This is a genomic window from Streptomyces sp. NPDC007095 (assembly GCF_040634475.1).
In the GTDB taxonomy this organism is placed as follows: Bacteria; Actinomycetota; Actinomycetes; order Streptomycetales; family Streptomycetaceae; genus Streptomyces.
On the sequence record NZ_JBEYFS010000074.1, the window covers coordinates 1 to 50,526 of the forward strand.

Sequence of the window (50,526 nt, forward strand, 5' to 3'; positions counted from 1 at the left end):
GCCCTCGTACTGGACGTACTTGGGTCTGTGCCTGGTGCGGTGAGAGTGCGTGCATGGCGTCGCGGGGCAGACGGGAATTTGACGACAGGGCCTAGGAGGCGCCGGGTACCACCTCGCGGCGGCTCAGCCAGGCCTCGGGCACGTGCCTCACTCCCGTACGGGCGCCCACGATGCCGCCCGTGATGGCGCAGGTCGTGTCGACGTCACCGAAGCCCTCCGCCGTGGTCCACAGGGCCGAGGTCAGGTCATCGGGGTGACGGGCGGCACACCAGACGGCGAAGGGGACCGTGTCGTCGGCGCGGACGCGTCGGCCGTTGCCGAGGATGTCCGCGGCCTTCCAGGGCTCGGTGGTGAAGGGAAGGCTCGCGGCACGCCGCAGCCCCTCGCGGACAGCGCTGTCGGGCGTGGCCTCGACGACCGTGCCGATATTCAGGTCCCAACGAGTCGACAACGCCGCCGCGACGGCCACCGCCACCGCGCCCGCGATGCCCTCCGGGTGGGCGTGGGTCACCTCCGCCGACAGCGTCGCCTGTGCGATCACCAGGCGCAGATCGCGCCGGAACCAGGCGCCCAGCGGAGCCACCCGCATGGCCGCGCCGTTGCCGAGGCTGCCCTCGCCGTCGAAGAGTCCGCGTGCCAGTTCCGCCCAGCGGTCCGGCTCCTGGAGCAGGCGCGGGAGCAGTTGGTGCATGCCGTAGCCATAGCCCCGGGCCGGGTCGGCGTCGTAGCCGAGGGCGAAGGCCTGGGCCAGTTCCGGTTGCCGGATCTCGCCGTGTTCGTCGAGGACACGGACGATTCCGAGCGCCATCGCCGTGTCATCCGTCCAGTGCCACTCCGGTTCCTCGGGGGTGCGCCGGGCGCGGATCTCCTCGTACGCCTGGGGGCGGTCCCGGAAGAGAGGGAACCAGCGTTCGCCGAAGGCGTCACCCAGGGCCAGACCCTCCAGGCTGCGGCGGGCCAGGGCGCGTGGCGCGAAAGGGGGGTTCGGGGCGGATGTCATGATGTGAGCATGCCGGTCCGGGCAGGCCGGCGCACGCGTGTTCGGGCAGGCCGTTCCTGGCGGTTCGTCCTACGAGCCCTCGCCCTTCCCGATCATCTCCTCCACCTCCGCCACCCGTTCCCTCTCCTCCGTCGCGAACCGCTCCGCGTCCAACCGCTCGGCCACCTCCTCGTCCTGGGCCATCAGCAGATCGAGGTTGGAGTCGCCCATCTCGAAGACGCCCATGTCCACGTACGCCTGCTGGAGGCGTTCGCCCCACAGGCCGATGTCCTTGACACACGGGACGATGCGGCTGAAGAGCAACTGGCGGAAGAGGCGCAGGAATTCGGACTGTTCGCTGTATTCCTCGGCCTCGGCCTTCGGGATGCCGAAGTTCTCCAGGACCTCGACGCCGCGCAGCCGGTCCCGCATCAAGTAGCAGCCCTCGATGACGAATTCCTCGCGCTCGCGGAGTTCGGCGTCGGAGAGTTGCGTGTAGTAGTCGCGCAGCGCCATCCGGCCGAAGGCGACATGGCGGGCCTCGTCCTGCATCACGTACGCGAGGATCTGCTTGGGGAGGGGCTTGTCGGTGGTGTCCCTGATCATGCCGAAGGCCGCCAGGGCCAGGCCCTCTATGAGGACCTGCATCCCGAGGTACGGCATGTCCCAGCGGGAGTCCCGGAGGGTGTCGCCGAGGAGGGACCGCAGGTTGTCGTTGACCGGGTAGAGCATCCCGATCTTCTCCTGCAGGAAGCGGGCGTAGATCTCGGCGTGACGGGCCTCGTCCATCGTCTGCGTGGCCGAGTAGAACTTGGCGTCGAGGTCGGGGACCGACTCGACGATGCGCGCGGCGCAGACCATGGCCCCCTGCTCACCGTGCAGGAACTGGCTGAACTGCCAGGACGCGTAGTGCTTGCGCAGCTCGCCCTTGTCCCGGTCGGTCATCTTCGCCCAGTGCGGGGTCCCGTAGAGGGTCATCGACTCGTCGGGGGTGCCGAGGGGGTCGTGGGGGTCGACCTCCAGGCTCCAGTCGATTCTCTTCTGGCCGTCCCACTGTTTGTCCTTGCCCTTCTGGTACAGGGCGAGGAGTCGGTCGCGGCCGTCGTCGTACTCCCAGCTGAAGCGTGCCGCCCCTGAGGCCGGTATCTGCCAGAGGGGGTCTCCCGGATCCTTGGCGTACAGCTCGTGCGTCGGCATACATCGCAGGCTCACACGAGGTAGACGCGCCGTCAACAAGTCGCGCACAAGGGATTGACGAGCTTGCTGACAAGCAGTCTCATAAGTCGTGACCGTCGGTAACCCGGATGGATCCCGTACTAGATCCCGTACGACGAGGTGGGAACAGCCATGACGACCGTGACAGAAGTGGATGTGCTGCGCGACGCGCTCGGTCTGCTCAAGGACCGGGAGCAGGTCGCCGAGCGGCTGCTCGACTCCTCCGCCAAGCACTCCTTCGACCCGGACAAGGAACTGGACTGGGACGCGCCCTTCGAGGAGGGCAAGTGGTTCTGGCCGCCGGAGCTGGTGTCGCTGTACGACACCCCGCTGTGGAAGCGGATGGGCGAGGAACAGCGGGTTCTGCTCTCGCAGCACGAGGCCGCCGCGCTGGCTTCGCTGGGGATCTGGTTCGAGATCATTCTGATGCAGTTGTTGGTGCGGCACATTTACGACAAGGCGGCGACGAGCGCCCATGTGCGTTATGCGCTGACCGAGATCGAGGACGAATGCCGGCACTCGAAGATGTTCGCCCGGCTGATCTCGCACGGTGGAACGCCGTACTACCCGGTGAGCCGGACGCATCTGAACCTGGGGCGGGTATTCAAGACCATCTCGACCACGCCCGGGTCCTTCACGGCGACTCTGCTCGGCGAGGAGATCCTCGACTGGATGCAGCGGCTGACCTTTCCGGACGAGCGGGTGCAGAGCCTGATACGGGGGGTCACGCGCATCCACGTGGTGGAGGAGGCACGGCACGTGCGGTACGCGCGGGAGGAGCTGCGGCGGCAGATGGTGACGGCGCCGCGGTGGTCGCAGGAGTTCACGCGGGTGACGTCGGGGGAATTCGCCCGGGTCTTCTCCGTCGCCTTCGTCAATCCCGAGGTCTACTCGAACGTCGGCCTCGACCAGCGGGAGGCCGTGGCGCAGGTGCGGGCGAGCGGGCACCGGCGGGAGGTCATGCAGACCGGGGCCAAGCGGCTGACCGACTTCCTGGACGACATCGGGGTGCTGCGGGGGGTCGGGCGCCGGCTGTGGAAGGCGTCGGGGTTGCTGGCCTGAGGGCGGGACGCTGCGGGATCGGCGGTGGGGTGGCGGTACGTCGAGCCCGTCACCGCCGGATCAGACGTGGGCCCGGCAAGCGAGCCGCTGCTCGATCCGGACGTGAGCGACGGGCTCGCGACGCTCCGCCACGGCCTCTCGCGTCGCATGGCGGCCGCGGCTGGGAAGGGGGCTCGTGTCCTGGCCGTTACGCTGCCGATATGACCTCGCAGGCTCCCACCCCCGCATACCGTCGGCTGAGTGTCGAGGAGCGGCGCTCGCAGCTCCTCGAAGCGGCGCTGTCCCTCTTCGCGCACCGGGCGCCCGAGGAGGTCTCGCTCGATGACGTGGCGGAGGCGGCGGGCGTGTCACGGCCTCTTGTGTACCGGTACTTCCCGGGCGGCAAGCAGCAGCTGTACGAGGCTGCCCTGCGGTCCGCCGCGGAGGAGCTGGAGCACTGTTTCGCGGAGCCTCCCGAGGGGCCGCTGAGCGAGCGGCTGGCCCGGGCTCTGGACCGGTACCTGGCGTTCGTGGACCAGCACGACGCCGGGTTCACCGCGTTGCTTCAGGGTGGCAGCGTCGTCGAGACCTCCAGGACGACGGCCATAGTGGACGGCGTGCGGCGGGCGGCGGCAGAGCACATTCTGGATCATCTGGGCGTGAGGGATCCGGGGCGACGGCTGCGGATGACCGTGCGGATGTGGATCACGGCGGTGGAGGGTGCCTCGCTGAGCTGGCTGGACGGGGGCAAGGAGCCGCCGTTGGACGAGCTGCGAGACTGGCTCGTGGAGCAGTTCGTGGCGATGCTCGTGGTCAGTGCCGGACGTGATCCGCAGACCGCCGCGGTGGTGCGGGCCGCGCTCGTCCTGGAGGAGCGGGAAGGGGCCCTGGGCGGGCTGGCCCGTGCGGTTCTTCCGGTGATCGGTGATGCCGCTCGGCTGCTGTGACGGGTGCGTTTGTGACACTGGTGCCGTGAAGAGCGAAGACACCCCCTTCGAGGGCGGCCCGCTGGACGGGCGTGTGCTGCCCGTCCTGCTCGGTCTGACCGGACACCCGCCGAAGGTGTACCGGGTTCCGGTTCCGGATGCCGACGGCGGCCCGCCGACCGTGCTCGTCTACCGGCGGGTCCAGGCGCGGGTGAGCAAGCGACTGGGGCTGCATCAGGCGTGGAAGTACGAGTACGACCCCTCCGGCGACCCGAGAAGCGGGCCCAAGTGGCCCTGGTCCAAGCCCGGCGGCAAGAGTGCGGGAGCCACGCCGGAGTCCCACACCGACGAGTGAGCTTCTTGGGCCGAACCGGTCAGGCGAGCGCGCGCTCGGAATGCGCCGACCCGATCCTTCCGGTGCGAGGTGGAGGTACCACCCCGGCACCGGAGGTGATGACGTGTCAGGAAGACTGCTGTGTCTGGCTTGTACGGCCGCGATGGCGACGGGGGCGTTGTTTGTGGCCGCGCCCGCGGTGGCCGTACCGGATCCCGGCCCCCAAGGGCGGCCCGCGGCTCAGTTGCTGACGGATCTTCAGCGGCTGTACCGGGACGCCGAGCGCGCCGGCGAGACGTACAACGCCACGGCGGAACAGCTGAAGAAACAGAAGACCGAGGTCGCCCGGCTCGACGGGGACCTCGCCAAGGCCCGCCTCTCGCTGCTCGACAGCCGCGATGCGGCGGGGCGGCTCGCCCGGCAGCAGTACCAGAACAGCAGCGAGATCTCGTCGTACGTACGGCTGCTGCTCGCCCGTGATCCTCAGCACGCGTTGGACGAAGGTCATGTGATCGGGCAACTGGCGCGGCAGCGGGTCGAGACCGTGGACCGGCTGATGCGCACGGAGAAGAAGGCCGACGGGCTGGCGCGACAGGCACGGAAGGCACTCGACGGTCAACTCGGCCTCGCCGAGCGGCAGAAGAGGGAGCGTGACGAGGTACGGGGGCGGCTGAGGGGCGCCGAGGAGCTGCTCGCCTCACTCAGCACCGATCAGCTTGCCGAGATGGCCCGGCTGGAGAAGCCGGGCGTGAGCACGGCACCGCGGGAGCTCGTGACCTCGGGGGCTCTCAGCAGTGCGCGGCCGCCCTCGCGGCAGGGCGAGGAGGCGGTGCGGTACGCCGTGGACCAGCTCGGAAAACCGTACGAGTGGGGGGCTGTGGGGCCGATGTCGTACGACTGCTCGGGGCTCACTTCGCAGGCCTGGGATCACGCCGGACGGCCCATCCCCCGCACCAGCCAGGAACAGTGGGCCCAGCTGCCCCGCATTCCGCTGAGCAAGCTGCGCCCCGGGGACCTGGTCCTCTACTTCCCCAAGGCCACGCATGTCGCCCTGTATGTGGGGGACGGGCTGGTCGTGCAGGCCCCGAGGCCGGGGACGAAGATCAAGGTCTCCCCCCTCGCCACCAACCCGCTGTTGGGCGCGGTCCGTCCGGACCCGGACGGCAAACCCCTTCGCCGCTACACACCCCCGAGCATTCGGGAGGAGTCCAAGGTGAGCGCCCCATCAAGGGCGCGGGGAACCACGCGACCGGCCGCAGACTCCCCGCACCCGAAGTGACAGGTTCAGTGCCCGGTCACGGAAGCCAGGTACGCCTCCGTCTTCTCCGGCTCATAGAAGAAGTTCTCGAAGTCCGCCGGGTCGTTGAACCCATTGGCGAAACGATGCGCCACCGCCGGGATCTGCCCCCCGGCCCCGATCAGGTTGAGGACGTGCTCCGGCGGCACGCCCAGCATGGCGTTCGTCCACTTCGTCACGTGCTGGGCCGTGTCCCAGTACCGGTCGAACGCGGACCGCATCCACGCCTCGTCGAACTCCTTGTCCTCGTGTTCGAGGATCGCGCCGAGGTACGCCGCCGCGCACTTGGAGGCGGAGTTGGAGCCCTGGCCGGTGATCGGGTCGTTGGCGACGACCACGTCGGCGACGCCCAGGACCAGGCCGCCGCCGGGGAGGCGGCCGATCGGGTTGCGGACGGTGGGCGCGTAGCGTCCGGACAGCGTTCCGTTCGCGTCGGTGAGTTCGACCTTGGTGGCCCGGGCGTACTCCCACGGCACGAACTTCTCCATGAGTTCCAGGGTCAGGGAGAGGTGTTCGGCGGGGTCCTTGATGCCGTTGAAGGCGTCGACCGGACCACCGGGTACGCCCTCCCAGAAGAGGATGTCCGCGCGACCGGACGTGGTGAGGGTCGGCATGACGAAGAGTTCACCGACACCGGGGACCAGGTTGCAGCGCACCGCGTCGTAGTCGGGGTGCTCGGGGCGCGGGCCCAGACCGTGGACGTAGGCGACGGCGAGGGCGCGCTGCGGCTCCGCGTACGGAGAACGGGCCGCGTCCCGGCCGAACATGGAGACCAGCTCGCCCTTGCCGGCCGACACCAGGACCAGGTCGTACGTACGGGCGAAGTAGTCCAGGTCGGAGACCGCGGCACCGTGGATGACCAACTGGCCGCCGCGCTGGGCGAAGGTCTCCATCCAGCCGGCCATCTTCACCCGCTGGTCGACCGACTGCGCGTAGCCGTCGAGCCGGCCCACCCAGTCGATCGCCCGCTGGGTCGGACCGGGGTCGTGCGAGCCGGGGGCGGCGACCGAGACGCCGAGTCCTTCGATCTTCGGGGCCTGGGACTCCCAGAAGTTCAGCTGGAGATCGCGCTCGTGCTGGAGTGCCGTGTGGAACATGCACTGCGTCGACATGACGCGCCCGGTGCGGATCTCGTCCGCCGTCCGGTTCGACATCAGGGTGACCTCGTACCCGTGCGACTGGAGGCCGAGGGCAAGCTGGAGTCCGGACTGACCGGCTCCGACGACGAGTATCTTCCGCATGCGCGTCCTAACTCCGTGTACGTCTTATTCGGGGCTCACGTCGAGCGCGTGCCCCACCAGCGCGAGCAGGGTCTCGACGACCGAGATCCGGCGCCTGGCATCCATGATCATGACAGGTATGTGTGAAGGCACCGTGAGGGCCTCGCGCACGTCGTCGGCGTCGAACCGCTCGCTGCCGTCGAAGTGGTTGACCGCGACGACGTACGGCAGCCCGCAGCTCTCGAAGTAGTCGAGCGCGGGGAAGCAGTCCTTGAGGCGGCGGGTGTCGGCGAGGACCACGGCGCCGATCGCGCCGCGCACCAGGTCGTCCCACATGAACCAGAACCGCTGCTGGCCCGGTGTGCCGAAGAGGTACAGGACCAGGTCGTCGTCGAGTGTGATGCGGCCGAAGTCCATGGCCACGGTGGTGGTCACTTTGTCCGGGGTGCCGGTGAGGTCGTCCGTCTCCTCGCTGGCCTGGGTCATCAGCGCCTCCGTCTGGAGGGGCGTGATCTCGGAGACCGCGGTCACCAGCGTGGTCTTGCCCACGCCGAAGCCGCCCGCCACCACGATCTTCGTCGCGATCGGGGCGCGGGTTCGATCGGTCTGCCAGGCCTGGAGGTTCTCGTCGGACTCGGACAGCGGCACCGGGGCCAGAGGCATCGGAGCCGAGGCGGGGGAGGCCGTTCTCGGCGCGCCCTCAGAGACGACGGAGTCCATTCAGCACCCTTTCCAGCAGAGCGCGGTCCGGCTGTCCCGGGCCGTGACCTGTTCCGTACACACGGATCTTTCCCTGGTCCGCCAGGTCGCTCAGGAGGACGCGGACCACGCCCAGCGGCATCCTGAGCAGGGCGGCGATCTCGGCCACCGTACGCATCCGGCGGCAGAGTTCGACGATGGCCTGCATCTCGGGCATCACCCGGGTCGCGAGGGAGCCGTTGGTCAGCTCCTTGCGCTCCTCGGGGGCCTCGAGCGCCGCCACGAACGTCTCGACCAGCAGCACGTGCCCGAAGCGGGTACGGCCGCCGGTGAGCGAGTACGGGCGCACGCGGGCCGGTTTGCGGTCCCCGCCACGTATGGGGAGCTTGGGCGCGGAGGAAGAACTCACTGGGCACTCCCCGTCGGCTTGGCTTCGAGTGACTGGCGTAGCTCGCTGCGGAGTTCGGGCGTCAGGACGTGTCCGGCACGGCCGACGAAGAGCGCCATGTGGTACGCCACCACGCTCATGTCACAGTCCGGGGCGCCGTGCACCCCGAGCAGCGAGCCGTCGCTGATCGACATGACGAAGAGGCTGCCCTCGTCCATCGCGACCATCGTCTGTTTCACCCCGCCCGCGTCCATCAGCTTGGCGGCGCCGATGGTGAGGCTGCCGATGCCGGAGACGATGGTGGCGAGGTCGGCGGAGGATCCCTTGGGGCCGGTGGGGCGCGCCTCCGCCCCGGTGCGGGCTTCCGCGTTCCTCCCGGGGTCGGAGGACAGCAGCAGCAGACCGTCGGAGGAGACGACCGCGACCGACTGGAGGCCCGGCACCTCCTCGACGAGGTTCGTCAGCAGCCAGTGCAGATTGCGGGCTTCACTGCTCAGGCCGAAGGTACTGGGCGCGGTCAACTGCTTGCCTCCTCGACTGTGCCCCCCGATGCGTCTACTGCGTCCTGCTGTCGCACCGCGTCCTGCGCTTGGTCCGGCGCGGTGTTTTGTGCGGTGTGGTGCGGGGTGGGCGTCTGGGCCGTCTGTTCGGCGATCTCGGCCTCCACGTCACGGCGGCCCTCGGTCGCGCCCCGGTGGAAGCCGCCGAGCCTGCGCCGCAGCGCCTCGGCGTCCACACCGCCGACGCGTGGCCGGGGAACCGGTGCGGGCGCCGAGATCTTCGGCGTCCGCTTGGGCAGTCCCTTGTCGGTGACCCGCTCCGGCTCCTCGTCCGACACCCGTTCGTGGGAGTCGGGGCCGATGGCGTAGGGGTCGGGAGTGCGGGCGTAGGGGTCGGTGGTGGCCTGCGCGGGGAGGGCGACGTCCGGGGCGGGGGCCGGCCCGGCCGCTGCGGGCTCGTCCGCCAGGGCCACCGGCTCGTCCGGCGGGACCAGTGGTGCCAGCAGCTCCATGGTGGTCTCGGAGAGCGTCGGCTCGGGGGCGTATGCCGCCTCCTGCGCGGCGGCGTCCGCCCGCACGGCCTCCTGCGCGGCGACGATCAGCGGGTCCTCGTCACCGGCGGGAGCGGTGGGAACGGCGGGGCCCGCCTGGTCCCGTGCCGTGAGGGCCGAACGGCCGCGCAGCACGTTCGAGTTGGCCTCCGCGTCGGCGCCCGGGAGGACGACCGAGGGGGCGGCACCGGCGACCGGGGAGGCCGAGGGGACCGTGACTGCGGGGGCGGACGCGAACAGGGTCTTGGGGAGGACGACCACGGCCGCGGTGCCGCCCTGCTTCTGCTCCCGCAGCTGTACGCGGACGCCGTGCCGGTGGGCGAGGCGGGCCACCACGTACAGGCCGAGCCCGAGTCCCTCGCCGCTCTCCTGGTCGTAGGCGTCCTCCGGGTCGAACTCGGAGAGACGGGCGTTGAGCTGGGCCATCCGGTCGGCGGCCATGCCGATGCCCTCGTCCTGCACGGAGAGCATCACCTCGCCGTTCTCCAGCAGCCAGCCGGAGACCTCGACGGGCAGGTCGGGCGGCGAGAACGAGGAGGCGTTCTCCAGGAGTTCGGCCACCAGGTGCGAGAGGTCGTCCGCGGCGAACCCGGCGAGGTGCGCGTGCGGCGGCAACACGGCGATACGGACGCGCTCGTACCGCTCGATCTCGCTGACCGCGGCCCGTACGACGTCGACCAGCGGGACGGGGCCCGCGTGGTGCTGGACGTGCTCGTGGCCGGCGAGGACGAGCAGGTTCTCGCTGTGGCGCCGCATGACGGTCGCGAAGTGGTCCAGCTTGAAGAGCGTGCCGAGGCGGTCCGGGTCCTGCTCGCGCTCCTCCAGGCCCTCGATGACCCCGAGCTGCCGCTCGACCAGGCCGAGGGTGCGCAGCGCGAGGTTGACGAAGGTGCCGTGGATGGTGCCGCGGACCTGCTCCAGGTGGGCCGCCGCGTCGGCGAGTTCCGCGCGCAGCCTGTCGCGCTCGTCGGCCATCAGCTGGCGCTGCCCGATGAGGTGCTTGCGGTCCGCTTCGAGGGTGGTCAGCCGCTCATGGAGCGCGGCGGCGTGCGCGTGCAGCGCGTTGACGGAGCGGACCACCTGGGCGAACTCGTCGTTGCGGCCGGTGAACTTCACCGGCTCCTGCGCTCCCGGGTCCGCGGCGAGGCGGGCCGAGCCCAGGCGCAGCACGGCCAGCGGGCGGGTGAGCGTACGGGCCATGGCCATCGAGACGCCGACCGCGACCAGCAGCAGGGTGCCGATGAGGGCGATCCGGACCTCCAGCGCGGTGACGTCGTCGTCCCGCAGCCGCTCCAGGTCCTTGGTGCGGTGGTCGTAGAGCGAGGCCTCGCTGCCGCGCATCAGCTCGACGCGGGCGGAGAGCGCCGCGTCCACCTTGTTCGTGCTGGAGTCGAGCTCGGAGTCGGAGAGCGTCGGCTGGTCGGTGAGGTCGGTGAGGTACTTGTCCGCGGTCGTGACGTCGGGTCCGGTGACCGTGGAGTCGTACGAGGCCTTGGCGTCCTTGGGGGCCGTCTCGCGGAAGTTCGCGAGGGCCGCGTCCGAGCGGAGCCGGGCCTGCTGAGCGGCGGCGCTGAGCGCGTCGCGCTGCTTGGTGTCGGCCGGGGACGAGCTGCTGGTGGTGGACGCCAGGCCGGTGATGGGGTTGATGACCGTCTGGGTGGTGCGCGGGATGTTGAGGGCCGCGAGGAGCAGTCCGCGGGCGGCGGCGGACTGCTGGACCGCGGAGTCCAGCTCGGCGAGGGCGTGCGCGCCGGAACCCGCGCGGGGCGGCAATTGCTCGGCCAGGTCCTCGGCGAGGGCGTGGAGTTCGGCGATGACGTCGGAGTACGCCTCATGCGCTTCGAGAGCGGTGCTCTTGCCGGTGAGCGCCGCTCTGCGGGCGGTGCCGATGCCGTCCAGGTCCTTCAGGAGGACGGCGGGCGCGTCCTCGTCCGCCCGCACCTCGTCGACCTGCCGGTCGACCCGGGCGCTGCGCTGCTCGGAGGGCGCCTTGGATTTCGGCCGGCCCGCGGCGATGTACGAGGTGACCTCGTCGCGCTCGTCGGCCAGCGAGTGGGCGAGCGTCAGCGCCTGCTGGGTCCGCCCGGCGAGCGTCACCAGGTTCTGGGAGTCGTTCAGCTGCTCGGAGGCCGCGAGGACCGTGGGGGCTCCGGCACCGGCGATGGCGGCCGCGACGACCGCCACGGCGACGATCAGCCGATTGCGCACGTGAGCGGAGCGGCCCTTGCCCGCGGGGGTGTGCCCCGCGGCGCCCGGCGTGCGTTCCGCACTCCCGTCGGAGGCCGACCACCCGGCTCCGGAGGCCGACTGCTTGCCTGTGCGCCGAGACCGCATCTTCTGCACCGGTGCTCGCATTCCTGACTCGTGTACCCAAGGGCCCGGGTGACGTTCCGTCAACTGGGCGTCCGCCCTCCCCGAGCTCTCGACTCCGCTCGAGCAGGGGGTGTCCCATCGGCTCCCGACCCTCCCAGTGCCGGTGGGCGGTGGTCCCGCATCGTCCGGCCCGCCACCCGAAGGAGTGAACCCCGGACGGGAGTTGGCGGGCAAGTTCCTCTGGCGCGTGCGACCCCCCTGCGCGGCGGGCCGGTTGGACGTCTGCGGCGCGCTTTGGCAGTATTCGCCGCCACGCCTTGCCGGAGCCGATCATTCCATGCCAAACCCGGCGGCTGAGCTGCTGGTCCGCACCGGTCCCGCGACCGCTGCCGGCCTTTCGGGGGCCTTGTGAAGGGCTCGTGCAGACTGGCTGGATGCGCATCGAACTCGTCTCCGAGCCGGGCGATCCGGCCCGCCCCAATGAGGACTTCGCATCGGTCGGCCTTCCGGCGTCAGGACAAGGGGGATCACTGGTCGTCCTCGACGGCGTGACTCCCCCGCCGGGCGACGACGGCTGTCTGCATTCCGTCCACTGGTTCTCCGCACGCCTCGGCGGAGCCCTGACCGAACTGTCCGTTTCCCGCCGGGATCTGACCTTGGCGGAGATCCTTTCCCGGTCCATCCGGCGCACTTCCGAGGCCCACTCCGACACCTGTGACCTTTCTCACCCGCGTACGCCCCAGGCAACCGTGGTCCTCGCCCGCTGGTCGGCCGGCCTCGTCGAGTACCTGGTGCTCTCCGACTCGGCCCTTTTGCTGGAGTCCCCCGCGGGCGCGGTGACACCGCTCCTGGACGACCGTCTCACCCGTGTCCCCCGCGCCTCCCTCGCCTCGGACGCGATCGCCGACGCGACCGTCCGCAACAAGGAGGGCGGCTTCTTCACGGCCGCCGCCGATCCGTCGGTCGCGGCCCGGGCGGTGACGGGGACCGTGCCCCGGTCCGAGGTCCGTGCCCTGGCCGCCCTGACGGACGGCGCGACCCGCTGGCTGGAGAAGTTCGGGGAGGGCGACTGGGGCGGCCTGTTCACCGTCGTCCGCAAGGAGGGCGCCCAGGCCCTCGTGGACCGCGTACGGACGCTGGAGCGGGCCGACGCCGAGGCGCGGACGCGGCTGGGGCGGAGCAAGACGCACGACGACGCGACGGTGGTGTTCGTGGACTGGTGAGTCGGGCGGATCGGAGTGTTACTTCTCCATGCCCCGGTTCAGCTGGTTGAGCAGCCGGGCCAGTTCGGCGACCTCACGCGGGTCCCAGCCCGCGAGTTCGCGGACGTACCGTGCCCGGCGCGCCTCCCGCACCGCGCGGAACCGGTGCCGGCCCTCGTCCGTGAGACGGACGAGCCAGGCACGTCCGTCGGCGGGGTCCGGCTCACGGGCGACCAGACCGAGCTCCTCCAGGGCGTGGAGCTGACGGGACATCGTGGCCTTGCCCACGCCGATGTACGCGGCGAGCTCGGTGGCGCGCTGACGGCCGCACTCGTCGAGGCGGAAGAGGAGCCCGTACGCGGAGGACTCCAGGTCGGGGTGGACCTCACGGGCCATCTCACCGGAACTGGCCCGGGCGCGCCGCAGCAGCACGGTCAGCTCCCGCTCCAGCGCGGGGAATTCCTGGTCCACGCCCGCCTCCTCCTACTTCTCCATGCCGAGGTTCAGCTGGTGCAACAGCCGCGCCAGCTCCGCGACCTCGCGAGGATCCCAGTGGGCGAGCTCGCTCACGTACCGGGCGCGCCGTGCCTCGCGCACCTGGCCGACCCGGCTGCGGCCCTCCTCGGTGAGATGGACGAGCCAGGCACGGCCGTCGGCGGGGTCGGGCTCACGGGCGATGAGGCCGAGCTCCTCCAGGGCGCGCAGCTGGCGGGACATCGTGGCCTTGCCCACGCCGATGTACGCGGCGAGCTCGGTGGCGCGCTGACGGCCGCACTCGTCGAGGCGTACGAGGAGTCCGTACGCGGCGGACTCCAGGTCCGGATGGACCTCGCGGGCCATCTCGCCCTGGTTGGCGCGGGCACGGCGCAGGAACACGGTCAACTCGCGCTCCAGGGAGAGGAACTCGGGGTCCGCGCCGCCGTGCGCGGCGGGCTGGTCCACACCCCTGCCCGACCCGTCGAGGCCGGCCGGATACCGGCCTCCGTTCCTGTCCTCGCGCACGTCTGCCCCTCACCCGGTTTCCCGACTCTGAAAGTTTCCGCCAAAGGTGGCCATAGCCACAGCTCCGTAAGTATTTCTCAGGCGTAGACCAACGGCAGCCCACGGCCCCTCTTCCCAGCACGTTCTCCCCGTGCGTAGCTTCGTGAACAGGCACCCAATGGCATGCCCACGCCGCCAGGTCGACGAGGACCTGACCCTCACTCACGGCGCGCATGCCCGCACCACTCACGGCACGCAAGTCCGCACCGTTCCCCCCACCTGGCTCCATCGAGCCCTTCGGAGGCACGTCATGCCCGTGCACAGATCCGGAACGCCCCACCGCCTGCGCCTGCTCGCGCTGGGAACCCTGCTCGCCGCCTTCTCCCTGCTCTGCGCCCCGCCTTCCTCCTCCGCCGCCGACACACCCGCCCGGGGTTCCGCCCGAATGGGCATGGGCGTCCTCGGGCACGACGGCCAGGCCGGCACGCCCAACACCGGTGACGCCACCCAGACGGAAGGCGTGGACGTCAGCGGCTACCAGGGCAACGTCGCCTGGTCGACCCTGTGGAGCAGCGGGGTCAAATGGGCCTACACCAAGGCCACCGAGGGGACGTACTACACGAACCCCTACTTCGCCCAGCAGTACAACGGCTCGTACAACGTCGGCATGATCCGCGGCGCGTACCACTTCGCGACCCCCGACACGACGAGCGGCGCCACCCAGGCCAACTACTTCGTGGACCACGGCGGCGGCTGGTCCGGCGACGGCAGGACGCTGCCGGGCACGCTCGACATCGAGTGGAACCCGTACGGGGCCGCCTGCTACGGCAAGACGCAGAGCGCGATGGTCAGCTGGATCAGCAGTTTCCTCACCCAGTACAAGGCGCGCACCGGCCGGGACGCCGTGATCTACACGGCGACCAGCTGGTGGAGCGACTGCACCGGCAACTACGGCGGCTTCGCCTCCGCCAACCCCTTGTGGATCGCCCGTTACGCCGCCGACCCCGGCACGCTGCCGGCCGGCTGGGCGTACTACACGCTGTGGCAGTACACCTCGTCCGGACCGACGGTCGGTGACCACGACAAGTTCAACGGCGGCCTGGACCGGGTGCAGGCGCTCGCCGACGGCTGACCGATGGCAGAGGGCGGCTGACGACTGACAGCTGACAGATTTCAGATTTCAGATTTCAGACGACCGATGTCGGCTGACAGCCGACAGAAACGGCTGACGGCATGGCGAAGGCCCGGGCCTCCCTCACGGGACCCGGGCCTTCCCTTCCGGCAGCGTCCGTCACGCCGCTACCAGAACCTCCGGCGTCGCGCCGTTCGTGGCCGGCGACAGCGCCAGTTCCAGGACCTGGCGGACGTCCGTGACGGCGTGGACGTCCAGCTTCTCCAGCACCTCGGCCGGGACGTCGTCCAGGTCGGCCTCGTTGCGCTTCGGGATGATGACCGTGGTCACACCCGCCCGGTGCGCGGCGAGCAGCTTCTGCTTCACCCCGCCGATGGGCAGGACACGGCCGGTCAGTGAGACCTCACCCGTCATCGCCACGTCCGTGCGGACCAGTCGGCCGGACAGGAGCGAGGCCAGCGCCGTCGTCATGGTGACGCCCGCGCTCGGACCGTCCTTGGGGACCGCGCCCGCCGGGAAGTGGATGTGCACGCCCCGGTCCTTCAGGTCGCCGACCGGCAGTTCCAGCTCGGCGCCGTGCGAGCGGAGGAAGGAGAGCGCGATCTGCGCCGACTCCTTCATCACGTCACCCAGCTGACCGGTCAGGGTCAGACCGGCCGCGCCCGTCTCCGGGTCGGCCAGCGACGCCTCCACGAAGAGGACGTCACCGCCGGCGCCCGTCACGGCCAGACCGGTGGCGACACCGGGCACCGCGGTACGGCGCTCGGCCGGGTCCTGGGCGGACTCGGGCACGTGGTGCGGCCGTCCGATGAGCCCGCGCAGATCGGCGTCGGTCACCGTGAAGGGCAGCTCCCGCTCTCCGAGTTCGTGCTGCGCCGCGACCTTGCGGAGCAGGCGTGCGACGGCCCGCTCCAGGTTTCGTACGCCCGCTTCCCGGGTGTACTCCCCGGCGAGCTTGCGCAGCGCGCTCTCGTCGAGCGCGACCTCCTCCTTCTCCAGACCGGCCCGCTCCAGCTGACGCGGCAGCAGGTGGTCACGGGCGATGACGACCTTCTCGTCCTCGGTGTACCCGTCGAGCCGGACCAGTTCCATACGGTCGAGCAGCGCCTCCGGGATGGCTTCGAGCACGTTGGCCGTCGCCAGGAACACCACGTCGCTGAGGTCGAGCTCGACCTCCAGGTAGTGGTCCCGGAAGGTGTGGTTCTGGGCGGGGTCGAGGACTTCGAGCAGCGCCGCGGCGGGGTCGCCGCGGAAGTCGGAGCCGACCTTGTCGATCTCGTCCAGCAGGACCACCGGGTTCATGGACCCGGCCTCCTTGATGGCGCGGACGATACGGCCGGGCAGCGCGCCGACGTACGTACGCCGGTGGCCGCGGATCTCGGCCTCGTCCCGTACGCCGCCGAGCGCGACCCGGACGAACTTGCGGCCCATCGCGTGCGCGACGGACTCGCCGAGCGAGGTCTTGCCGACACCGGGCGGACCGACGAGCGCGAGCACTGCGCCACCGCGCCGCCCGCCGACGACACCGAGACCACGCTCGGAACGCCGCTTGCGCACGGCCAGGTACTCGGTGATGCGCTCCTTCACGTCCTCCAGACCGGCGTGCTCGGCGTCCAGGATGCCCTTGGCGCCCTGGATGTCGTACTCGTCCTCGGTGCGCTCGTTCCACGGCAGTTCCAGGACGGTGTCGAGCCAGGTCCGGATCCAGCCGCCCTCGGGCGACTGGTCGCTGGACCGCTCCAGCTTGTCGACTTCCTTGAGCGCGGCCTCACGGACGTTCTCGGGGAGGTCGGCGGCCTCGACGCGGGTCCGGTAGTCGTCGGACTCCTCGCCCTCCTTGGCGTCGCCGTTCAGCTCGCGCAGTTCCTTGCGGACGGCTTCGAGCTGGCGCCGCAGCAGGAACTCGCGCTGCTGCTTGTCGACGCCTTCCTGGACGTCCTTCGCGATGGACTCGGCGACATCCTGCTCGGCGAGGTGCTCACGCAGCTGCTCGGTGGCGAGCTTCAACCGGGCGACCGGGTCGGCGGTCTCCAGCAGCGTGACCTTCTGCTCGGTGCTCAGGAACGGGGAGTAACCGGAATTGTCTGCAAGGGCGGACACGTCGTCGATGGCCTGTACGCGGTCCACGACCTGCCAGGCGCCGCGCTTGCGCAGCCAGCTGGTGGCGAGGGCCTTGTACTCCTTGACCAGTTCGGCGACGTGGCCGGGCAGCGGGTCGGGCACGGTCTCGTCGACCCGGGTGCCCTCGACCCACAGGGCGGCACCAGGACCGGTCGTCCCGGCGCCGATCTTCACGCGCCCACGGCCGCGGATCAGCGCGCCCGGGTCGCCGTCGGCCAGTCGGCCGACCTGCTCGACGGTGCCGAGCACGCCCGTGCTCGGGTATGCCCCGTCGATGCGTGGCACCAGCAGCACCTTCGGCTTGCCGGGCTCCGACCGCGCGGCGGCCTGGGCGGCCTCCACCGCGGCGCGTACATCGGCGTCGTTAAGGTCCAGCGGAACCACCATCCCGGGCAGCACGACCTCGTCGTCGAGCGGCAACACGGGCAGGGTGAGCGGTGTGGACGTCGAAGCCATTATCTCTCCCTAGGCAGTCAAGTTGAGCTATGCCGACTCAATGCACGTGAGCCCCAGATTGTTCCCCGAGGTCTGTTCGCTGTGAGCGATCGCTCTCCACGGAGACATCCGCGCAGGTCAGCGCGGTATCCGCCACGCCTCCCCCTTGATCGGCGCCACTCCGCCGCAAACCCGCGGCGCACGCCTGTGGTGCGGTCAACGCTGTCGGCCCGCCGTCCCTTCCCGTGCGACCGCGCCCGGTCGACGCGGTCGACGCGGTCGACGCGGTCGCGAGAGCGCAAGAGCACCGCCACACCACCGCAATCGCATTCACTGCCGGCTCCTTCACACTGCAGGCTCATTCACAGGCTGTGGAACCACGCCCGGGGAAACGGGGCTCGACGTGGGCGAGGGGCAGGAACAGGGACGAGGGTCGACTCGGCGCCGGGCGGTCGTGGGCGCCGGGGCGGCGGCCGTGGCGGCCCTCGGGGCGGCGGCGGTGCGGGCGGCGACGGACGGGGACGGGCCCGAGGAGGCGGCCGAGAGACGGGCGCCCGCGGCGCCGGCCGTCGGGCGGGCCACCGCGGCCACCGCGACCGCCGCTCCCGGCGCTCCCGGCGCTCCCGGCGCTCCCGGCGGCAATCGTTCCGGACGACCCGACATCCTCGCGTCGTCACCGACGACCAGCCCAAGGAGACGCAGTGGGCGACACCCGAAACCGTCGACTGGCTGGGCGAACACGGCATGCCCTTCGAGCGGGCGCACTCCAGCACACCCCTGTGTGCCCCGGCACACCCCTGTGTGCCCCGTCCCGCGCCTCGATCATGTCGGGCCGGTACGCCCGCCACCACGGCGTCCTCGACACCCGGCACCCCTACCGCCTCGACCAGCACACCACCGTGCAGCGGCAGCTCCACGACGCCGGCTACCGGACGGGACTGTTCGGCAAGTACCTCGACTACTGGCACACCGGCGACAACCCGCCGCACTTCGACGAGTGGCTGCTTCAGGAGCCGGTCAGCTAATACAACGGCCACTACAACAACCAGGGGACCGTCCGGAACATCCCCGGCTACAACACCACCGTCGTCAAGAACCACGCCCTCGACTTCATGGAACGGTCCCGGAGCGACGACCGGCTCACGGCCCACGTCGACATCGCGCCCACCCTTCTCGAAGCGGCGGGCATCACCCCGGACACCCCGCACGACGGCCACTCGCTGCTCGGCACCCGGGACCGCGACCATGTGCTCGCCGAGTGGTGGTGGAACCGCCAGGACAAGCAGCCGATCCACAGTCGGGCGACGTACATCGGCAAGACCGAGCAGTACACGGAGTACTACGGCCTCCGCCTGGACCGGCGGGGCCGGCTGCCCGGCGGGGTGAACGGCGGCGAGGTCCTCTTCCGCGAGTACTACGACCTGCGCGCCGACCCGTACCAGCTCACCGACAAGCTCCACCGGGCGAGTGCGGAACAGGAGCGCCGCCTCGGCGTCCCGGAGCTGGCCCCGACGACTGACAGCGGCCCGGGCCACCTGACCCGACCGGACGCGGCGCGGACCCGCCGCGACCGGCCCGACCGGCCCGACCGGCCCGACCGGCCCGACCGGCCCCGGATGCTAGGCGGCGACGGTGCCGGGCGTCTGAGCGGTGTGTACGGCGGCGGGGGCGGCGGGGCTGGAGGCCGCCGGCGTACGGGCGCGGCGCCAGCCCCGGACCAGCGGCCAGGTCGACACCCCGATCGCCAGGGACATCAGATGCCCCCAGTCCGTCATCGGGTCGGCGAATTCGAGCAGGTCCCCGACGACCATCGAGCCGAAGACGGCCAGCAGCGGCCAGCGCAGCCAGGGCCTCAGCAGCCCGGCGAGCGCGCCGACGCTCGTGGCGACGCCGAAACTGATGCCGTAGTCGAGGCGGTGCAGGGAGCTGTCGGGAAGGTCTCCCGCCAGCACGGAAAGGCCGACGGGCACCTCGGTGGCCAGGGTGGCCACGACGTGCCCGAGCAGGAAGACTCCGGCGGTCCGGAGGCCGCCTATCCGCCGCTCCAGCGCGGTCAGCACCAGCACGAACCCGATGGCGTACGGAGAAGTGATCCCGCCCGCCATCCACAGCGCGCTGGCCAGCAACACCAGCACCGGTTCGCGTACGAGGTGCGCGACGTCGGTGCTGGACCCCTGCTGCAAGGCGTGCACGAGGGAGGGGTCCGCGTAGTCGGTGACCATCGCGGTGACGGTGAGCACGGCCGCGTACCCGAAGGTGAAGCGCGTTCCGGTGGGGGTGGGCAGCAACCGCCAGGGACGGAGCGACCGGAGCCGGGCGAGGGCGCGGGAGACTGGTGGAACCGATAGGGCGGGAGGGGCGAGTGCAGGGGGTGTCGTCGCCGGGCGGGGGGCGGGCGGCACGGCCGTGGGGCCGCGTTGTCGCGGCACCCCGTCCAGGAGAAGCGAGCCCGTCTGTGGGTCCTTGAGCGCGGCATCGGCCGAGGAGGCCGTCGGGGCCGTGGTCGTCGCCACTGCCGTCGCCGTCGCGGTCGTGCTCCGGTCCAAGGTGAGGGGCTCCTTCCGTCCCGCCCCACCCTTGGGGGCTCGCGGCGCCGCTGTCTATGACCGACGCCACGTGGGAGGCGATTCATAGCAACCTGATAAGCGTGTACGGCGTCCACGGTCGCCGTGTCCGCACACGCGTCCGAGTCAGTCCGTATGCGCGTCCGACGGCAGCCCCGTGCCCGAGACGGTGACCGAGCGCAGCAACCGGTCGAGATGGGCCCGCGTCCGGGCGGCCGTGTCGACGCTCGCGAAGTCGAGGGCCCACTGCAACTGGATGCCGTCCATGACGGCGGCGAACTCCTCGGCGAGCGCCTCGCAGTCGGTGTCGGGCTTCAGTTCGCCGCTCGCGACCGCCTCGCGCAGCGCGCCCACGCTGGCCTCGAGACCGGCGTAGCGCTTCACGAAGAACGCGTGGGCGGGGTGGCCGGGATCGCCCGCCTCGGCGAGCAGGACGTTGAACATCTTGGTGCGTCCCGGGCGCCGGCTGTCGTAGTCGGCGAGGCCTACCAGCGCGGCGAAGAACTCGACGGCCGAGTGCGCCTGGGCGGCCGAGCGCGCCTCGACGGCGAAGAACCGCTCGACGTCGTGCTCCTCGCTGCGCCGCAGTACGCAGGGTGGTGCCGGGTGCGGGCCAGGTGCCTGCCACCGCGTACGACGTGCACGAGTCCGGCGTCGCGGTCGGCCCGCTCGTGCTCCAGCCGGTCTTCCAGCGCATGCAGACGACGCGCCTTGGCATGCCACTCCTACCGCGACCGGTAGCCGCCCGGCGACCCCTTCGAGCCCTTCTCTCCAACGGGCAGGGACAGTCGGTGCGTGATGGTCCTGATGCCCGCCTCCAGGTTCCGGACGCGCGCGAGCTGGCTGGGGCGGGCCAGCGCCCACTGGTCGTGCGACGCCTTGGTGATGCTGCCCGCCCAGCGAGACGACGAGAAGAGCGTCAGCTCGCGCTTGCGGGCCGCCCACGTGTCCGTGGAGTGTTCGAGGCCGCCTCGGCAGCGTGCTCTGAGATCACGGGAGGCCAGCGCGCCCGGATGCGCGCCGACCAGCCGCGGCACCTTCTCGTCCCCGGGCGCCAGGTGCTTGAGCCGGGTCCGGACCGCCGCACCGGCCGGACCGGACACGACGAACGGCTCCGCCGACTCCCTCAGCCCGCCCACCCCTTCACCCCCGCCCGGCCCCACCTCAAGGGATCCCTGTCACCGCCTCCAACGAACACCGCCCGTAAAGGTCACGCATTCGACATGGGAATGTCAGTTCCCTCCAGGTGCATGGCAGGACACCTCCCACCAGAACTCGCTCCCGCTCGCCGGAACACGCTTGAGCGCACTCCAGCGGCAGCAGCCTGTACGTGGACCCCGACCGGGCGGAGGAGACCGTCGGGGCGAGCGAGTTCACCGCGCTCGGCGAGGCCGCCCGGCGCCGCTCGCTGACCGCCCTGACCAACCACGGACTGCTGCCCTTCGACGGCCGCCCGAACCTGTACGTGCGGGGGATCTCCGGGCAAGTGGCCGCCGCGTACGGCAATGTCGTCCCCGATCCCGTCGACGCGGACCTCGCGGTGCTGCGCCTGCGCACGCCCCACGAGGAGCGCCCCGGTCTCTTCGAAGGCGGCCGCAGGGGCGAGCGGCACAGCACTCCCGGACACTCCTGGACGTCGCCTTCGGACGGGCGCGGGCCCCGGGGCGACTGCCGTTCGAACTGCCGCGCTCCATGGTGGCGGTGGAGGCGTCACGGCCGGACGCACCCGACGACACCGAAGACCCCGTGTTCTCCTACGGGCACGGACTGAACCTCTGACCCCCTGAGGGTTAATTCGGCTGCCCATCCTGGTGAAAGTGCCAGGATGGGTGCCATGACTGCCTCGTACGACATCCCTGTAGTCATCGATCGCCGGGAAGGCCCCTACGGCGAGGTGGTGTTGCGGCGCCACGGCGCACTGCTCCAGATCATCGCCAACGGGTGCTTCCTGATGGACACCTCCGACGGCCGCTCGGAGCGGCTGCTCGTCGACGCCGCGCTGGACGCCCTGGACGGGCGGGCGGAGCCCAAGGTGCTGATCGGGGGGCTCGGTGTCGGGTTCTCTCTCGCACACGCCGCCGCCGACCCGCGCTGGGGCCACATCACCGTCGTCGAACGCGAAGGGGCCGTCATCGACTGGCACCGCGACGGACCGCTGGCCGAACTCTCCGCGGCGGCACTCGCCGACCCCAGGACCGAGATCGTGAGATCCGACCTCCTGGCTCACGTCAATGAGACTTCCGACACGTACGACGCACTGTGCCTCGACATCGACAACGGGCCCGACTGGACCGTCACCGAGGACAACACCGGGCTGTACGGACCGGCCGGACTCGCAAGCTGTGCAAGGGTGTTGAAGCCGGGCGGGGTACTCGCCGTGTGGTCGGCGCAGCCCTCTCCGGAATTTGAAGGAACGCTGCGGAATGCCGGATTCCACCAGGTGCGTACCGAAGAGATCCCCGTTGCCCGGGGCGTTCCGGACGTCGTCCATCTCGCGGTCGGGCCTGGATAGCCGAGCGAAGGTGACTGCCCGTACCCTGCTTCCCTGGCGCAGATCATTCAAGCGTCAAGCGCAGTCATGGGATCACCCCACGGATTCCGGAAAGCACACCTCAGGGGCGGGCGATGGAGCAGACACACACCTCGCACAACGGCACGGCGGCCACGCCGGGCGCTCAGCGCCGGGTGCTGGTGGTCGAGGACGACCCGACGATCGTCGACGCCATCGCGGCCCGCCTGCGAGCCGAGGGATTCCTCGTGCAAACCGCGGGCGACGGACCGGCCGCCGTCGACACAGCAGAGGCCTGGCAGCCCGACCTGCTGATCCTCGACATCATGCTGCCCGGCTTCGACGGCCTGGAGGTCTGCCGACGCGTGCAGGCCCAGCGCCCGGTGCCGGTGCTGATGCTCACCGCGCGCGACGACGAGACCGACATGCTGGTCGGGCTCGGCGTCGGCGCCGACGACTACATGACCAAGCCGTTCTCGATGCGCGAGCTGGCCGCGCGCGTGCACGTCCTGCTGCGCCGGGTCGAGCGGGCCGTGGTGGCCGCCTCGACACCGCGCAGCGGGATCCTGCGCCTCGGCGAGCTGGAGATCGACCACGCACAGCGCCGGGTACGGGTGCGCTCGGAGGACGTGCACCTCACGCCCACCGAATTCGACCTCCTGGTGTGCCTCGCCAACACTCCGCGCGCGGTACTCTCCCGCGAGCAGTTGCTGGCCGAGGTCTGGGACTGGGCGGACGCCTCGGGCACACGGACCGTGGACAGCCACATCAAGGCGCTGCGCCGGAAGATCGGTGCCGAGCGGATCCGTACCGTCCACGGCGTCGGCTACGCGCTGGAGACCCCGACTCCCTGAGCCGGGTCTCCGCAGGGACCAGGAACCTCATGTAGGGGGCTGATGTCATGAGCGGGCTCGGTGAATCGGGCAGAACCACGGGCGTCGTGAGCGGTCCCGGCGAGCCGGGCCGCGGCGAGGGGTCCTGGGGTTCCGTACGCCCCTTCTCGATCAAGACCAAGCTGGGCGCGCTGGTCGTCATCTCCGTGCTCATCACCACGGGTCTGTCGATGATCGCGGTGCACACCAAGACGGAGCTCCGCTTCATCACGGTCTTCTCGATGATCGCCACACTGCTGATAACGCAGTTCGTGGCCCATTCGCTCACCGCGCCGCTGGACGAGATGAACACGGTCGCCCGCTCCATCTCGCACGGCGACTACACCCGCCGGGTGCGTGACGACCGGCGGGACGAACTGGGCGACCTGGCCCTGACGATCAACCTCATGGCCGACGAGCTGGAGGCCCAGGACCGCCAGCGCAAGGAACTCGTGGCGAATGTCTCGCACGAGCTGCGCACCCCCATCGCGGGCCTGCGCGCGGTCCTGGAGAACGTCGTGGACGGCGTCTCCGCCGCCGACACCGAAACGATGCGTACGGCCCTGAAGCAGACGGAGCGGCTGGGCCGGCTGGTCGAGACGCTGCTGGACCTCTCCAGGCTGGACAACGGCGTCGTACCCCTGCGCAGGCGGCGTTTCGAGGTGTGGCCGTACCTGTCCGGCGTGCTCAAGGAGGCCAACATGGTCGCCTCCGCGCGCGCGGGCATAGCCTCGGGCTCCGGCAGCCACACCCGCACCGACGTCCATCTGCACCTCGACGTGTCCCCGCCGGAGCTGACCGCGCACGCGGACCCGGAGCGGATCCACCAGGTCGTGGCGAATCTCATCGACAACGCGGTCAAGCACAGCCCGCCGCACGGCCGGGTGACGGTCAAGGCACGGCGGGGCGACTACCCCGAGTCACTGGCCCTGGAGGTCCTGGACGAGGGCCCCGGGATTCCGCAGTCGGAGTGGCACCGGGTCTTCGAGCGCTTCAACCGCGGCGGGGTGCCCGCGCCGCACGGCCCGGGCAGCGACGGCGGTACGGGCCTCGGGCTCGCCATCGCCCGCTGGGCGGTCGATCTGCACGGCGGCCGCATCGGCGTGGCCGAATCCCAGCGGGGCTGCCGGATCCAGGTCACCCTTCCAGGGCTTCCTTCTCTGCCAAGTTGACGTAAAGTTCGAACCGGAGCCACAAGATCCATCGTCGTCCCGTGCTCGTGGACACGTGTGATCAGGCACAGGGCCGTGCGAGTCGTACCGCGACCCTGAATCGACGTACCCATTCCGGACCGAAACCTCGCTTGTTTCCCGCCATTTCCCTCCCCGAAACACGCTTTCCGATGTGACTTACACGACGTTGGACCAGCCCGGCCTGACCTTCTCGGCCATGGGGGCGTAGCCTTAATTCCCGCTGTCCATCACCTTGTGAAGCGGAAGAGGGCGGTTGCCGCCGTGTCGCCACAGTCCCCCAGTAACTCGAGCATCTCGACCGATGACCAAGCCGCCGGGAAGAACCCCGCGGCCGCGTTCGGTGCGAACGAGTGGCTCGTCGACGAGATCTATCAGCAGTACCTCCAGGACCCGAATTCGGTAGACCGAGCCTGGTGGGACTTCTTCGCCGACTACAAGCCGGGGGCCCCTGCCGCCTCGGCTTCGGCGGGTACTGCGGCCGCGGGGGCCGCAGGGACCACCACCCCGTCAGCAACGCCTCAGGCCGCGCCTGCCGCTCCGGCAGCCCCTGTCGCGCCCTCGGCGCCCGCGGCCCCGGCCCAGCCCGCTCCTGCGGCTCCTGCGCCCGCCCAGGCCGCCGCTCCCGCGGCCGCTCCGGCGGCGCCGAAGCCCGCTGCCGCCGCCCCGGCTCCCGTGAAGGCCGCTCCGGCCGCCGCGAAGCCGAAGGCCGAGCCCGCGACCGAGGCCCCCGAGGGTCCCGAGTACGTGACGCTGCGTGGTCCCGCCGGTGCCGTCGCGAAGAACATGAACGCCTCCCTGGAACTGCCCACGGCCACGTCCGTGCGCGCGGTCCCGGTGAAGCTGCTCTTCGACAACCGCATCGTCATCAACAACCACCTGAAGCGCGCCCGGGGCGGGAAGATCTCCTTCACCCACCTCATCGGCTACGCGATGGTGCAGGCCATCAAGGCCATGCCGTCGATGAACTGGCACTACGCGGAGAAGGACGGGAAGCCGACCCTCGTCAAGCCTCCGCACGTCAACTTCGGCCTCGCCATCGACCTGGTGAAGCCGAACGGCGACCGCCAGCTCGTCGTCGCCGGCATCAAGAAGGCCGAGACGCTGAACTTCTTCGAGTTCTGGCAGGCCTACGAGGACATCGTCCGCCGCGCCCGCGACGGCAAGCTGACGATGGACGACTTCACCGGTGTCACGGTCTCCCTGACGAACCCCGGCGGCCTCGGCACCGTCCACTCCGTCCCCCGCCTGATGCCCGGCCAGTCGGTCATCATGGGCGTCGGCTCCATGGACTACCCGGCGGAGTTCCAGGGCACCTCCCAGGACACCCTGAACAAGCTCGGCATCTCGAAGGTCATGACGCTCACGTCGACCTACGACCACCGGGTGATCCAGGGCGCCGCCTCCGGCGAGTTCCTCCGCGTCGTCGCGAACCTCCTCCTCGGCGAGAACGGCTTCTTCGACGAGATCTTCGAGGCCCTGCGCATCCCCTACGAGCCGGTCCGCTGGCTCAAGGACATCGACGCCAGCCACGACGACGACGTCACGAAGGCCGCCCGTGTCTTCGAGCTGATCCACTCCTACCGGGTCCGCGGCCACGTCATGGCCGACACCGACCCGCTGGAGTACCGCCAGCGCAAGCACCCCGACCTCGACATCACCGAGCACGGCCTCACCCTGTGGGACCTGGAGCGCGAGTTCGCGGTCGGCGGCTTCTCCGGCAAGTCGATGATGAAGCTGCGCGACATCCTCGGCGTGCTGCGCGACTCGTACTGCCGCACCACCGGCATCGAGTTCATGCACATCCAGGACCCGAAGCAGCGCAAGTGGATCCAGGACCGCGTCGAGCGCCCGCACTCCAAGCCGGAGCGCGAGGAGCAGCTGCGCATCCTGCGCCGCCTGAACGCGGCGGAGGCCTTCGAGACCTTCCTGCAGACGAAGTACGTCGGCCAGAAGCGCTTCTCCCTGGAGGGCGGCGAGTCCGTCATCCCGCTCCTCGACGCCGTCATCGACAGCGCCGCGGAGTCCCGCCTGGACGAGGTCGTCATCGGCATGGCCCACCGCGGCCGCCTGAACGTCCTCGCCAACATCGTCGGCAAGTCGTACGCGCAGATCTTCCGCGAGTTCGAGGGCAACCTCGACCCGAAGTCGATGCACGGCTCCGGCGACGTGAAGTACCACCTGGGCGCCCAGGGCACCTTCACCGGCCTGGACGGCGAGCAGATCAAGGTCTCGCTGGCCGCCAACCCCTCCCACCTGGAGACGGTCGACCCGGTCATCGAGGGCATCGCCCGCGCCAAGCAGGACATCATCAACAAGGGCGGCACGGACTTCACCGTCCTGCCGGTCGCCCTGCACGGTGACGCGGCCTTCGCGGGCCAGGGTGTGGTCGCCGAGACGCTGAACATGTCGCAGCTGCGCGGCTACCGCACCGGCGGCACGGTCCACATCGTCATCAACAACCAGGTCGGCTTCACCGCCGCCCCGGAGTCCTCGCGCTCCTCCATGTACGCCACCGACGTGGCCCGCATGATCGAGGCGCCGATCTTCCACGTGAACGGCGACGACCCCGAGGCCGTCGTCCGCGTCGCTCGTCTGGCGTTCGAGTTCCGCCAGGCGTTCAACAAGGACGTCGTGATCGACCTCATCTGCTACCGCCGTCGCGGGCACAACGAGTCGGACAACCCGGCGTTCACGCAGCCGCTGATGTACGACCTGATCGACAAGAAGCGCTCGGTGCGCAAGCTCTACACCGAGTCCCTGATCGGCCGCGGCGACATCACCCTCGAAGAGGCCGAGCAGGCGCTGCAGGACTTCCAGGGCCAGCTGGAGAAGGTCTTCACCGAGGTCCGCGAGGCCGTCTCGCAGGGGGCCGAGGTACAGATCTCGGACCCGCAGGCGCAGTTCCCGGTGGCCGTGCAGACCGCGGTCTCCCAGGAGGTCGTCAAGCGGATCGCCGAGTCCCAGGTCAACATCCCCGACAACGTCACCGTCCACCCGCGTCTGCTGCCGCAGCTCCAGCGCCGGGCGGCGATGATCGAGGACGGCACGATCGACTGGGGCATGGGCGAGACCCTCGCCATCGGCTCCCTCCTCCTGGAGGGCACTCCGGTCCGGCTGTCGGGCCAGGACTCCCGCCGCGGCACCTTCGGCCAGCGCCACGCGGTCCTGATCGACCGGGTCACGGGCGAGGACTTCACCCCGCTCCAGTACCTCTCCGACGACCAGGCCCGCTACAACGTCTACGACTCCCTGCTCTCCGAGTACGCGGTCATGGGCTTCGAGTACGGCTACTCGCTGGCCCGCCCGGACGCCCTCGTGATGTGGGAGGCGCAGTTCGGCGACTTCGTCAACGGCGCGCAGACGGTCGTCGACGAGTACATCTCGGCCGCGGAGCAGAAGTGGGGCCAGACGTCCGGCGTCACGCTCCTCCTCCCCCACGGCTACGAGGGCCAGGGCCCGGACCACTCCTCGGCCCGCATCGAGCGCTTCCTCCAGCTGTGCGCGCAGAACAACATGACGGTCGCCCAGCCGACGCTCCCGTCGAACTACTTCCACCTCCTGCGGTGGCAGGTGCACAACCCGCACCACAAGCCGCTGGTGGTCTTCACCCCGAAGTCGATGCTGCGCCTCAAGGCCGCCGCGTCGAAGACGGAGGAGTTCACCACGGGCGCCTTCCGCCCCGTCATCGGCGACGACTCGGTCGACGCCGCGGCGGTCCGCAAGGTCGTCTTCTGCGCCGGCAAGCTGTACTACGACCTCGAGGCCGAGCGTCAGAAGCGCGGCGTCACGGACACGGCGATCATCCGCATCGAGCGCCTGTACCCGCTCGCGGGTGCCGAGCTCCAGGCGGAGATCGCCAAGTACCCGAACGCCGAGAAGTACCTGTGGGCCCAGGAGGAGCCGGCGAACCAGGGCGCGTGGCCCTTCATCGCGCTCAACCTGATCGACCACCTGGACCTGGCCGTCGGCGCCGACATCCCGGGCGCCGAGCGGCTGCGCCGCATCTCGCGCCCGGCCGGCTCGTCCCCGGCCGTGGGCTCCGCGAAGCGGCACCAGGCCGAGCAGGAGCAGCTGGTGCGTGAGGTGTTCGAGGCGTAGCCCTCGATCCGCTCAAGTCCGGTGAAGGGCCCGGCCTCCGAGAACACCGGAGGCCGGGCCCTTCCCTGTGCCACCGTTCCGGCGGTGATACGGGGTTCCAGGCCCTCCGGGCGCCCCGTGGGCCCACTTATCCTTTTCTCAGCGTTCCCTTTCACTTTCAGCGACGGAGCACCATCCATGTACTTCACCGACCGTGGCATCGAGGAACTGGAGAAGCGGCGCGGCGAGGAGGAGGTCACCTTCGAGTGGCTCGCCGAGCAGCTGCGTACGTTCGTCGACCTCAACCCGGACTTCGAGGTGCCGGTGGAGCGGCTGGCGACGTGGCTGGCGCGGCTGGACGACGAGGACGACGAGGAGTAGGCCCCCGGCGTCGAGAGCAGGTGGGCGTCAGTCGAAGGCGCGCAGCCGGTCGTACGCGAGGCCGAGCGCCCCGTGGAGCATCAGGAGCGTCCCCGCGACGATCCAGCCGGCACTGTGGCGCCGTAGGCCCCACACGGTGAGCGGCAGCCCGGCGGCCAGCTGCCCGGTCGCGAGGACACGGGCCCGGCGCCCGCGCAGCCAGGAACCCGCCCCGGCGGCTTCCACCGCCTCCAGCTCCGCCCGGACCGCCGCACGCCACCCGTTCCACTCGATCTGCTCGGCACCGGGCTGGATCCGGGCCACCTCGAGGAGCCGGTCGGCCGGCTCCCCGGGACCGAGCCCGGCCGGCAGCAGCACCCCCGCGCGCGTGAGGACGGCGAGCAGTCCCCGCAGGCGCGCGTGGGCGTCCGCCCCAGACATCGGCCTGGTCAGCGGGTCGAGCGCCTGCATGTCGAGGACCGGGTCGAGGCCGAGCCGCGTGGCGAAGGTGCGCATCGCCTCGTCCTCACCGACCGGGGTGCCGTTCGCCAGCCATTCGTAGCCCACACTGCGCCGGAAGCCCGCCGCGAGGGTGAGCCCGCTGCGGTCCGCGTCCCACCACAGGGCCAGTACGGGCCAGGGGGCGCTGACGGCCAGGGCGGTGGCCCACCCCGTGACCACGCGGTCGACGGGCTCGGCGCCGTGCAGCCAGGGCTCTCCCTCGGGAACGAGCACGCTCCACTCGGGGCCCGCCCCGGTGAGCAGCATCCGCTCCCGCAACAGCTGGGCGGCCAGGCCGACGGACTCGTGCCCTGCCCGGCAGAGCAGCAGGGCGCCGGCGGCCTGGGCCTGGGACGAGTCGGGCGTCGTGGACATGGGCACACCGTAGATCGACCCCGATTCGAATTGCCTGTTTTGCCCGTCAAGTCCCCGCCGCTCACCCGCAAGCCCCGATCGCGAGGGCCCCACTTCCCCCAAACGAGTGCCTTGACTTTCCGCATCCGCGATATATCGTGAATGACGGAAGACGCGATATGGCGCGTCGAGTCCAGATTACGTCGCCAGACGCGTCCGGTCTGGTCGGGTCGTTGGGAGGTCTGCACCATGTCCGAGTGGTCCGTCGCAGAGCCGAGGAAGCTCACCTTCGACGACCCCGTGACGGCACTTCATGTGCGTGTCGTCAACGGAACGGTGAACGTCGTGGGGACCGACGAGGGTTCCGCCCGCCTCGAGGTTTCCGAGCTGGAGGGCCCGCCACTGCTCGTGACCCAGCAGGACGGCACGCTCACCGTGGCGTATGAGGACCTGCCCTGGAAGGGCTTCCTCAAGTGGCTCGACCACAAGGGCTGGCGCCGCAGCGCCGTCGTCACACTTGCCGTCCCGGCCGGCACCCCCGTCGAGGTGGGCGTCGTCGGCGCCGCCGCCGTGGTCTCCGGGATGGAGAACCGGGTGGAGGTCAAGGGCGTCACGGGCGACACGACCCTCGTACGGATCGCCGGCCCCGTCCGCGTGGACACCGTCTCCGGGAGCCTGGAGGCCCAGGCCGTCGCCGGCGACCTCCGTTTCCACTCCGTCTCAGGCGATCTGACCGTGGTCGAGGCCTCGGGCTGCTCGGTGCGCGCCGAATCGGTGAGCGGCTCGATGATCGTGGATCTCAACCCCACGGGCACCCCCACCGACGTCCAACTGTCGAACGTCTCGGGGGAGATCGCCATCCGCCTCCCGCACCCCGCGGACGCCGAGGTGGAGGCCAACACCGCCAGCGGCACGGTCTCCAGCGCCTTCGAGGACCTCCGGGTCAGCGGCCAGTGGGGCGCCAAGAAGATCACCGGCCGACTGGGCGCGGGCAACGGCAAGTTGAAGGCGGTGACCGTCTCCGGTTCCATCGCCATGCTCCGCAGGCCGACGACGGAGGACGAGCCCCACGAGGACGGGTCGTCCACCTCCCCGGAGACCCCGACCGACAAGAAGGTGCTCTGACATGCCTCCCGTCTTCGCCCACGGCCGCCTGCGCCTCTACCTGCTGAAGCTGCTGGACGAGGCCCCCCGCCACGGGTACGAGGTGATCCGGCTCCTGGAGGAGCGCTTCCAGGGGCTGTACGCACCCTCGGCAGGCACCGTCTACCCCCGGCTGGCGAAGCTGGAGGCGGAAGGACTGGTCACGCACACCACCGAGGGCGGTCGCAAGGTGTACGCGATCACGGACGCGGGCCGCGCCGAACTGGCCGACCGCAGCGGCGAACTGGCCGACCTGGAGCTGGAGATCCGCGAGTCGGTCGCGGAGCTCGCCGCGGAGATCCGCGCCGATGTGCGGGGCGCGGCGGGCGATCTTCGCCGAGAGATGCGGGCGGCGGCCACCGAGGCGAGGCGCAGCGGTAAGAGCGGCTCCGGCGCCGGGGAGCACGAAGGTCCCGCGGGCGACTTCGGGGACTCCCACGACAAGGAGTCGTGGCGGGTCGCGAAGGAGGAGATGCGGCGGGTCAAGCAGGAGTGGAAGGAACAGAACCGGCGCGCGAAGGACGAGAGCCGCCGGGCCCGCGACGAGGCGCAGCGCGCGCGGCGCCAGGCCAAGGAGGCGCAGGACGAGATGCAGCGCATGGCCCGGCGGGTCCAGGAGCAGGTCCAGGACCGCTTCGCGCGCGGCGACTGGCCGAACGGGGTCCGTGAGGGCCTGAGCGAACTGGCCAAGGAATTCGGCGACTTCGGAAAGACCTTCGGCAAGGACTTCGGCTTCGGCCGCGCGGGTGCGGCGGCCACCGGGTCGGCGAAGCCCGCGTACGCCGAGTACACGGACACTCCGGAGGACTTCCCCGCCGACTACGCACCCTCCTGGGCCCACGAGGACTCCACCGGCGACCCCGCCCGTGACCTCGAACGACTCCTGGACCGCTTCCGCGACGACATCCGCGACGCGGCCCGCGACCACGGGGTGACGGAGGACCAACTCCGCGCGGCCCGTGGTCACTTGTCGACGGCGGCGGCGCACATCGGAGCCGCGTTGCGCACGCCGAAGAGCTGACGCCCAGCGTCGCCCGGGGCTCTTCGAGTTCCGAGAGGGCGGATCCCCTGGGCTTCGGCCAGGGGATCCCGGAGAAGCCCCCGGCTCCGACCGCTCACCCCGCCTTGGCCTCCCCGCCGCCGTACAGCACGCGCGTGACCGCCTCATAGGTGACCCCGTGGTCGGCGAGCACCTCCGCCGGCACACCGGGCCGAGCAGTCAGGGCCATCAGCAGATGCTCGTCGCCGATGTGCCGGTCATGACGGGCGAGCGCCGCACGAAGGGACCGCGTCAGCACGTCCCTGGCCCCCGGGGCGAACGGCCGACGCCTTGACCGTCGCCCGCCACCACCGGCGTTCCCCGATCCCAGCGCCCCGACCCCGTGGGCCTCTTCCACCCGGGAGACGATCTCCGAGAGGTCGATCCCGAGCCCGGAGAGCGCCTCCGTGTCAGCGCGGGAGAGCCCACCCCGCCGGCGCGCCTCGGCAAGCGCCCGTTCCATCGAGTCGCGACGACCGGCCGCACCGAGCGAGGCCAGCGCGAACGAGCCACGGCTGCCCTCCCGGTCGAGGAGGGCGAGAAGCATGTGCTCCTCGTCCACCGCCTCGGCACCCGTGCGCTCGGCGTGTCCGACCGCTCCCTCGACCACGGCCCGGGCGTCCTTCGTGAACCGCTCGAACATCACTGCCTCCCGTACTTCTTGTGCACGGCCTGCCTGCTCACTCCGAGTTCCGCGGCGATCTCCTGCCACGACCAGCCCTGATTGCGCGCGCTGCGCACCTGCACCGCTTCCAACTGCTCCAGCAGCCTCCGCAGCGCGGAGACCGCCCGCAGTCCGATCCGTGGATCGCGATCACCCGCACGCTCGGCGAGATCCGTTGCTTCGGTCATGCCGTCAATCTAAGTTGACATCAGGCCGAGTGTCAACCCTAATTGACATCCGGTACGCGAAGACATCTGGTACGCGAAACGGCGGGCCCGAATTCTCCCGAGCCCGCCGCGACCGCCCCGCACTACACCCCGGCCCGAACGGCCGAGGAACCCCTCAATCCCCCACCCTCACGCTCATCCCACCGCGAGAACGATCTTCCCGAACTGATCGCCCGCCGACAGCCGCTCGAACCCTTCCCGGGCCCGGTCCAGCGGAAGCACCTCGTCGATGACGGGTCGCACACCCGTGGCGGCGCAGAAGGACAGCAGATCCTCCAGCTCGTCCTTGGTGCCCATCGTGGAACCGACGATCTTGAGTTCCAGGAAGAAGACGCGGGTGAGCTCGGCGTGCGAGGGGCGGTCGCCGCTCGTCGCGCCCGAGATGACCAGCGTGCCGCCGGGCCGCAGCGACTTGATGCTGTGCGACCAGGTGGCCGCGCCGACCGTCTCGATGACCGCGTCCACGCGCTGCGGCAGCCGTGCGCCGGACTCCAGTGCCTCCACGGCCCCCAGCTCGACGGCCCGCTTGCGCTTGGCCTCGTCCCGGCTGGTGGCGAAGACCCGAAGACCGGCGGCCTTGCCGAGCACGATCGCGGCGGTCGCCACGCCGCCGCCGGCACCCTGGACAAGGACGGAGTCGCCGGGCCGTACTCCGGCGTTGGTGAACAGCATGCGGTAGGCCGTCAGCCACGCGGTCGGCAGACAGGCGGCCTCCTCGAAGGAGAGTTCCTTGGGCTTGGGAATGACGTTCCACGTCGGGACGGAGACCTGTTCGGCGAACGTGCCCTGGTAGCGCTCGGTGAGGATGGAACGGGGCTCCTTCGGGCCGACCCCGTGCCCCGTCTGTCCGATGACCGAGTGCAGCACGACTTCGTTGCCGTCCTCGTCGACGCCGGCCGCGTCGCATCCGAGGATCATCGGCAGCTTGTCCTCGGAGAGACCGACGCCGCGCAGGGACCAGAGGTCATGGTGGTTCAGGGACGCGGCCCTGACGTTCACGGTGGTCCAGCCGGGCTTCTGCTCGGGGGCCGGGCGCTCCCCCAACTCCAGGCCGGTGAGCGGCTGGTCACGGTCAATGCGGGCGGCGTAGGCAGCGAACATGACCTTGACGATAGGCTCCGCCCCCGCCCGGCGGAACCACGTCCCCCTGTGACACACGTCCCGCCACCCTCACGCCCCACGTCACACCGGCGAAGCCCCACCGGAGGGCGAGGGCGCAGGCCCGCGGTGGCCCAGGGGCAAAGCCCTACGGAGGTCCGGGACGAAGCCCCTACCGGAGAGATCCGGGGGGCGAAGCCCCACCGGGCGCAGGGGCGCACCCCTGCCGGGGTCAGGCGCGCAGCCCTGCCGGGGTCAGGCGCGCAGCCCCGCCGGGGTCAGGGACGCAGCCCCACGGGGTCAGGCGCGCACCCCCGCCGGGCCCAGGGACGCAACCCCTGGAGGGGGTCCGAGGCAGGGGGCGCAGCTCCCTGCCCCCGCGGGCTCCCCGCCCGGGGGCCAGGGGCGGAGCCCCTCGGAGCCCCTGCGGGGTCGAAGGGGCAGAGCCCCTGGGGATGGGACGGGCAGGGGCGGCGGGGGCGAAGGAAGGGGACCCGTACGGACCGATCGGGGACAGAGAACAGGGCCCCGCCAGGAGCAACCCGGCGAGGCCCTGGAATCACGCGGCCGCGTCAGCGGCGGGCAACACCCTCGGCCCGAGCAGCCGCAGCCACCGCCGCGGTAACCGCAGGAGCCACCCGCTCGTCGAACGGCGACGGAATCACATAGTCCGCGGCAAGGTCGTCCCCGACGACCGCGGCCAACGCCTCCGCCGCCGCGATCTTCATCCCCTCGGTGATCCGAGACGCCCGCACCTGCAACGCCCCCGCGAAGATCCCGGGAAACGCCAGCACGTTGTTGATCTGGTTCGGGAAGTCCGACCGCCCGGTGGCGACCACGGCCGCGTACTTGTGGGCGATCTCGGGGTGCACCTCGGGATTCGGGTTGGCCATGGCGAAGACGAAGGCCCCCTCGGCCATCGACGCCACCGCCGGCTCCGGCACCGTACCCCCGGACACGCCGATGAAGACGTCCGCACCCGCGAGCGCCGACTCCAGCGACCCCGTGAGCCCCGCCTTGTTGGTGATCCCGGCGAGCTCCCGCTTGACGTCGGTCAGGTCCTCCCGGTCCGCGGAGACGATGCCCTTGCGGTCCGCGACCGCCACGTCGCCGATCCCCGCCTCCAGCAGGAACTTGGCGATGGCGACCCCGGCCGCCCCCGCCCCCGAGATCACCGCACGCAGATCGCCCAGCGTCCGCCCGGTCAGCTTCGCGGCATTCCGCAGCGCCGCCAGCGTCACGATCGCGGTCCCGTGCTGGTCGTCGTGGAAGACGGGAATGTCCAGCCGCTCCTGGAGCTTGCGCTCGATCTCGAAGCACCGCGGTGCCGAGATGTCCTCCAGGTTGACGCCCCCGAACGAGGGAGCGAGCCGGACCACGGTCTCCACGATCTCGTCGACGCCCGTGCAGTCCAGCGCGATCGGCACGGCATCCACCCCGCCGAACTGCTTGAACAGAATGGCCTTGCCCTCCATCACGGGAAGGGACGCCTCCGGGCCGATGTCACCGAGTCCCAGCACCGCCGTGCCGTCCGTCACCACAGCGACGACGGACGACTTCCACGTGTAGTCGTGGACGAGCTCGGGCTGCTCGGCGATGGCGCTGCACACCTTCGCCACGCCGGGCGTGTACGCCAGGGACAGGTCGTCCTTGTCACGGACGGGCACGGTGGCCTGCACGGCCATCTTGCCGCCACGGTGCAGCGCAAAGGCAGGGTCGAAGTCGAGGGAGTCGACGGAGCCGTCCGAACCGACGGTGTCGACGGAACCGGCGGAATTGACCGGCTCCACGTCGCCTTCAAGACCAGTACTGCTGTCGCTGCGAGGATTGACGATCTCCGCTGCCACTTTGTTTTACCCCTTAAGTCTTCATTGTTTGAGGGTGACCACTCCTGGTTGAGGGGTGGGCGGGCACCGCGTAATCCTGCCGCCGTGGTTGCGTACGGGCGGATACGCGACGGGCGCGCCGCACACGCGCCCTGAGCCCCGGATGAGGGGTGTAAAGAACCTTCTTACCGGACGGACCAGGTCGGCGACGAGTCCATACCGCGAAGCTCACACGCCGGTGACATGACTCATACCTGGATATGCGGACAAGTCCCGGACATGACCTCAGGACACCACAAGTGCGGCGTAGCGCCGGCCCGCATCGCGAGATGCGCCGAAGATCTTCCGGCCGGAAGGAGGGATTCCCGCACAAGGTCCGGCCCTGATGGAGCCGTCCGCGGCGGTTCGGGGGTCACCCGTTATCCGATTTTGACATAGCGAGTCCCCTGAAGCGCGCAGTCCGAATGGCAAGATGCCGTCATCACACGAGGTCGCGACACCCAAAGGTGTGTGTTCTCGTCGACCCATCGGCAACTCCCTCATCCGCCGGAGGCACCCACCATGACCGCAAGCACCACCCGTCGTACGACCGCCGCGCAGTCCCGGATAGCAGCGGTCGGCGCGATCGCGGTCGCCGGGGCCCTGGTCCTCACCGGCTGCGGTGACCAGACCAAGAAGGACTCCAACAGCTCCTCCTCGAGCGCCGCCTCAGCTCCGCTGGCCTCCAAGCTGCCCGCGTCGATCCGTGACGCGGGTGTCATCAAGGTCGGCTCGGACATCGCGTACGCGCCGGTCGAGTTCAAGGACAGCTCCGGCAAGACCGTGGGTATCGACCCCGACCTGGCGGACGCGATGGGCAAGCAGCTCGGCGTGAAGTTCGAGTTCCAGAACGGCACCTTCGACACCCTGATCACGGGTCTGCGCTCCAAGCGGTACGACATGGCGATGTCCGCGATGACGGACACCGCGGACCGCCAGAACGGCGTCGACGCCGACACCGGCAAGAAGGTCGGCGAGGGCGTCGACTTCGTCGACTACTTCACCGCGGGTGTCTCGATCTACACCCCCAAGGGCAAGACCCAGAACATCAAGACCTGGGCCGACCTCTGTGGCAAGAAGATCGCGGTGCAGCGCGGCACGGTCTCGGAGGACCTCGCCAAGTCCGAGTCGAAGAAGTGCACGGGCGGCAAGAAGATCGCCATCGAGTCGTACGACAACGACCAGCAGGCCCAGACCCGGGTGCGCGCCGGTGGCGCCGACGCCGGTTCCTCGGACTTCCCGGTCGCCGCGTACGCAGTGAAGACCTCGGGCGGCGGCAAGGACTTCGAGCTCGTCGGCGAGCAGGTCGAGGCGGCGCCGTACGGCATCGCGGTCGCCAAGTCCAACACGCAGCTCCGCGACGCACTGCAGGCCGCGCTCGACGCGATCATCAAGAACGGCGAGTACGACAAGGTGATAGCGAAGTGGGGCGTCGAGGCCGGCGCTGTGAAGACGGCCGCGGTCAACGGAGGAAAGTGACCGCGGGCGCGAGCGGGCACTGAAAGGCAACAACACCCGTGACTGTTGACATCGACAAGACGGCAGGGCCGGAGGACACTCCTCCGGCCGGGCCGGAGGCCATCAAGGCCATCCCCGTCCGGCACTACGGACGGTACCTCTCGGCCGCCATCGCGATCGCCGTGCTCGTCGCGATCATCTACGCGTTCGGCCAGGGCAAGATCAACTGGCATGCCGTACCGGACTACTTCTTCGACCACCGCATCATCAAGGGCGTCGGTCAGACGCTGCTGCTGACGGTGCTCTCGATGGCGATCGGCATCCTCGGCGGCATCCTGCTCGCGGTGATGCGCCTGTCGAAGAACCCCGTGACCTCGTCCATCGCGTGGTTCTACATCTGGTTCTTCCGCGGCACCCCGGTCCTCGTCCAGTTGTTCGTCTGGTTCAACCTGGGTCTGGTCTTCGAGTACATCAACCTCGGGCCGATCTACAAGGACTACTGGTCCAGCTTCATGACGCCGTTCCTGACGGCGCTGCTGGGCCTGGGCCTGAACGAGGCCGCGTACATGGCCGAGATCTGCCGTGCCGGTCTGCTCTCGGTCGACGAGGGCCAGACCGAGGCCTCGCACGCGCTGGGCATGAGCCACGGCAAGACGCTGCGGCGGATCATCATCCCGCAGGCGATGCGCGTGATCGTGCCGCCCACGGGCAACGAGGTCATCAACATGCTCAAGACGACCTCCCTCGTGTCGGCAGTGCAGTACTACGAACTCCTGCGGTACGCCCAGGACATCGGACAGACCTCCGGCGCCCCGGTGGAGATGCTCTTCCTGGCCGCCGCTTGGTACCTGATCATGACCTCGGTCCTGAGCGTGGGCCAGTACTACGTGGAGCGGTACTACGCCCGCGGTTCGAGCCGTCAGCTGCCGCCCACCCCGTGGCAGAAGATCAAGGCCAATCTGACGTCCCTGTCGAGCCGGAAGGGGGCGACGGCATGACCGAGAAGGAAACCGGCAAAGACATTTCCGGTGCGCCGATGGTGAAGTCCGAAGGCGTGCACAAGTCCTTCGGCGCGGTCGAGGTCCTCAAGGGCATCGACCTGCAGGTCAGGCCCGGCGAGGTCTTCTGCCTCATCGGCCCCTCCGGCTCCGGCAAGTCGACCTTCCTGAGGTGCATCAACCACCTGGAGAAGATCAACGCCGGCCGGCTGTACGTCGACGGGGAGCTGGTCGGCTACCGCCAGAAGGGCGACAAGCTGTACGAGCTCAAGGACAGCGAGGTCGCGCTGAAGCGCCGGGACATCGGCATGGTCTTCCAGCGCTTCAACCTGTTCCCGCACATGACGGCGCTCGAGAACGTCATGGAGGCCCCGGTCCAGGTCAAGGGCATCAGCAGGACCCAGGCCCGGGCGCGTGCGGAGCAGCTCCTGGAGCGCGTCGGCCTGGCCGACAAGGCGGCCAGCTACCCCTCGCAGCTCTCCGGCGGGCAGCAGCAGCGTGTCGCCATCGCCCGCGCGCTGGCGATGGACCCGAAGCTGATGCTCTTCGACGAGCCGACCTCGGCGCTCGACCCGGAGCTGGTCGGTGACGTCCTCGACGTCATGCGCGACCTCGCCGAGTCCGGTATGACGATGATCGTCGTCACCCACGAGATGGGCTTCGCCCGCGAGGTGGGCGACTCGCTGGTCTTCATGGACGGCGGTGTGGTGGTCGAGTCCGGCCACCCGCGTGACGTACTGACGAACCCGCAGCACGAGCGGACGCAGTCGTTCCTGTCCAAGGTGCTCTGAGCCACGGACAGGAGGAAAGGGGCGGTACGGGATTCCCGTACCGCCCCTTCTTCGTTCGGTTCGCGCCCGGATTCTTCGTCCGGACCCCCGCGGCCTGTCTACTTCACCGCCAGCACCAGCGCGTCGGACGGCGACCGCCACACCCCCCGCGCCTCCCCGAAGCCCTTTTCGCGCAGCACGCGCGTGTGCCAGTCGACGGACGGCATGTCGCCGTCGGCGTGCTCCCCGTAGATCTCGAAGCGGCGGGCGGTCGGCGCGGCGAGGGCGGGGTCCTGGGCCGCCAGCTCCCACCATGCGGCCCAGTCGAGCACCCCGCGCGCCTTGGCCTGGTCCATCCGGGCGTGTCGCTGGGCGCGCTCGGCCGCGTTGATCCGAGGCGTGGACTCGTCGATCATGTGGTCGGCGTTCATGAAGACGCCACCGTCGCGGACGAGCTGGGCGACCTGACCGTAGAGGACCGCGAGGGGTTCGCTGTGCAGCCAGTGGAGGGCGGTGGCGGTCAGGACGGCGTCGTACGAGTCGTACGGCAGCCGGGTCACCCAGTGCGGGTCCTTGAGGTCGGCCGTGACGAAGGAGACTCTCTTGTCGCCCGCGAAGGTTCCCTCGGCGATGGTGAGCAGCGCCGGGTCGAGGTCGACCCCGGTACTGGTGGCCTTCGGGAAGCGGTCGAGGAGCCGGGCCGTGATGGTGCCGGTGCCGCAGGCCAGGTCGAGGACGCGCGGCTCCGGGCCGACCAGGGCCTCGACCATGTCGAGCATCACCCGGAAGCGCTCCTCGCGGTCCGGCATGTACCACTCCTGTTGCCGGTCCCAGCTCTCCTGCCAGGCGTGCCAGTCGGTTCCGTTGCCGTGGATCTCGTCGCTGTCGATTCCGGTGCCGACGGTCATGGAAGTCCCTTCTCCGTTCGCCTTCACTCGCCCACGTAATACCCTGGAAGCACAATCAGCCGTTACCTGACCGCACGCACGACGATAGAGCGCCTCCGTAAGGACTACAAGTGGAACTGGCCTATTACTCGGATTACGCGGTACGCCTCGTCAACACCGAGGAGCCGACCCGGGGCAAGGACTCGCTCACCTCGGTCGAGGCGGTCCGGGACCTCTTCGGAGGGAACTCCTCCGCGGCCCGCCGCGCCACGGACGCGGACGTCACCCGCTTCCGGTCGGTCCGCGGCCGGCTGCGCGCCGTCTTCGAGGCGGCCGACGGCGGCGACGAGACCCTGTCCGTGGACCTGCTGAACTCACTCCTCCTGGAGTTCCCCGTCAGCCCGCAGATCTCCGGGCACGACCACCGGGACGACGACGGGCGCCCGCTGTGGCACATGCACCTGGCGGACCACCCGTCGAACGCGACCGCGGGCTACGCGGCGATCGCCGCCATGGGGCTCGCCTTCCACCTCACCGCGTACGGCGTGGACCGCCTCGGCCTCTGCGAGGCGGCCCCCTGCCGCAACGCGTACCTGGACACGTCGACGAACCGCTCCCGGCGCTACTGCTCGGACCGCTGCGCGACCCGCGCCAACGTGGCCGCCTACCGGGCCCGCAAACGCCTGGAGGCCGACCGGTCGGAGAGCACGGGCCTGGCGGCGCCGAGCGCCCAGCGGACAAGTGCGAACGGCGAGCGCTGACCCGGCAGGTGGGGCCGGTAGCGGAAACGCACCTTTCCCAGGACGAGATCCTCGGGCACGGTCCCGTAGTCGGTGCTGTCCCCACCCGCGTAGGCGTTGTCCCCGAGCACCCACCACCCCCCCTCGCGCCGCTCCGCGATCCGCTTCACGACCAGCAGGTCCTGCTGGAACGGATGGCGCAGAACGACCACGTCACCGGCCCTGACCCGGGCCCCGTACTGCACGACGAGCCGATCTCCGTGCTGGAGCGTGGGCACCATGGAGGGCCCCGTCACCTCGGCCGCCCCGAACGGCAGCACGGCCCTCCCACGCTCGGTCTCCTGCGACAGCTCCGGCATCACCGGCACCTCCCCGGTCCATCCTCCACCAGTCCCAGTCTCACCCTGGACTTTTGTCCTAAGCCCATGGGGGCACTCGAGAAAAGACGTCTCCCACGGAGTAATGTCCCACCTGAGAAGACGATCACGAGGAAGGACAGCTCAATGCTCTCCCGCCTGTTTGCCCCCAAGGTCAAGGTCAGCGCGCACTGCGACCTGCCCTGCGGTGTGTACGACCCGGCCCAGGCCCGCATCGAGGCGGAGTCGGTGAAGGCCGTCCAGGAAAAGATGGCCGGCAACGACGACCCGCACTTCCAGGCTCGCGCCACCGTCATCAAGGAGCAGCGCGCCGAGCTCGCGAAGCACCACGTGTCGGTGCTCTGGAGCGACTACTTCAAGCCCCCGCACTTCGAGAAGTACCCGGAGCTGCACCAGCTGGTCAACGACACCCTGAAGGCCCTCTCGGCCGCCAAGGCGTCCACGGACCCGGCCACGGGCCAGAAGGCGCTGGACTACATCGCCCAGATCGACAAGATCTTCTGGGAGACCAAGAAGGCTTGATCTTCGATCATGCCGTTTGACCTGCGATTTCCTTGGTCGTTTGGTCTTCCGGTCCGCACCCGGTCCGCAGGCCGCCGAGAACGGCGTCCATGACGGTCCGGGTGCGGTCTTCTTCACCCGGCCACAGGTGCGCGTAGATCCGCAGCGTGATGACGGCGGACGCGTGGCCGAGGACGAGCTGAACCTGCTTGACGCTCGCTCCGCCAGCGATGAGGGCGGAGGCGTAGAAGTGGCGCAGGTCGTGAGTCACCATGTGCGGCAGCTCAACGGGTTTGCGCCCCGCGCGCTCGGCTGCCTCGTTCTCCGCCGCCTGGAGCGCCCTACGGGCGCAGTTCCATTCGGTCTTCCAACGGCGGTAGTTGAGGGGCTCGCCCTCCTCCATCGTGAACAGCCACTCCTTCGAGGGCCGTGCGGCGAGGTGGGTGAGGAGCGCGTCCGTAACGACCTCGCCGACCGGGACCGTACGCCGGGACTTGCCGGTCTTCGGCGGACCGATCAGGCCGGACTGGAGACGCTGGCGCTCGACGCGGATCGTGCCGCTCTTGAAGTCGACGTCCGAGAGCTTGAGGCCGAGCAACTCGCCTATGCGCAAGCCTGATCCGGCCAGGACGACGATCGCCGTTCGGATGTACGGCGGCATCGCTCCGAGCATCGCCTCGACCTGCGCGACGGTGAGCGGAGTGAACTCCTCATCGGGCATGGACGGGAGCGTGATCCGCTTGCAGGGGGTCACGGCGATGACCTTGTCCTCGACGGCCGCCGTCATGACGCGGACCAGGACGTCGTGGACGTTGCGTACGCTGCCGGGGCCCAGTTGCTCGGAGAGCTTCTTGAAGAGGGCCTGGATGTGGCTGCGGCGCAGGGACGCCATCGCGTAGGAGCCGAGCGCGGGTATCAGGTGAACCCGCAGTGCGTTGTCAGTGATACGGGCGCCCGCCTCACCGGCGATCTGCTCGCCCTCCCACTTCGTCGCGTACTTCTCGAATGAGATCTTGCCGGCGCGCGGGTCGACGTAAAGGCCGGTGACCACGCTGGCCGTTACCTCGTCGAGCCAGCGCTGGGCGTCGAGTTTGCGGTCGAAGTGACGGGCGTGCTCCTTGCCGTCGAGGTCGCGGTAGCGGGCCCGCCATTTGCCGTTGGGGCGCTTTTGAATGTTGGCCAAGTGGCTTCTCCCTTGGGTTGGTTATCGGTAGTAGCCGCCGCCCTCGATGTGCTCGGTGAGGGTGCGCGCGTCGCGCTCGTCACCCATCAGGCGAAGGCACTGCTCGTGGATGGCTCGTGAGCTGTCGGGGTGAGCCTGAATGTGCTCGGCGATGCCGACGACGGCGTGGTGCAGGCGATCTTCGGCGTCCCGTGTCTCGTAGTACGCCTCGACGGCTTCCTGGACGAGCCGTCTGCTGTCGAGATCCAGCCCTTCCAGCGATGGCGACATCAGCTCTTCGAGGGGCAGCTCGAAGACGCGGGCGAAGGCGAGCGCCTCGTCGACGTTGATGCGGCGGCGCGGGGTGCCGTTCTCGATGCGCCAGACCGCGGTCTGGTTCATCTTGACGCCGGCCTTGGACACCCGGTCCGCCAGCTCCGTCGTGCTCCACCCCCTGACCTCGCGCTCCAGCGCCACGCGAGCAGCGATGTTGCCCTCGCTGTAGAGCAGCGGCACCTCACCGCCGTCGACCTTGTCGCCTGCCATCGAACCTCCACCACGATCATCACTATCCCAATTGTAACACACACTATCCGATTTGGTTAACCGGCGACCGTCAAGCATACTTTATGCAGATAGGAACGTCACCTAGTCGATTAGGAACGCATGCGATACCTGACCACCGCCGAGGTCGCCGAGCGCTACCGCACAGCCGAGAGCACCGTCCGCTACTGGCGCCAGATCGAGAAAGGCCCGCGCGGGATCAAGATCGGCAAGCGGGTGCTGTACGCCGAGGCCGAGCTGCTGCGCTACGAGCGCGCGCTGAACGACGGCCGGGGCGAGTGGGGTCTGGCCTCCTGAGCCGACCAAAGCCCCGGACACGGAAACGGCCCTCAGCGCGCCAACGCCAAGGGCCGGAGAGTCCCCCGCACTTCGCCCATCCCTGAACGAACAAGCCGGTGAGGGGCTGGACCTTGCCCGTCCTGCCCCTCGCCTGAGAGGAACGTCTATGGAGGACTCTACGTCCACCACCAGTCCGAACACGGTCCCCAAAGCCAACTGGCCCGAGGCCGCTGTCCCCGGCCAGGGTGTCCCCTGGCGCGGCGCAGACCAGACGGACGCAGGATCCCCTGATTTGGGGACCGGGGACCAGGCGCACAACGATGTTGATCGGCAGGTGCCGGAAGTCGGGGACCGGTCCCGCGACGCGTCGGGGACCAGCGTTCCGGTCGTGGACCGGATATCCGCCGGTGGGGAACATGCGCAGGTCAGCCGCCTACTGATCGCACCAACGGGCGCAGACCAAGTTCGTCCGGGCGGGACGGACGCCGCTCCGAGCGCTGACCGAGCGGTGATTTCCGGGCAGTCGGTCCCCGGATCCAGTCCCCGAACTCCGGACGCGGGGACCGCAGTTGGGGACCGTCGTGAGGACGACGGTCCCCACGACATTGCGGGGACCGTGGTATCCGACGGCGGATCGGGGACCGGGGACCGTGCCGGTGTGGTTGTCGGCGAGCCGATCGACGAAGGAGCCGTGCTGCTGGACGAACTGCGTGCGGCGATCGGCCGGTACGTGGTGCTGCCGAGCGAGGAGGCTCTGACCGCGGTCACCCTGTGGGTGGCGGCCACCCACATCCAGCCCGCTCTGCAACACGCTCCGCGACTCGCGGTGGTGGGTCCGACCAAAGGATGCGGCAAGTCTCGTGTCCTGGACGTGCTCCACGAGACCGTGCACCAGCCGATGATGACGGTAAACACGTCTCCCGCAGTGGTCTTCCGCATCATCGGCAAGAACCCGCCGACGCTGCTCGTGGACGAGGCCGACACCATCTTCGGCCCCAAGGCGGGCGACAAGGAGGATCTGCGCGGCCTGCTGAACGCCGGGCACCAGCGCAACCGGCCCGCCTGGCGGATCTCCGGGCCGGAACACAAACCGACGGCGTTTCCCACCTTCGCCATGGCCGCGCTGGCCGGGATCGGCGACCTGCCGGACACGATCATGGACCGCGCGGTCGTGCTCCGCATGCAGAAGCGCAAGCCGGGCGAGCGGATCACTCCCTTCCGCTCGCGGTACTCGGTGCCCGAACTGAACGCGCTGCGCGACCGGCTGGCCGCCTGGCTGATCCCGCTGCGTGGCACCGCTGCGGGCTTGGTGCCGAAGATGCCCGTCGAGGACCGGGCCGCAGACACCTGGGAGCCGTTGGTCATCGTCGCCGATCTGGCGGGCGGAGACTGGCCCGCGCAGGCACGCGCCGCCTGCCTGGCAATGACGCGCAACGAGGTGGTCCAGGACGAGCAGACGACCCTGAGGACGCGGCTGCTGCGTGACATCCGCCGCGTCTTCGAGCAGGAGGGCAACAAGGAGGCCCTCCGTAGCCAAGACCTGCTCGCCGCCCTCCTCCAGGACTCCGAGGCGCCCTGGGCCGAGTACGGGACCAAGGGGCTGAACGCCTACCACCTGGCCAACCTTCTGCGGGGTTTCGAGATCAGCCCGGCCAACCACCGCTTCGAGAACGGCAGGCAGGCCAAGGCATACGCCCGCAACCAGTTCCTTGACGCCTGGGCCCGCTACTGCCCCGAACCGTCCGAAGCGGCGCCCGCACCCACGCATTCGGGCCGCCGCCTTCCGCCAGCCGCCCCTTCGGGTTCGCTGCCTGTCGGCCTGGCCGGCGGCACCCCTGGCGTCAAGCGCGCCCACTAGCCCCGCTTCGTTCCGTCTCAGTCCGTCGCATCCGTCCCCGCGCAGGTCAGTGCGGGGACGGGCCTCCTCCCCAAGACGGATCACTCCGTACCTGCCGCCCTGTCCGTACCTGTCCTGACCAGCCCTGCAACGCATGGGACGGACGTGACAGGGCCCCGCCACACGCCACCGGAGCATCACCATGCACGACACCAGCAACGACAACCACCGCCGCAGGGGACTACTCGGCCTGGCCCGCCGAACAGCAGCAAGCTGGAGCGAACGAGCCTCTAACGAGGCTTCGTCCGCGCTTGCCCCCGCCCCAGGGGTGACGGAGGAGGAGGCCGAGCGCCAGCGGGCGCCCGAGCCAGAGGAGGAGATGACCGCACCCAGTACCGCGCTCACCGCCAACTCCGTTGCACCGTATGCCGAGCCGCCTGCCGTCAACCGCTCCCCTGTCGAGCAGCCCTCCTGGCGCGAGCCCGACGCCCCGGTGCTGCCTGCACTCATGAACCGCAAGCGCACCACCGAGAAGCGCGACCAAGAGAAGACAATCCGCTTCACCCCGACCGCAGTCCGCATCATCGCCACGGAGGCCGAGCGGCGTGGCCAGAAGTTCGCCGGGTTCGTCGGCGACGCCGCGCTCGCCGTCGCCCTCGGCAAGGCCGGCCTGATCGGCAGCCCGGAGGACGATCCCATCCGTCCTCTGATCGAAGCCATCGAGGCCCACACCGTCGCGCTGAACCGCGTCGGCAACAACCTCAACCAGATCACCGGAGCCATCCACCGAGGAACTGTTCCTGAGCGCGCCGAGGCGGTGCTGGCCCGCGTCGAGCACACGGCCGAGGCCAGCTACCGGCTCATCGACCAGCTCCTGGCGGAGGGTGCCGGCCATGGTGCCTGATGTCTCCACCGGTGCCAGCACGCCGGGCCTGATCAACTACCTTTTCGGCAAAGGACGGCGCGACGAGCACACCGACCCGCACATCGTGGCTGCCTGGGACATGGCCGGCGCCCCCGACCCCGGCCGGGATCCCGAAGCCACATACACCCAGCTCGCCAGGCGCCTGGACCACCATGTCGACCTCCGCACCCGCGAGCTGGGCGGCAAGAAGCCCCCGCAGCACGTGTGGCACTGCCCGGTACGCACCGCGCCCGGCGACCGCTACCTCACCGACGCCGAGTGGGCAGAGGTCGCCCGCCGCGTAGTGGCCGCAACGGGCATCGCCCCCGAAGGCGACGAGCGGGCGTGCCGATGGATCGCGGTCCGGCACGCCGACGACCACATCCACATCATGGCCACCACCGTTCGCGCCGATGGCCGCCGCCCCCGTACGAACCGAGACGGCTGGCGGGCACAACGGGAATGCCGCAAGATCGAGGCCGAGTTCGGGCTGCGCCGCCTCAAGTCCGGCGACCTCACCGCCCCGCGCACTCCGACCGGCGCCGAGCGGGCCAAGGCCGAGCGCCAGGGCCAGAAGGACACCGCGCGGGAGTGGCTGCGCGAGCAGTCGTACGCGGTCGCCGCCGCCGTACGCAGCATCGACGAGTACTTCACTGTGCTGCGGTCCCTCGGCATCCAGGTCAGGCCACGCATCGGCTCCGAGACCGGCGAGGTGACCGGCTACAGCCTGGCCGCGCCCGGCGACACCGCCAGCGGAGAGCCGGTCTGGTACGGCGGATCAAAGCTCGCTCCCGACCTGTCCTACAACCGCCTGTGCGAACGCCTCGCCACCCAGGACCTGGCCGACCGGCCCCAGCAGGTGGCGGACCCGGCCGAACCATGGCATCGCGCCGAAACCGCCATCCGCCAAGCCCACGCCTTTCTCGACTCGGACGACGACGTCGCGGCTCAGGGACACCTGGATGCCTTCGGCGACACCCTCCACAACCTGGCCCTCGCCACCCACGGCGCGCACCGGGCCGAACTGCAAGCAGCGGCAAGGGAGTTCAACCGAGCCCGCCGCTCGGCGATCCGAGCCGACCATCGGGCCGCCACCTACCTCCGGGAAGCCGCCAAGGAACTCGCCTACGCCACACACGATCCGGGTGGACTCGCCATCGCCCTGGTCTTCGCCGCGCTCCACGTCGCGCGCGCAGCCGCCAAGTGGCACGAGCAACGCGGCCATGAGCAGCAGGCCGCAGCAGCCGAAGAAGCCTTCCGCCACCTACAGGCCGGCTACCAGCAAGCCGCGCAGCCAGTCCTGGCAGATCTCACCCGACGCGCCCCACGCGCCACCACCATCAGCCGCTTCGAGCAGGATCTGCGCGCAGCCCTCCCAGACCACGCCGACCGCGTCCTCGCCGATCCCGCCTGGCCCGCCCTCACCACAAGCCTCGCCCGCGCCGAGACCGCCGGCCACACCCCCCGACACCTCTTGGCCGAAGTCGCCGCCCTGCAAGAACTCGATACCGCCGATCGCCCCGCCGAAGTCCTCAACTGGCGCATTACCGTCCAGCCCAACAGGCGAGCGCAGGCCGCGCGCAAGCGAAGCACCCGTATCGCCACACCCGTCGCGCCCGCGCAACAGCCAACGCCCACGACGGTGAACGATCGGCTTACGGAGCGCGGTCGACACCGATAGCCGACTCGGCTCTCAGCGACGGCAGACGAGGACGCCGCCGAGGCACGTGATCTCGAAGGCCCCGTGTCGGTCGATGTGATCAACGAGGATGGTGCGGGCCCGCTCGATCGTGGCCTCGAAGGGCTCGTCGTGCTGGTCCGCCCAGGCCCGGTAGGAAGCCATATGCGCGATGACCGGCTCAGGATCGTCGACCGTGATGGTGCCGGGCAGTTCCATCGTCTCCACCCGCCCGAACTCCTCGCCCAGGAAGGCCGGGGCCTTCTCCAGGGAGAAGCGGGCGCTGAGCGATATACGGGCCGGGCCGCGTCCGGTGCCGAGGACGTCGCCCGCAGCCCGCTGCCACAGGTCGTCGAGTTCCGCCTTGTCCCGGTCGCTGTTGGTGGAGGCGATCACCAACCCGTCACGGGTGACTACGCGGGACAGTTCTCTGACCGCTCGTGGGATGTCGGAGACGTGGTAAAGCATGTGCAGCGCCAGGGCGGCATCGACGCTCTCGGTCGCCAGCGGCAGGCGGGTCGCGTCCGCTACAGCGACCAGGCCGGGGACGCCAGTAAGGATGCCAGGAGCGATGTCCAGACCCAACAGGGCCAGATCGGGCCGGTCCTCGCGAAGCCGCTGAATGAACTTGCCGTTGCCGCAGCCGACATCGACCACACGTCCGCGCACGCCGCTCAGCTTCTCGGCGACGATACCGGGCAGGTCGTAACGAGGCGTCTGCCACCGGTAGAGCGACTGGCGAGCGGCGAGATCCCGATCACTGCTGTAGGCGCTTCCGGCGAGGCGGCCCCGGTCGGTGACGGCGGCGGCGTGTGCGGCGGACAGTTCGGTCACGTCGGCAGCTCCGTGGGAGGGGCGGCGGGTGAGGCCGCGAGGACGGCCGTGTGGTGGAGTCGTTCACGCAGGTGTGCCGCCTGCGCGGTTCCACCGTACTGCGGCCCGCTCAGCTCCCGGCCCAGAGCGATGAGCCGGCGCACGATGCTGGCCGACATGCGCTCCGGCGAGGAGTCGCGGACGAAGGCGAGCACCGCCTCAGTGCCGTCCAGATCGCCCAGAAGCAGATGGCCGCGGGCGAGATCGACATGGGCGGCGAACAGGTCGCCCACCGATTGGTCGTCGTCCTCGGCGCTGCGGTAGAGCCGGATCGCGGTGTCCGCGCTGACGATGGCCTGCTGGACGTGCTCCCGCCCGCCCACCGCCAGGTAGCTCGTACCGGCGTACGTGAACTGCTTGGCAGCCGGGAAAGCGAAGATGCCTGGCCCCTCGTCGAGACCCACCATCGCCTCGCGAGAGCGCTCGGCATCCGCCAGCGCGGCCACTACACCCACCCGGTCTCCCACTATGGCCAGCGCCCGCGCCTCCAGGCTCGCCAGCCGAGCCCCAATGCTCCCGCCCGCCCGGTGCTGACGACCCGCCTGCGCCAGCCGCGCGGCCTGCTCGTACCGTCCAGTCCAGTAGGCGATCAAGGACTCAACGGCTCGCACCCAGGCCAACATCCCTTCGTGGCCGGCAGCCTCCGCGCACGCCCGGGCAGTGCGAGCGTGTGTGGCCGCGGAGTCGTAGTCACCCAGGTCCAGGCACACGTGAGCGGTCAGGCCGCAGAGGCGGGAGGCCGCGACGTACAGGTCAGTGGTCTGCCGGGGATGCTGCCGCCCGCGCAACAGCTCGAACGCCCCGTTCCGCAGCCGCTTGATCTCGACATACAGCTCCAGCAGCGGGTGACTGACGTAGCTACGGGCGAGCCGAGCGACATCGGCCTCCAACTGCTCTACGACGAACTCGTCGGCGTTGCGGTGCGCGATGAACCGGGCGAACTCCGCCGAGACCACCGCATCCACCGACACAGCCCCCACCACGGTGTGCGGACGCGCCATGGGCTGCGCGGGCAGCGTCTGTTGCGCGTCTTCCGGGCCGCCGCCGTTCCGCCGGCTCTTGCTGACCACAACCGCTCGGTCGAGTTCCGTGGCATCGATGCCGAACACCTGCGCCAGGTATTTCCGCGTGTACGGCACCGGGATGCGTACCTCGCGCTCGTAGCGCCCGATCTCCTTGCCCGTCTTGGTGGCACGCCCCTCCAGGGCGTTGTACTCATCGGCCACCCGCTGCTGGGACCAGCCACGCTCGGTACGCAGCCTGATGAGCAGCGCACCGATCCCCGTGTCGCTCATCCCCTCTCCCCACAGCACGTGAAGTCTGGCCCCCATAGTGGCCCCTGGCATGGCCTCCGTGCTGGCTCCCGACCCAAACGAGCGACAGCGGTTGGCTGTTGGCCATGCCCAGCAGACTGCCCGGCGAGCCGGACACCCTCGCACCGGACCAAGCCCTCGACGGCGCCGTCGAGCACGAATCGATGCTCTTCGACCGACGCCGGACCACCCCAGGTGCCGCCCGCTCCTTCGTCGCCGAGACCCTTACCCAATGGGGCCGGACCGAACGCCTCGACGACATCCGGCTGTGCACCTCCGAACTCGCCACCAACGCCGGTGCGCCATGAGGCGCTCTGTTGTATCCCCGGTTCAACCGGGAGGAATGAAGGGAGGTTTCTGGGTCTGATGGCTTACCCGGGCCCGA

Annotated in this window: 47 protein-coding genes and 2 pseudogenes; 25 read left to right on the forward strand and 24 right to left on the reverse strand. The window is 70.0% G+C overall.

Translation table 11 applies throughout. From position 1 onward, the window contains the following. Positions 1–91: 91 nt before the first annotated feature. The gene (locus tag ABZ656_RS24910; protein ID WP_101400633.1) at positions 92–1,000 is read right to left on the reverse strand and encodes an ADP-ribosylglycohydrolase family protein; all 909 of its coding nucleotides are present in this window, start codon (positions 998–1,000) and stop codon (positions 92–94) included. A gap of 69 nt (positions 1,001–1,069) precedes the next feature. Then, positions 1,070–2,176: a ferritin-like domain-containing protein gene (locus ABZ656_RS24915; protein WP_360270557.1), complete on the reverse strand. Its 1,107-nt coding sequence runs from the start codon at positions 2,174–2,176 to the stop codon at positions 1,070–1,072. 150 nt (positions 2,177–2,326) lie between these two features. Here ABZ656_RS24915 and ABZ656_RS24920 point away from each other — a divergent pair, with 150 nt between their 5' ends. The 4 genes from ABZ656_RS24920 (at position 2,327) to ABZ656_RS24935 (ending at position 5,774) form a co-directional block, all read left to right on the forward strand. After that, positions 2,327–3,256: a diiron oxygenase gene (locus ABZ656_RS24920; RefSeq protein WP_360270559.1), complete on the forward strand. Its 930-nt coding sequence runs from the start codon at positions 2,327–2,329 to the stop codon at positions 3,254–3,256. Between the two features lie 200 nt (positions 3,257–3,456). After that, entirely contained in the window at positions 3,457–4,182 is a 726-nt protein-coding gene (locus ABZ656_RS24925; RefSeq protein WP_101400630.1) for a TetR/AcrR family transcriptional regulator, read from the forward strand. A gap of 25 nt (positions 4,183–4,207) precedes the next feature. Then, positions 4,208–4,516: a hypothetical protein gene (locus tag ABZ656_RS24930; protein ID WP_101400629.1), complete on the forward strand. Its 309-nt coding sequence runs from the start codon at positions 4,208–4,210 to the stop codon at positions 4,514–4,516. Between the two features lie 103 nt (positions 4,517–4,619). Then, a complete protein-coding gene (locus ABZ656_RS24935) occupies positions 4,620–5,774 on the forward strand; it encodes an NlpC/P60 family protein (protein ID WP_101400628.1) in 1,155 nt (384 codons plus the stop codon). Between the two features lie 5 nt (positions 5,775–5,779). Here ABZ656_RS24935 and ABZ656_RS24940 read toward each other — a convergent pair whose 3' ends face one another. The 5 genes from ABZ656_RS24940 to ABZ656_RS24960 are packed head-to-tail and all read right to left on the reverse strand — an operon-like array spanning position 5,780 to position 11,484. Beyond that, the gene (locus tag ABZ656_RS24940) at positions 5,780–7,033 is read right to left on the reverse strand and encodes a styrene monooxygenase/indole monooxygenase family protein (RefSeq protein ID WP_101400627.1); all 1,254 of its coding nucleotides are present in this window, start codon (positions 7,031–7,033) and stop codon (positions 5,780–5,782) included. Between the two features lie 24 nt (positions 7,034–7,057). After that, positions 7,058–7,675, reverse strand: a complete 618-nt coding sequence (locus ABZ656_RS24945; RefSeq protein ID WP_360270562.1) for an ATP/GTP-binding protein — start codon at positions 7,673–7,675, stop codon at positions 7,058–7,060. Positions 7,676–7,712: 37 nt separating this feature from the next. Further along, positions 7,713–8,120, reverse strand: a complete 408-nt coding sequence (locus tag ABZ656_RS24950) for a DUF742 domain-containing protein (RefSeq protein ID WP_075028888.1) — start codon at positions 8,118–8,120, stop codon at positions 7,713–7,715. Beyond that, on the reverse strand, positions 8,117–8,620 hold the full coding sequence (locus tag ABZ656_RS24955) for a roadblock/LC7 domain-containing protein (RefSeq protein WP_054236699.1): 504 nt from the start codon (positions 8,618–8,620) through the stop codon (positions 8,117–8,119). The genes ABZ656_RS24950 and ABZ656_RS24955 overlap by 4 nt, the downstream gene beginning before the upstream one ends. Beyond that, entirely contained in the window at positions 8,617–11,484 is a 2,868-nt protein-coding gene (locus ABZ656_RS24960) for a nitrate- and nitrite sensing domain-containing protein (protein WP_360270564.1), read from the reverse strand. Before ABZ656_RS24960 ends, ABZ656_RS24955 begins: the two co-directional genes overlap by 4 nt. A 413-nt stretch (positions 11,485–11,897) precedes the next feature. On the opposite strand from ABZ656_RS24960, the gene ABZ656_RS24965 reads away from it, so the two are divergent. After that, positions 11,898–12,686 carry a protein phosphatase 2C domain-containing protein gene (locus ABZ656_RS24965; protein WP_101400624.1) on the forward strand — a complete coding sequence of 263 codons (789 nt, stop codon included), beginning with the start codon at positions 11,898–11,900 and terminating at the stop codon, positions 12,684–12,686. Between the two features lie 18 nt (positions 12,687–12,704). Here ABZ656_RS24965 and ABZ656_RS24970 read toward each other — a convergent pair whose 3' ends face one another. Together ABZ656_RS24970 and ABZ656_RS24975 are read right to left on the reverse strand one after the other, a co-directional pair. Further along, a complete protein-coding gene (locus ABZ656_RS24970; RefSeq protein WP_101400623.1) occupies positions 12,705–13,136 on the reverse strand; it encodes a MarR family transcriptional regulator in 432 nt (143 codons plus the stop codon). A gap of 12 nt (positions 13,137–13,148) precedes the next feature. Then, positions 13,149–13,607 (reverse strand): MarR family transcriptional regulator, encoded by a 459-nt coding sequence (locus tag ABZ656_RS24975; protein WP_360270592.1) that lies wholly within the window; start codon positions 13,605–13,607, stop codon positions 13,149–13,151. A 349-nt stretch (positions 13,608–13,956) separates the two neighbouring features. On the opposite strand from ABZ656_RS24975, the gene ABZ656_RS24980 reads away from it, so the two are divergent. Next, on the forward strand, positions 13,957–14,778 hold the full coding sequence (locus ABZ656_RS24980; RefSeq protein WP_360270566.1) for a lysozyme: 822 nt from the start codon (positions 13,957–13,959) through the stop codon (positions 14,776–14,778). Between the two features lie 159 nt (positions 14,779–14,937). Here the strand turns inward: ABZ656_RS24980 and lon are convergent, their stop codons facing one another. Beyond that, positions 14,938–17,355, reverse strand: a complete 2,418-nt coding sequence (gene lon / locus ABZ656_RS24985) for an endopeptidase La (protein WP_101400620.1) — start codon at positions 17,353–17,355, stop codon at positions 14,938–14,940. Positions 17,356–18,113: 758 nt separating this feature from the next. Between lon and ABZ656_RS24990 the strand changes: the two genes are divergently transcribed. After that, the gene (locus ABZ656_RS24990; RefSeq protein WP_360270594.1) at positions 18,114–18,359 is read left to right on the forward strand and encodes a sulfatase-like hydrolase/transferase; all 246 of its coding nucleotides are present in this window, start codon (positions 18,114–18,116) and stop codon (positions 18,357–18,359) included. A gap of 594 nt (positions 18,360–18,953) precedes the next feature. Here ABZ656_RS24990 and ABZ656_RS24995 read toward each other — a convergent pair. The 3 genes and pseudogenes from ABZ656_RS24995 to ABZ656_RS25005 form a co-directional block, all read right to left on the reverse strand. Further along, complete coding sequence (locus ABZ656_RS24995) at positions 18,954–19,772, reverse strand: rhomboid-like protein (protein WP_360270596.1); 819 nt, start codon at positions 19,770–19,772, stop codon at positions 18,954–18,956. Positions 19,773–20,024: 252 nt separating this feature from the next. Further along, the gene (locus tag ABZ656_RS25000) at positions 20,025–20,342 is read right to left on the reverse strand and encodes a TetR family transcriptional regulator C-terminal domain-containing protein (protein ID WP_360270568.1); all 318 of its coding nucleotides are present in this window, start codon (positions 20,340–20,342) and stop codon (positions 20,025–20,027) included. Positions 20,343–20,494: 152 nt separating this feature from the next. Continuing rightward, positions 20,495–21,037 (reverse strand): annotated as a pseudogene (locus ABZ656_RS25005) (IS200/IS605 family accessory protein TnpB-related protein); the annotation flags it as partial. A gap of 191 nt (positions 21,038–21,228) precedes the next feature. Here ABZ656_RS25005 and ABZ656_RS25010 point away from each other — a divergent pair. The 6 genes from ABZ656_RS25010 to ABZ656_RS25035 all read left to right on the forward strand — a co-directional run bounded on the left by ABZ656_RS25010 (position 21,229) and on the right by ABZ656_RS25035 (position 28,930). After that, positions 21,229–21,669 (forward strand): hypothetical protein, encoded by a 441-nt coding sequence (locus ABZ656_RS25010; protein ID WP_360270570.1) that lies wholly within the window; start codon positions 21,229–21,231, stop codon positions 21,667–21,669. A gap of 63 nt (positions 21,670–21,732) precedes the next feature. Further along, positions 21,733–22,410 (forward strand): spermidine synthase, encoded by a 678-nt coding sequence (locus ABZ656_RS25015; protein ID WP_101403742.1) that lies wholly within the window; start codon positions 21,733–21,735, stop codon positions 22,408–22,410. Positions 22,411–22,523: 113 nt separating this feature from the next. Further along, positions 22,524–23,261 (forward strand): response regulator transcription factor, encoded by a 738-nt coding sequence (locus ABZ656_RS25020; RefSeq protein WP_054236710.1) that lies wholly within the window; start codon positions 22,524–22,526, stop codon positions 23,259–23,261. Positions 23,262–23,308: 47 nt separating this feature from the next. Continuing rightward, positions 23,309–24,451, forward strand: coding sequence for a HAMP domain-containing sensor histidine kinase (locus tag ABZ656_RS25025; protein WP_360270573.1), 1,143 nt, complete (start codon positions 23,309–23,311; stop codon positions 24,449–24,451). Between the two features lie 282 nt (positions 24,452–24,733). Next, positions 24,734–28,570, forward strand: coding sequence for a multifunctional oxoglutarate decarboxylase/oxoglutarate dehydrogenase thiamine pyrophosphate-binding subunit/dihydrolipoyllysine-residue succinyltransferase subunit (locus tag ABZ656_RS25030; RefSeq protein ID WP_360270575.1), 3,837 nt, complete (start codon positions 24,734–24,736; stop codon positions 28,568–28,570). A 177-nt stretch (positions 28,571–28,747) separates the two neighbouring features. Next, positions 28,748–28,930, forward strand: coding sequence for a DUF6104 family protein (locus ABZ656_RS25035; RefSeq protein WP_005312030.1), 183 nt, complete (start codon positions 28,748–28,750; stop codon positions 28,928–28,930). Positions 28,931–28,957: 27 nt separating this feature from the next. On the opposite strand, the gene ABZ656_RS25040 is transcribed toward ABZ656_RS25035, so the two are convergent. After that, entirely contained in the window at positions 28,958–29,785 is an 828-nt protein-coding gene (locus ABZ656_RS25040; RefSeq protein ID WP_360270577.1) for a hypothetical protein, read from the reverse strand. Between the two features lie 228 nt (positions 29,786–30,013). Between ABZ656_RS25040 and ABZ656_RS25045 the strand changes: the two genes are divergently transcribed. Together ABZ656_RS25045 and ABZ656_RS25050 are read left to right on the forward strand one after the other, a co-directional pair. Beyond that, entirely contained in the window at positions 30,014–30,889 is an 876-nt protein-coding gene (locus tag ABZ656_RS25045) for a DUF4097 family beta strand repeat-containing protein (RefSeq protein ID WP_180362059.1), read from the forward strand. A gap of 1 nt (position 30,890) precedes the next feature. Continuing rightward, on the forward strand, positions 30,891–31,928 hold the full coding sequence (locus ABZ656_RS25050; RefSeq protein ID WP_101400616.1) for a PadR family transcriptional regulator: 1,038 nt from the start codon (positions 30,891–30,893) through the stop codon (positions 31,926–31,928). Between the two features lie 94 nt (positions 31,929–32,022). Here ABZ656_RS25050 and ABZ656_RS25055 read toward each other — a convergent pair whose 3' ends face one another. The 4 genes from ABZ656_RS25055 to ABZ656_RS25070 form a co-directional block, all read right to left on the reverse strand. Then, positions 32,023–32,589, reverse strand: coding sequence for a Clp protease N-terminal domain-containing protein (locus ABZ656_RS25055; protein ID WP_360270579.1), 567 nt, complete (start codon positions 32,587–32,589; stop codon positions 32,023–32,025). Continuing rightward, complete coding sequence (locus ABZ656_RS25060; protein WP_010984411.1) at positions 32,589–32,798, reverse strand: helix-turn-helix domain-containing protein; 210 nt, start codon at positions 32,796–32,798, stop codon at positions 32,589–32,591. The genes ABZ656_RS25055 and ABZ656_RS25060 overlap by 1 nt, the downstream gene beginning before the upstream one ends. A 174-nt stretch (positions 32,799–32,972) precedes the next feature. Further along, positions 32,973–33,938 carry a zinc-binding dehydrogenase gene (locus ABZ656_RS25065; protein ID WP_101400614.1) on the reverse strand — a complete coding sequence of 322 codons (966 nt, stop codon included), beginning with the start codon at positions 33,936–33,938 and terminating at the stop codon, positions 32,973–32,975. 569 nt (positions 33,939–34,507) lie between these two features. Then, entirely contained in the window at positions 34,508–35,782 is a 1,275-nt protein-coding gene (locus ABZ656_RS25070; RefSeq protein ID WP_101400613.1) for an NADP-dependent malic enzyme, read from the reverse strand. A 540-nt stretch (positions 35,783–36,322) separates the two neighbouring features. Here ABZ656_RS25070 and ABZ656_RS25075 point away from each other — a divergent pair. The 3 genes from ABZ656_RS25075 to ABZ656_RS25085 are packed head-to-tail and all read left to right on the forward strand — an operon-like array spanning position 36,323 to position 39,047. Beyond that, complete coding sequence (locus ABZ656_RS25075) at positions 36,323–37,279, forward strand: ABC transporter substrate-binding protein (RefSeq protein WP_101400611.1); 957 nt, start codon at positions 36,323–36,325, stop codon at positions 37,277–37,279. 38 nt (positions 37,280–37,317) lie between these two features. After that, entirely contained in the window at positions 37,318–38,256 is a 939-nt protein-coding gene (locus tag ABZ656_RS25080) for an amino acid ABC transporter permease (protein ID WP_360270582.1), read from the forward strand. Then, a complete protein-coding gene (locus tag ABZ656_RS25085) occupies positions 38,253–39,047 on the forward strand; it encodes an amino acid ABC transporter ATP-binding protein (RefSeq protein ID WP_101400610.1) in 795 nt (264 codons plus the stop codon). Before ABZ656_RS25080 ends, ABZ656_RS25085 begins: the two co-directional genes overlap by 4 nt. Before the next feature lie 98 nt (positions 39,048–39,145). On the opposite strand, the gene ABZ656_RS25090 is transcribed toward ABZ656_RS25085, so the two are convergent. After that, positions 39,146–39,934: a methyltransferase domain-containing protein gene (locus tag ABZ656_RS25090; protein WP_360270584.1), complete on the reverse strand. Its 789-nt coding sequence runs from the start codon at positions 39,932–39,934 to the stop codon at positions 39,146–39,148. Positions 39,935–40,044: 110 nt separating this feature from the next. Between ABZ656_RS25090 and ABZ656_RS25095 the strand changes: the two genes are divergently transcribed. Then, the gene (locus tag ABZ656_RS25095) at positions 40,045–40,674 is read left to right on the forward strand and encodes a CGNR zinc finger domain-containing protein (RefSeq protein ID WP_101400608.1); all 630 of its coding nucleotides are present in this window, start codon (positions 40,045–40,047) and stop codon (positions 40,672–40,674) included. On the opposite strand, the gene sodX is transcribed toward ABZ656_RS25095, so the two are convergent. Further along, positions 40,578–41,012: a nickel-type superoxide dismutase maturation protease gene (gene sodX / locus ABZ656_RS25100; RefSeq protein ID WP_101403740.1), complete on the reverse strand. Its 435-nt coding sequence runs from the start codon at positions 41,010–41,012 to the stop codon at positions 40,578–40,580. The two genes, ABZ656_RS25095 and sodX, sit on opposite strands and share 97 nt — an antisense overlap. 144 nt (positions 41,013–41,156) lie before the next feature. On the opposite strand from sodX, the gene sodN reads away from it, so the two are divergent. Next, a complete protein-coding gene (gene sodN / locus ABZ656_RS25105) occupies positions 41,157–41,552 on the forward strand; it encodes a superoxide dismutase, Ni (RefSeq protein WP_004983535.1) in 396 nt (131 codons plus the stop codon). 7 nt (positions 41,553–41,559) lie between these two features. On the opposite strand, the gene ABZ656_RS25110 is transcribed toward sodN, so the two are convergent. Continuing rightward, entirely contained in the window at positions 41,560–42,714 is a 1,155-nt protein-coding gene (locus ABZ656_RS25110; protein WP_101400607.1) for a site-specific integrase, read from the reverse strand. A gap of 21 nt (positions 42,715–42,735) precedes the next feature. Then, positions 42,736–43,239 (reverse strand): helix-turn-helix transcriptional regulator, encoded by a 504-nt coding sequence (locus ABZ656_RS25115; protein WP_101400606.1) that lies wholly within the window; start codon positions 43,237–43,239, stop codon positions 42,736–42,738. Between the two features lie 120 nt (positions 43,240–43,359). Here ABZ656_RS25115 and ABZ656_RS25120 point away from each other — a divergent pair, with 120 nt between their 5' ends. The 4 genes from ABZ656_RS25120 to ABZ656_RS25135 all read left to right on the forward strand — a co-directional run bounded on the left by ABZ656_RS25120 (position 43,360) and on the right by ABZ656_RS25135 (position 47,958). Then, a complete protein-coding gene (locus ABZ656_RS25120) occupies positions 43,360–43,554 on the forward strand; it encodes a helix-turn-helix domain-containing protein (RefSeq protein WP_101400605.1) in 195 nt (64 codons plus the stop codon). A 640-nt stretch (positions 43,555–44,194) separates the two neighbouring features. Next, positions 44,195–45,394, forward strand: a complete 1,200-nt coding sequence (locus ABZ656_RS25125; RefSeq protein ID WP_360270588.1) for a DUF3631 domain-containing protein — start codon at positions 44,195–44,197, stop codon at positions 45,392–45,394. 307 nt (positions 45,395–45,701) lie between these two features. Continuing rightward, entirely contained in the window at positions 45,702–46,277 is a 576-nt protein-coding gene (locus tag ABZ656_RS25130) for a hypothetical protein (RefSeq protein WP_101400603.1), read from the forward strand. Next, complete coding sequence (locus ABZ656_RS25135; RefSeq protein ID WP_101400602.1) at positions 46,267–47,958, forward strand: mobilization protein; 1,692 nt, start codon at positions 46,267–46,269, stop codon at positions 47,956–47,958. Before ABZ656_RS25130 ends, ABZ656_RS25135 begins: the two co-directional genes overlap by 11 nt. A 12-nt stretch (positions 47,959–47,970) precedes the next feature. Here the strand turns inward: ABZ656_RS25135 and ABZ656_RS25140 are convergent, their stop codons facing one another. Both ABZ656_RS25140 and ABZ656_RS25145 read right to left on the reverse strand, forming a co-directional pair. Next, positions 47,971–48,789 (reverse strand): class I SAM-dependent methyltransferase, encoded by an 819-nt coding sequence (locus tag ABZ656_RS25140; RefSeq protein ID WP_360270590.1) that lies wholly within the window; start codon positions 48,787–48,789, stop codon positions 47,971–47,973. After that, the gene (locus tag ABZ656_RS25145; RefSeq protein ID WP_101400600.1) at positions 48,786–50,123 is read right to left on the reverse strand and encodes a helix-turn-helix transcriptional regulator; all 1,338 of its coding nucleotides are present in this window, start codon (positions 50,121–50,123) and stop codon (positions 48,786–48,788) included. Before ABZ656_RS25145 ends, ABZ656_RS25140 begins: the two co-directional genes overlap by 4 nt. Positions 50,124–50,227: 104 nt before the next feature. On the opposite strand from ABZ656_RS25145, the pseudogene ABZ656_RS25150 reads away from it, so the two are divergent. Next, positions 50,228–50,446, forward strand: a pseudogene (locus tag ABZ656_RS25150) (ATP-binding protein); the annotation flags it as partial. Positions 50,447–50,526: the final 80 nt, after the last annotated feature.

Coding starts and splice junctions, on each gene's coding strand:
- ABZ656_RS24910 (WP_101400633.1), bottom strand. CDS start 1,000: ATGACATCCGCCCCGAACCCCCCTTTCGCGCCACGCGCCCTGGCCCGC.
- ABZ656_RS24915 (WP_360270557.1), bottom strand. CDS start 2,176: ATGCCGACGCACGAGCTGTACGCCAAGGATCCGGGAGACCCCCTCTGG.
- ABZ656_RS24920 (WP_360270559.1), top strand. CDS start 2,327: ATGACGACCGTGACAGAAGTGGATGTGCTGCGCGACGCGCTCGGTCTG.
- ABZ656_RS24925 (WP_101400630.1), top strand. CDS start 3,457: ATGACCTCGCAGGCTCCCACCCCCGCATACCGTCGGCTGAGTGTCGAG.
- ABZ656_RS24940 (WP_101400627.1), bottom strand. CDS start 7,033: ATGCGGAAGATACTCGTCGTCGGAGCCGGTCAGTCCGGACTCCAGCTT.
- ABZ656_RS24945 (WP_360270562.1), bottom strand. CDS start 7,675: ATGCCTCTGGCCCCGGTGCCGCTGTCCGAGTCCGACGAGAACCTCCAG.
- ABZ656_RS24960 (WP_360270564.1), bottom strand. CDS start 11,484: ATGCGGTCTCGGCGCACAGGCAAGCAGTCGGCCTCCGGAGCCGGGTGG.
- ABZ656_RS24965 (WP_101400624.1), top strand. CDS start 11,898: ATGCGCATCGAACTCGTCTCCGAGCCGGGCGATCCGGCCCGCCCCAAT.
- ABZ656_RS24980 (WP_360270566.1), top strand. CDS start 13,957: ATGCCCGTGCACAGATCCGGAACGCCCCACCGCCTGCGCCTGCTCGCG.
- lon (WP_101400620.1), bottom strand. CDS start 17,355: ATGGCTTCGACGTCCACACCGCTCACCCTGCCCGTGTTGCCGCTCGAC.
- ABZ656_RS25000 (WP_360270568.1), bottom strand. CDS start 20,342: ATGTTCAACGTCCTGCTCGCCGAGGCGGGCGATCCCGGCCACCCCGCC.
- ABZ656_RS25015 (WP_101403742.1), top strand. CDS start 21,733: ATGACTGCCTCGTACGACATCCCTGTAGTCATCGATCGCCGGGAAGGC.
- ABZ656_RS25020 (WP_054236710.1), top strand. CDS start 22,524: ATGGAGCAGACACACACCTCGCACAACGGCACGGCGGCCACGCCGGGC.
- ABZ656_RS25025 (WP_360270573.1), top strand. CDS start 23,309: ATGAGCGGGCTCGGTGAATCGGGCAGAACCACGGGCGTCGTGAGCGGT.
- ABZ656_RS25035 (WP_005312030.1), top strand. CDS start 28,748: ATGTACTTCACCGACCGTGGCATCGAGGAACTGGAGAAGCGGCGCGGC.
- ABZ656_RS25040 (WP_360270577.1), bottom strand. CDS start 29,785: ATGTCCACGACGCCCGACTCGTCCCAGGCCCAGGCCGCCGGCGCCCTG.
- ABZ656_RS25045 (WP_180362059.1), top strand. CDS start 30,014: ATGTCCGAGTGGTCCGTCGCAGAGCCGAGGAAGCTCACCTTCGACGAC.
- ABZ656_RS25050 (WP_101400616.1), top strand. CDS start 30,891: ATGCCTCCCGTCTTCGCCCACGGCCGCCTGCGCCTCTACCTGCTGAAG.
- ABZ656_RS25055 (WP_360270579.1), bottom strand. CDS start 32,589: ATGTTCGAGCGGTTCACGAAGGACGCCCGGGCCGTGGTCGAGGGAGCG.
- ABZ656_RS25060 (WP_010984411.1), bottom strand. CDS start 32,798: ATGACCGAAGCAACGGATCTCGCCGAGCGTGCGGGTGATCGCGATCCA.
- ABZ656_RS25065 (WP_101400614.1), bottom strand. CDS start 33,938: ATGTTCGCTGCCTACGCCGCCCGCATTGACCGTGACCAGCCGCTCACC.
- ABZ656_RS25075 (WP_101400611.1), top strand. CDS start 36,323: ATGACCGCAAGCACCACCCGTCGTACGACCGCCGCGCAGTCCCGGATA.
- ABZ656_RS25085 (WP_101400610.1), top strand. CDS start 38,253: ATGACCGAGAAGGAAACCGGCAAAGACATTTCCGGTGCGCCGATGGTG.
- ABZ656_RS25090 (WP_360270584.1), bottom strand. CDS start 39,934: ATGACCGTCGGCACCGGAATCGACAGCGACGAGATCCACGGCAACGGA.
- sodX (WP_101403740.1), bottom strand. CDS start 41,012: ATGCCGGAGCTGTCGCAGGAGACCGAGCGTGGGAGGGCCGTGCTGCCG.
- sodN (WP_004983535.1), top strand. CDS start 41,157: ATGCTCTCCCGCCTGTTTGCCCCCAAGGTCAAGGTCAGCGCGCACTGC.
- ABZ656_RS25115 (WP_101400606.1), bottom strand. CDS start 43,239: ATGGCAGGCGACAAGGTCGACGGCGGTGAGGTGCCGCTGCTCTACAGC.
- ABZ656_RS25120 (WP_101400605.1), top strand. CDS start 43,360: ATGCGATACCTGACCACCGCCGAGGTCGCCGAGCGCTACCGCACAGCC.
- ABZ656_RS25135 (WP_101400602.1), top strand. CDS start 46,267: ATGGTGCCTGATGTCTCCACCGGTGCCAGCACGCCGGGCCTGATCAAC.
- ABZ656_RS25145 (WP_101400600.1), bottom strand. CDS start 50,123: ATGAGCGACACGGGGATCGGTGCGCTGCTCATCAGGCTGCGTACCGAG.